This is a genomic window from Sorangium sp. So ce363 (assembly GCF_051520435.1).
Taxonomy (GTDB): Bacteria; Myxococcota_A; Polyangia; order Polyangiales; family Polyangiaceae; genus Sorangium; species Sorangium cellulosum_B.
In genome coordinates this window covers 10,534,561-10,591,176 of the sequence record NZ_CP150333.1, presented here as the reverse complement: position 1 = coordinate 10,591,176, position 56,616 = coordinate 10,534,561, and the positions used below count along the sequence as shown (strand labels likewise).

At 71.2% G+C, this 56,616-nt stretch carries 49 protein-coding genes (2 of these 49 cut by a window edge); 21 read left to right on the top strand and 28 right to left on the bottom strand.

The annotated features are described in order from the left end of the window. A protein-coding gene (locus tag WMF12_RS39845; protein WP_437853639.1) for an NADH-quinone oxidoreductase subunit N crosses the window boundary here: on the top strand, positions 1-1,165 show its 3' portion. The gene continues 356 nt to the left of window position 1, outside the view; the window shows 1,165 of its 1,521 coding nt (coding positions 357-1,521); the start codon falls outside the window, past its left edge; it ends in the stop codon at positions 1,163-1,165. A gap of 97 nt (positions 1,166-1,262) precedes the next feature. Next, positions 1,263-3,416, top strand: coding sequence for a beta-galactosidase (locus WMF12_RS39840; RefSeq protein ID WP_437853637.1), 2,154 nt, complete (start codon positions 1,263-1,265; stop codon positions 3,414-3,416). A gap of 84 nt (positions 3,417-3,500) precedes the next feature. On the opposite strand, the gene WMF12_RS39835 is transcribed toward WMF12_RS39840, so the two are convergent. Further along, the gene (locus WMF12_RS39835) at positions 3,501-4,280 is read right to left on the bottom strand and encodes a TM2 domain-containing protein (RefSeq protein ID WP_437853635.1); all 780 of its coding nucleotides are present in this window, start codon (positions 4,278-4,280) and stop codon (positions 3,501-3,503) included. Positions 4,281-4,474: 194 nt separating this feature from the next. On the opposite strand from WMF12_RS39835, the gene WMF12_RS39830 reads away from it, so the two are divergent. Then, on the top strand, positions 4,475-5,596 hold the full coding sequence (locus WMF12_RS39830) for an AI-2E family transporter (protein ID WP_437853633.1): 1,122 nt from the start codon (positions 4,475-4,477) through the stop codon (positions 5,594-5,596). Positions 5,597-5,653: 57 nt separating this feature from the next. On the opposite strand, the gene mrtC is transcribed toward WMF12_RS39830, so the two are convergent. Further along, positions 5,654-6,484, bottom strand: coding sequence for a myxosortase MrtC (gene mrtC / locus WMF12_RS39825; protein ID WP_437853631.1), 831 nt, complete (start codon positions 6,482-6,484; stop codon positions 5,654-5,656). Positions 6,485-6,724: 240 nt separating this feature from the next. On the opposite strand from mrtC, the gene WMF12_RS39820 reads away from it, so the two are divergent. The 5 genes from WMF12_RS39820 to WMF12_RS39800 all read left to right on the top strand — a co-directional run bounded on the left by WMF12_RS39820 (position 6,725) and on the right by WMF12_RS39800 (position 13,948). Continuing rightward, positions 6,725-8,140 (top strand): extensin family protein, encoded by a 1,416-nt coding sequence (locus WMF12_RS39820; RefSeq protein ID WP_437853629.1) that lies wholly within the window; start codon positions 6,725-6,727, stop codon positions 8,138-8,140. 191 nt (positions 8,141-8,331) lie between these two features. Continuing rightward, the gene (locus tag WMF12_RS39815; RefSeq protein ID WP_437853627.1) at positions 8,332-9,324 is read left to right on the top strand and encodes a serine/threonine-protein kinase; all 993 of its coding nucleotides are present in this window, start codon (positions 8,332-8,334) and stop codon (positions 9,322-9,324) included. Then, positions 9,321-10,697, top strand: a complete 1,377-nt coding sequence (locus WMF12_RS39810; RefSeq protein WP_437853625.1) for a serine/threonine-protein kinase — start codon at positions 9,321-9,323, stop codon at positions 10,695-10,697. The genes WMF12_RS39815 and WMF12_RS39810 overlap by 4 nt, the downstream gene beginning before the upstream one ends. 52 nt (positions 10,698-10,749) lie before the next feature. Further along, complete coding sequence (locus WMF12_RS39805) at positions 10,750-11,742, top strand: hypothetical protein (protein ID WP_437853624.1); 993 nt, start codon at positions 10,750-10,752, stop codon at positions 11,740-11,742. An 88-nt stretch (positions 11,743-11,830) separates the two neighbouring features. Then, on the top strand, positions 11,831-13,948 hold the full coding sequence (locus WMF12_RS39800) for an ATP-dependent helicase (RefSeq protein WP_437853622.1): 2,118 nt from the start codon (positions 11,831-11,833) through the stop codon (positions 13,946-13,948). 27 nt (positions 13,949-13,975) lie between these two features. Here the strand turns inward: WMF12_RS39800 and WMF12_RS39795 are convergent, their stop codons facing one another. Next, on the bottom strand, positions 13,976-15,640 hold the full coding sequence (locus WMF12_RS39795) for a nitrite/sulfite reductase (RefSeq protein WP_437853620.1): 1,665 nt from the start codon (positions 15,638-15,640) through the stop codon (positions 13,976-13,978). A gap of 85 nt (positions 15,641-15,725) precedes the next feature. On the opposite strand from WMF12_RS39795, the gene WMF12_RS39790 reads away from it, so the two are divergent. Next, positions 15,726-16,922, top strand: a complete 1,197-nt coding sequence (locus tag WMF12_RS39790) for a trans-sulfuration enzyme family protein (protein ID WP_437853618.1) — start codon at positions 15,726-15,728, stop codon at positions 16,920-16,922. A 77-nt stretch (positions 16,923-16,999) separates the two neighbouring features. Here WMF12_RS39790 and WMF12_RS39785 read toward each other — a convergent pair whose 3' ends face one another. From WMF12_RS39785 to WMF12_RS39705, 17 genes are all read right to left on the bottom strand, one after another. Continuing rightward, a complete protein-coding gene (locus WMF12_RS39785) occupies positions 17,000-17,557 on the bottom strand; it encodes a response regulator transcription factor (protein WP_437741956.1) in 558 nt (185 codons plus the stop codon). A 7-nt stretch (positions 17,558-17,564) separates the two neighbouring features. Further along, the gene (locus WMF12_RS39780; RefSeq protein WP_437853615.1) at positions 17,565-19,037 is read right to left on the bottom strand and encodes a sensor histidine kinase; all 1,473 of its coding nucleotides are present in this window, start codon (positions 19,035-19,037) and stop codon (positions 17,565-17,567) included. A gap of 193 nt (positions 19,038-19,230) precedes the next feature. Beyond that, positions 19,231-19,734, bottom strand: a complete 504-nt coding sequence (locus tag WMF12_RS39775; RefSeq protein WP_437853612.1) for a cytochrome C oxidase subunit IV family protein — start codon at positions 19,732-19,734, stop codon at positions 19,231-19,233. A gap of 15 nt (positions 19,735-19,749) precedes the next feature. Then, positions 19,750-20,436, bottom strand: coding sequence for a cytochrome c oxidase subunit 3 family protein (locus tag WMF12_RS39770; RefSeq protein ID WP_437711948.1), 687 nt, complete (start codon positions 20,434-20,436; stop codon positions 19,750-19,752). Further along, complete coding sequence (gene ctaD, locus WMF12_RS39765; RefSeq protein WP_437853610.1) at positions 20,433-22,070, bottom strand: cytochrome c oxidase subunit I; 1,638 nt, start codon at positions 22,068-22,070, stop codon at positions 20,433-20,435. The genes WMF12_RS39770 and ctaD overlap by 4 nt, the downstream gene beginning before the upstream one ends. 19 nt (positions 22,071-22,089) lie before the next feature. Continuing rightward, positions 22,090-23,034: a cytochrome c oxidase subunit II gene (gene coxB, locus WMF12_RS39760; protein WP_437741951.1), complete on the bottom strand. Its 945-nt coding sequence runs from the start codon at positions 23,032-23,034 to the stop codon at positions 22,090-22,092. 30 nt (positions 23,035-23,064) lie between these two features. Then, the gene (locus WMF12_RS39755; protein ID WP_437741950.1) at positions 23,065-23,907 is read right to left on the bottom strand and encodes an SCO family protein; all 843 of its coding nucleotides are present in this window, start codon (positions 23,905-23,907) and stop codon (positions 23,065-23,067) included. Next, positions 23,907-24,581, bottom strand: coding sequence for a hypothetical protein (locus tag WMF12_RS39750; RefSeq protein ID WP_437853608.1), 675 nt, complete (start codon positions 24,579-24,581; stop codon positions 23,907-23,909). Before WMF12_RS39750 ends, WMF12_RS39755 begins: the two co-directional genes overlap by 1 nt. 10 nt (positions 24,582-24,591) lie before the next feature. Continuing rightward, positions 24,592-25,797 carry a hypothetical protein gene (locus WMF12_RS39745; RefSeq protein WP_437741948.1) on the bottom strand — a complete coding sequence of 402 codons (1,206 nt, stop codon included), beginning with the start codon at positions 25,795-25,797 and terminating at the stop codon, positions 24,592-24,594. Beyond that, on the bottom strand, positions 25,794-26,399 hold the full coding sequence (locus WMF12_RS39740; protein WP_437853606.1) for a c-type cytochrome: 606 nt from the start codon (positions 26,397-26,399) through the stop codon (positions 25,794-25,796). The genes WMF12_RS39745 and WMF12_RS39740 overlap by 4 nt, the downstream gene beginning before the upstream one ends. Further along, entirely contained in the window at positions 26,396-27,163 is a 768-nt protein-coding gene (locus tag WMF12_RS39735) for a DUF3341 domain-containing protein (RefSeq protein ID WP_437853604.1), read from the bottom strand. The genes WMF12_RS39740 and WMF12_RS39735 overlap by 4 nt, the downstream gene beginning before the upstream one ends. Further along, entirely contained in the window at positions 27,153-28,586 is a 1,434-nt protein-coding gene (gene nrfD, locus WMF12_RS39730) for an NrfD/PsrC family molybdoenzyme membrane anchor subunit (RefSeq protein WP_437853602.1), read from the bottom strand. Before nrfD ends, WMF12_RS39735 begins: the two co-directional genes overlap by 11 nt. Then, complete coding sequence (locus tag WMF12_RS39725) at positions 28,583-31,582, bottom strand: TAT-variant-translocated molybdopterin oxidoreductase (protein WP_437853600.1); 3,000 nt, start codon at positions 31,580-31,582, stop codon at positions 28,583-28,585. Before WMF12_RS39725 ends, nrfD begins: the two co-directional genes overlap by 4 nt. Further along, a complete protein-coding gene (locus tag WMF12_RS39720; protein WP_437545829.1) occupies positions 31,579-32,274 on the bottom strand; it encodes a cytochrome c3 family protein in 696 nt (231 codons plus the stop codon). Before WMF12_RS39720 ends, WMF12_RS39725 begins: the two co-directional genes overlap by 4 nt. 343 nt (positions 32,275-32,617) lie before the next feature. Beyond that, a complete protein-coding gene (locus WMF12_RS39715; RefSeq protein WP_437853599.1) occupies positions 32,618-33,403 on the bottom strand; it encodes a phytanoyl-CoA dioxygenase family protein in 786 nt (261 codons plus the stop codon). After that, positions 33,400-34,395, bottom strand: a complete 996-nt coding sequence (locus WMF12_RS39710; protein WP_437853597.1) for an aldo/keto reductase — start codon at positions 34,393-34,395, stop codon at positions 33,400-33,402. The genes WMF12_RS39715 and WMF12_RS39710 overlap by 4 nt, the downstream gene beginning before the upstream one ends. Before the next feature lie 10 nt (positions 34,396-34,405). After that, on the bottom strand, positions 34,406-34,648 hold the full coding sequence (locus tag WMF12_RS39705; protein ID WP_012240189.1) for a hypothetical protein: 243 nt from the start codon (positions 34,646-34,648) through the stop codon (positions 34,406-34,408). Positions 34,649-34,777: 129 nt separating this feature from the next. Here WMF12_RS39705 and WMF12_RS39700 point away from each other — a divergent pair, with 129 nt between their 5' ends. The 4 genes from WMF12_RS39700 to WMF12_RS39685 all read left to right on the top strand — a co-directional run bounded on the left by WMF12_RS39700 (position 34,778) and on the right by WMF12_RS39685 (position 41,416). Continuing rightward, on the top strand, positions 34,778-36,796 hold the full coding sequence (locus WMF12_RS39700) for a SpoIVB peptidase S55 domain-containing protein (protein WP_437853595.1): 2,019 nt from the start codon (positions 34,778-34,780) through the stop codon (positions 36,794-36,796). A 54-nt stretch (positions 36,797-36,850) separates the two neighbouring features. Next, positions 36,851-38,956: a hypothetical protein gene (locus WMF12_RS39695; RefSeq protein WP_437853592.1), complete on the top strand. Its 2,106-nt coding sequence runs from the start codon at positions 36,851-36,853 to the stop codon at positions 38,954-38,956. Positions 38,957-39,227: 271 nt separating this feature from the next. Continuing rightward, entirely contained in the window at positions 39,228-40,121 is an 894-nt protein-coding gene (locus tag WMF12_RS39690) for a hypothetical protein (protein WP_437853590.1), read from the top strand. A 98-nt stretch (positions 40,122-40,219) separates the two neighbouring features. Continuing rightward, positions 40,220-41,416, top strand: coding sequence for a metallophosphoesterase (locus tag WMF12_RS39685; protein ID WP_437853588.1), 1,197 nt, complete (start codon positions 40,220-40,222; stop codon positions 41,414-41,416). 13 nt (positions 41,417-41,429) lie between these two features. Here WMF12_RS39685 and WMF12_RS39680 read toward each other — a convergent pair whose 3' ends face one another. Then, a complete protein-coding gene (locus tag WMF12_RS39680) occupies positions 41,430-42,122 on the bottom strand; it encodes a hypothetical protein (RefSeq protein ID WP_437853587.1) in 693 nt (230 codons plus the stop codon). A 135-nt stretch (positions 42,123-42,257) separates the two neighbouring features. Between WMF12_RS39680 and WMF12_RS39675 the strand changes: the two genes are divergently transcribed. After that, a complete protein-coding gene (locus WMF12_RS39675; RefSeq protein ID WP_437853585.1) occupies positions 42,258-43,628 on the top strand; it encodes an OmpP1/FadL family transporter in 1,371 nt (456 codons plus the stop codon). Positions 43,629-43,714: 86 nt separating this feature from the next. Here WMF12_RS39675 and WMF12_RS39670 read toward each other — a convergent pair whose 3' ends face one another. Next, positions 43,715-44,509, bottom strand: a complete 795-nt coding sequence (locus WMF12_RS39670) for a response regulator transcription factor (RefSeq protein ID WP_437741936.1) — start codon at positions 44,507-44,509, stop codon at positions 43,715-43,717. Between the two features lie 59 nt (positions 44,510-44,568). On the opposite strand from WMF12_RS39670, the gene WMF12_RS39665 reads away from it, so the two are divergent. The 3 genes from WMF12_RS39665 to WMF12_RS39655 are packed head-to-tail and all read left to right on the top strand — an operon-like array spanning position 44,569 to position 47,013. Next, entirely contained in the window at positions 44,569-45,666 is a 1,098-nt protein-coding gene (locus tag WMF12_RS39665; protein WP_437741935.1) for a DsbA family protein, read from the top strand. Beyond that, a complete protein-coding gene (locus WMF12_RS39660; RefSeq protein WP_437741934.1) occupies positions 45,663-46,439 on the top strand; it encodes a 3'-5' exonuclease in 777 nt (258 codons plus the stop codon). The genes WMF12_RS39665 and WMF12_RS39660 overlap by 4 nt, the downstream gene beginning before the upstream one ends. Positions 46,440-46,443: 4 nt before the next feature. Further along, positions 46,444-47,013 carry a hypothetical protein gene (locus WMF12_RS39655; protein WP_437853583.1) on the top strand — a complete coding sequence of 190 codons (570 nt, stop codon included), beginning with the start codon at positions 46,444-46,446 and terminating at the stop codon, positions 47,011-47,013. 31 nt (positions 47,014-47,044) lie between these two features. Here WMF12_RS39655 and folK read toward each other — a convergent pair whose 3' ends face one another. From folK to WMF12_RS39625, 6 genes are all read right to left on the bottom strand, one after another. After that, a complete protein-coding gene (gene folK / locus WMF12_RS39650; RefSeq protein WP_437853581.1) occupies positions 47,045-47,542 on the bottom strand; it encodes a 2-amino-4-hydroxy-6-hydroxymethyldihydropteridine diphosphokinase in 498 nt (165 codons plus the stop codon). Between the two features lie 112 nt (positions 47,543-47,654). After that, a complete protein-coding gene (locus WMF12_RS39645; protein WP_437741931.1) occupies positions 47,655-48,020 on the bottom strand; it encodes a hypothetical protein in 366 nt (121 codons plus the stop codon). A 55-nt stretch (positions 48,021-48,075) separates the two neighbouring features. Then, positions 48,076-49,032 (bottom strand): glutathione synthase, encoded by a 957-nt coding sequence (gene gshB, locus WMF12_RS39640; protein ID WP_437741930.1) that lies wholly within the window; start codon positions 49,030-49,032, stop codon positions 48,076-48,078. Positions 49,033-49,113: 81 nt separating this feature from the next. Next, positions 49,114-49,977, bottom strand: a complete 864-nt coding sequence (locus WMF12_RS39635) for an anti-sigma factor family protein (RefSeq protein WP_437853579.1) — start codon at positions 49,975-49,977, stop codon at positions 49,114-49,116. After that, a complete protein-coding gene (locus WMF12_RS39630; protein ID WP_437711896.1) occupies positions 49,974-50,660 on the bottom strand; it encodes a sigma-70 family RNA polymerase sigma factor in 687 nt (228 codons plus the stop codon). Before WMF12_RS39630 ends, WMF12_RS39635 begins: the two co-directional genes overlap by 4 nt. Before the next feature lie 34 nt (positions 50,661-50,694). Then, positions 50,695-51,438, bottom strand: a complete 744-nt coding sequence (locus WMF12_RS39625; RefSeq protein ID WP_437853577.1) for a polyhydroxyalkanoate synthesis regulator DNA-binding domain-containing protein — start codon at positions 51,436-51,438, stop codon at positions 50,695-50,697. A 96-nt stretch (positions 51,439-51,534) separates the two neighbouring features. Here WMF12_RS39625 and WMF12_RS39620 point away from each other — a divergent pair, with 96 nt between their 5' ends. From WMF12_RS39620 to WMF12_RS39605, 4 genes are all read left to right on the top strand, one after another. Further along, the gene (locus tag WMF12_RS39620) at positions 51,535-52,326 is read left to right on the top strand and encodes an ABC transporter ATP-binding protein (RefSeq protein ID WP_437741927.1); all 792 of its coding nucleotides are present in this window, start codon (positions 51,535-51,537) and stop codon (positions 52,324-52,326) included. A gap of 119 nt (positions 52,327-52,445) precedes the next feature. Further along, positions 52,446-54,383, top strand: a complete 1,938-nt coding sequence (gene nuoH / locus WMF12_RS39615) for an NADH-quinone oxidoreductase subunit NuoH (RefSeq protein WP_437853575.1) — start codon at positions 52,446-52,448, stop codon at positions 54,381-54,383. 133 nt (positions 54,384-54,516) lie between these two features. Further along, entirely contained in the window at positions 54,517-56,241 is a 1,725-nt protein-coding gene (locus tag WMF12_RS39610) for a hypothetical protein (protein WP_437853573.1), read from the top strand. After that, positions 56,238-56,616, top strand: the 5' end (the start) of a protein-coding gene (locus WMF12_RS39605) for a trypsin-like peptidase domain-containing protein (RefSeq protein WP_437853571.1). 791 nt of this gene lie beyond the right edge of the window; only the first 379 of its 1,170 coding nucleotides appear in the window; the start codon lies at positions 56,238-56,240; its stop codon lies beyond the right edge, outside the window. The genes WMF12_RS39610 and WMF12_RS39605 overlap by 4 nt, the downstream gene beginning before the upstream one ends.

Here is a 56,616-nt window from a genome sequence, read left to right as displayed (position 1 = left end):
GCTCTTCACGCTGATCCTCGTGCTCTCGCTGGGCATGAACCTGATGGCGGCGAGCCGCCACCTGCTGCTCATTTACCTGTCGCTCGAGCTCGTCAGCGTCATCAGCTTCGTGCTGGCGGGCTTCAAGATCAACGACGCGAAATCGAGCGAGGCGGCGCTGAAGTACGTCATCTTCGGCGGCGTCGCGTCGGGGATCATGCTCTACGGGATGAGCTGGATCTTCGGCATCACCGCGTCGATGCGGCTCGACGAGTGCGCGGCGCGGATCGCCGCGCTCACGGCGCAGCAGGGCAAGCTGCCGGAGGTCGTGTTCGTCGGCACGGCCTTCATGCTCGCGGGCTTCGGCTACAAGATCAGCGCCGCCCCGTTCCACATGTGGACGCCCGACGTGTACGAGGGCGCGCCGACCCCGGTGACCGCGTTCCTCTCGGTGGGGCCGAAGGCGGCCGGCTTCGCGGTGCTGATCCGCTTCTTCTCGGACGCGCTCGGCGCCGGGAGCGCGCCGCCCGGCGTCGCGACGCCGTGGCCGGTGCTCTTCGGGTGCCTCGCGATGGCGACCATGACCGTCGGCAACCTGTCGGCGCTCGAGCAGGAGAACGTGAAGCGCATGCTCGCCTACTCGAGCATCGCGCACGCGGGGTACATGCTGCTCGGCTTCTCGGTGTTCAGCGTCGCCGGCGTCGCCGCGATCGCCTTCTACATCGTCACCTACTGCTTCATGAACCTCGGCGCGTTCATGGTGGTGATGGCCGTGGCCGAGGAGAGCGGCGGAGACGAGACGTTCGCCGCCTTCCGGGGGCTCGGGCGCCGCGCCCCGCTCGTCGCCGCGGCGATGGCCGTGTTCCTCGTCTCGCTCACCGGCCTGCCCCCGATGGCGGGCTTCATCGGCAAATTCTACCTCTTCTCGGCGCTGCTCGCCGTCGGGGGCGCGTGGAGCTGGGTTATCGCGATCGTCGGCGTGCTGAACAGCGTGATCTCGCTCTTCTATTACGCGCGCCTGCTCCGCACGATGTATCTCGACAAGAGCGATCGCACCGAGCCCACACCGGTGCGGCCGTTGCTCGGCGCGACGACGTGCGCGCTCGCGGTTCCGACCGTGCTGCTCGGGGTCTACTGGGGGCCAGTTTACGACTTCGTGGCGCGCTCGGTGGCGATCCTGCGCTGAGCGCTGAGCCACCGAGCCGACGTCGCCCCATCCGGCGCGCGCCGGGCCGAACGCGGCGGTATCGATCTCCCCGCGATCCTTGCTAGTGTGCGCGCGCGTGGCCACGACCCAGGACGCGATCTCTCCAGAGGAACGTTTCGCGCGGGGGGTACGCCTTGTCCCGGGCGGCCTGGACATCGGCGGCAAGCTGGTCCCGCTGTACGCCGGCAGCGTGCACTACTGGCGGCTCGACCCGCAGCACTGGCGCGCCTGTCTCGAGGCCACGCGCTCGCTCGGCGTTCACCTGATCGACATCTATGTGCCGTGGGCCGTTCACGAGACCGGCCCGGGGCAGTTCGATTTCGGCCGGCTCGATCCGCGCCGCGACGTCGGCGCCTTTCTCGGCCTTGCGCACGAGCTCGGCTTTTACGTCATCGCCCGCCCGGGCCCGCACATCAACGCGGAGCTCACCTGCTTCGGCATCCCCGAGCGCGTCATCTGGGACCCGAGCTGCCAGGCCCGCTCGGCGCGGAACAACCCGGTCGTGCTCCCGATGTTGCCGTACGGGTTCCCGGTCCCGAGCTACGCGAGCAACGCATTCCACGACGAGGTCGCCCGCTATTTCAACGCGCTCGCCCCGGTCCTGAAGCCGCACCTCTACCCGGACGGGCCCATCGTGCTCTTGCAGATCGACAACGAGGGCGCGCTCTACTTCCGCGACGGGGCGTACGACCAGGATTACCACCCGGACGCGATCTCCCTGTACCGCGACTTCCTGCGCGAGAAGTACCGGACGATCGAGGCGCTCCAGCGCGCGTATGCGACGAGGAGGGTAGAGCCCGCGCCGGAGGGCGACGCGACCGAGGACGTCGGCGCGGCGCTCGTGCGCGCGATCGCCCGCGAGCGCGCGCAGGCCGAGGAGGGCGATCTGCGGTTCGCCACGATCACGCCGCCGGTCGCGTTCGACGCCGAGACGCCGGCCGATCTCGCGCGCCACCTCGACTGGAGCGAGTTCCACGAGCACCTCCTCGAGACCGCCATGGGGCGCTTCGCGAGGGCGCTCTCCGCGGCGGGCGTCGACGGCCTGCCCACGATGCACAATTTTCCGATGGGACAGGACGCGACGCCGCTCAACCCGGCGCGCATCTCGCGCGTCGTCGACCTCGTCGGCCTCGACTACTACAGCATCGCGAGCCCGAGCAGCCGGCAGATCCTCGCCCGCCGGACGAGCGAGCTCGCCGTGCGCTGCGAGGCGCTCTCGCTGCCGCCCTTCGCGTGCGAGATGGGCGCCGGCTTCCCGCCGTTCTTCCCGCCGCTCGAGGAGCGCGACAGCGTGTTCGTGATGATGGCCGCGCTCGCGTACGGGCTGCGCGGGTACAACATCTACATGGCGGTCGAGCGCGACCGATGGATCGGCGCGCCGATCGATCCGCGCGGCCGCCCTCGCCCCTTCGCCGCCTTCTGGCGGAAGCTCTCCGCGGCCCTCGAGGCGACGAGGTTCCACGAGCTCCGCCGCCCGGCGCCGGTGCGCATCGTCACGCCGCGCACGGAGCGCCGGCTCTCCCGCGTGATGCATGCCTTCGGCCCGCTCACCGGGGCGTTCTTCTCGATCATGAACTTCGGCGCCCGCGATCGCTGCCTCGAGGACGACCTCGGGCTCGGTTACCCCCTCGCGGTGGAGTCCGACACGTTCGTGCGTGCGTTCGAGGAGGCGCTCGACGCGCGCGGCGTCCCCTACGCCCACGTCGGCGGCGAGGATCGCGACATCTCGCTCGTCGGGGCGCGCTGGGTCATCTGCGCCACCTCGGGCGGCCTGAGCCCGGAGCTGTTCGCGTGGCTGGAGGCAACGTCCCGGCAGGGGACGCTGATCACGCTCGGCCCCCGCGAGCCCACCTTCGACGGCGCCTTCCGCCAGCTGCCGCGGCCCTACGATCTGAAGCGGCTCCTCGCCCCCGGACAGAACCTGCCGGCGCTCCTCCAGGACGACCCCGCCGCGGCCGACGCCGCGGTGTCTCGCGCCATCGACGCGCTCGGCCTGCCGGCCTTCGCGTGTGATCCCGACAGTGTCTTTGCGACACTGCACGAGGATGCGTCGGGCACGCCGCGGGTGCTCTTCTTGCTGAACCCCGGAGATGCGGACGTGGTGGCGCGCGTCACCGTGAGCGCCCAGCGCGCGCGCGATGTGCTGGACGACGCGCACTTCGAGGCGCGGCGCGGGGCGCTCGAGGTGCGGCTCGTGCCTCGCTCCGTGCGGATGCTCGCGCTGGAGTAGCCCCGTCGCCGCGCGCTGCGCGGCGACGGCCAGCGAGGCTCGGTATCTCCGCTCGCTCCCCTCCTGACCCGGTGTGCCCCTCGATCAGCGCTCGAACCGCAGCGAGTTGCCCTCTGCGTCGCGGAAGCGGCCCATGCCGATCATGAGGATGTCGATCAGCGACCAGATGCCGAGCCCGCCGCACGTCAAGAGCTTCGCTATGCCGAGCCCGGTCTGTCCCAGATAAAAGCGATCTGCGCCAAAGTAGCCGAGGAAATAGGAGAGCAAGAACAGCGTGGACTGGCTCTTGGTCGGGTGGCCGACGGGCGCGTCGCGCCTGAGCACGAGCCCCTGGGCGTCTCGCATCGATCCGGTGCCGATCAGGATCGTGTCGATGAGGCTCCAGAAGCCGAGGCCACCACACGTGAACAGCTTGAGGAGCCCGAGCCCCGTCTGGCCGAGGTAGAAGCGATCGACGCCGAAGGTCCCGAGAAACACGGCGAGCATGAAGGCTGTCGCCTGGTCCTTGTCGGAATAGGCCTGCGCCGGGGCGCCGTGAGGCGGTCCGCCGCCGTGAGCCGGCGGCGGGCCCCAGCCGCCTCCAGGCGGCGCGCCGTAGCCGCCGGGGGGCGCACCCCATCCTGCGCCAGGCGGCGGGTATCCTCCGCCCGGCGGTGGGTACCCGCCTGGCGGCGGGTATCCGCCCGACGAGGACGCGCCGCCACCGCCGCCCGGCGCCACGCCCTGGCCGCCGGGCGGGCTCGACCCCCAGCCGCCGCCGCCCGGCGCCACGCCCTGGCCGCCGGGCGGGCTCGACCCCCAGCCGCCGCCTGCGTTGCCCCAGCCTTCGCCTCCGGGCGGAACTCCGCCTCCGCTCGTGCTCATCCTCGTTCCCTCCAGCTGATGCGGCTGTGGAGGCGGGCCGTGCGCCCCGCGGTCGTCAGCCGAGCCTGACTGTATCCTGGAACCGCGGCGCCGCGCTTGCGCAACGCGGAAATCGCTGGTGGTTGCCGGAGGCCCACCCTACCTTGGCCCACGATGGGCCGCTGAGCGCGGCGCAGGAGCGAGCGCACCCGGCGATGCAGCAAGATTTTCAGTCCGATCGATGGCTGTCGTTCGCCCTCCGGGCGGGGCTCATCGCTCTGTTCTTCTGGATGGTGAAGGGGCTGCTCGTCCCCGTCCTGCTCGGCGGTCTGGTCGCGCTCCTCGTCTCCCCGCTCCAGCGCCGCCTCGCGCCTCGACTCGGCCGCTTCCGCCAGTTCGCGCCCGCGATCTCGACGGTGGGCGTGATCATCCTCGTGTGCATCCCGCTCGCGGTGATCATCATCGAGGCCTCCGCCTCGATAAGCCGCTTTTTCGCGCGCGATTGGTCGAACACGATCGAGCGGGTCCAAGGCCTCCTGAACGACGGGAGGATAACGGCGCTCCTCAACAGGGCTGGTCTGTCCGGGGACGATGTCCGCACGTACGTGAGCAACCTGTTCGAGCGGGTGGGCAGCTCGATCGCCGGCTTCGCGGGCGGCATGGTCGCCGCGGTGCCGCAGACGATCGTCGACGCGTTCCTGTTCGTCGTCGCGCTCTACTACCTGCTCCGCGACGGGGGCCTGCTGCTGCGCTGGCTGCTCACGCAGTCGCCGTTCAGGAACGAGGAGACGGACGTCCTCTTCGCGTCGATCCAGGACACGGTGCACGGCGCCGTCCTCGGCCTGCTCGCGACGGCGGCCGTCCAGGGGACGCTGACGACGATCGCGCTGTTTGTCTGCAACGTGCCGGGCGCGTTCCTGCTCGGCCTCCTGGCCACGCTGCTCTCGCTCGTCCCCATGATCGGCACCACGCCGGTCACGCTGGGTGCGGCCGTCTACCTGTTCGTCGTCGGGCGCATCGGGGCGGGGATCGGCATGTGCGCCGCGGCGGTCCTCATCGGGCTCTCGGACAACGTGATCCGGCCGTGGGTCCAGAGCTCGCACGGCGGGATGCACCCGCTCATCGCGCTCCTCGCCATCTTCGGCGGGCTCGAGCTGTTCGGCGCGGCGGGGATCTTCATCGGCCCGGTCGTCGCCGCGATCGTCCTCTGGGCGGTCGACACGCGCGCGGGCATCTCCAGTTCGGGCCTCCCGCTGGGCCCGTACACGTCGCAGCCGCCACCCTCGCTGACGTCGCCGACATCGCGACCGCCTCCGACGTCGCGACCGCCGGTGTGACGCGGCGGCGCGCCGGAGCGCCGCGAAAGGCGCGCTCCGCGCCCTCGAGCGAGGCGCTCACGGTGACAGGCCGTAGCCGCGGGCGAGGGTGAGGGAGAGGAGGTTGCACGCCGCGTGGAACACGAGCGGCGCCCCGATTCCGCCTGTGCGCGCCCGCAGCCATCCGAAGAGGAGCGCGGGGAAGAAGACGGCGAGCCGGGCCGGGTGCTGGATCGTGAGCACGTGGCCGATCGCGAAGATCGCCGACGAGAGGAGCCACGCCGGGCCGAGCGTCGCGCCGGCGACGCGGAAGCGCGGCGGGAAGACGCGGTCGAGGGCGCTCTGGAGGTAGCCCCGGAAGAACGCCTCCTCGGGCAGCGCGACCACGAGCAGCTGCGCGGCGATCTCGTCGGCGAGCGAGGGCGGCGGGCGCAGCACGAACGGCGAGGTCGCGCCCCAGTACAGCCGGTAGCCCAGCCAGAAGAGCGGGAAGACGATCGCGGCGACCAGCGTCGCCCAGGCGACGGCGCGGAGCGCGGCGCGGGCGAGGCGCCTCGCCGACAGCGGCACGGGCTCCAGGAGCCCTCCGAGGGACAGGCCGTGGGCGCGGATCGTCGACTCGTCGTACCTCAGCACGAGCCAGGACGTCGCCGCGAAGAACGTGAGGCCGACGAGCGTGCCGGCGTAGCTCTTCGGCGCGGCGTAAGACACCGTCGTCACGGCGGCGGTCGTGATGCCAGCGGCGAGGAGCGCGCGCGCCGCGGTCGGCTCGGGCGGCCGCGGGCGCTCGCGCTCGCGCTCGTCGACGCCCGCATGCGCGGCGTTCGCGTCTGCCGGCGCGCCAGGTGTCTCGTCGCCCGCAGGTGCGCGGGCGTCTCGGCTCGGTTCGATGGGTGTGGGCGGCTGCAAGGCGTGTTCGTCGCGGAGGGGAGCGCGCGGTGCGGGGGCTTACGCGGGGATCGCGGCGACCAGGGGTCGCGGCCGCGCGCGCTCAGCCTAGCCGTCACGATGTCCCTCCGCGATGGTCAGCGCTCGGGGCGGCGCGATTCAGGTGCTGCACACGGGTCCAGCCACCGCCCATTTTCTAGCCTTCCAGCCCGGCCACGTTAGAGTGCGGCCGCTGTGGCGTTTTCCCGACTTCGCTGTCTGATGAAGCCGTTGGCCTGCGCGCTGCTTGCGTCCGTCGCGACGCTCGGTCCGGCGCCCGCGTCGGCCGCGTCGCCGTTCCTCACGACGCCGGAGGCGAGCGTCGCCGAGGCGTCTCCGGCGTACCGCTACGCCAACATGACGAACGAGGAGGCGCTGGTGGAGCTGGATCGCCGGAAGATCCTGTACCTCAAGGTCGACCACGCGCCTGGGGTGCGCGCTCCGATCCGGCTCACGGGTCGGCTGAACGGCGTGAACTTTCATTCGGTGCTCCCGCCCGAGCAGCGCGTGACGAGCATGTTCGAGATCCTGGACGCGCGCCTCGCGCTCGCCCTCGACGATTTCGCGGCCGTGCTCTCGAGGCACGATATCGACGAGGTCGTCCATTACACGATGTATCGACCCAACGTGCCGATGCGCGGCCGCGAGGGCGTGGACGGTGACGGAGAGCACGGGCACCCGATCGCTCATGCCAAGGCCGCTGACAGCGCGGTGCAACAGGCAGAGGCCGCGGACGGCGCTGCCCGCGAGGAATCGACGAGGCAGGCCTCGCCGGTCGAGCCTGCGCCGCCGGTGGAGCTCGGCAAGAAGGGCGCGCTCGATGGGACGTCCAAGGCACCTGAGGAGCGGCCGCGACGCCTGAAGGAGAAGGGGGCGGCGGAGGCCGCGTCGAAGGAGAAGGGCGCAGCGGAGGCCGGGCCGAAGGCGAGGGCCGCAGTGGAGGCCGGGCCGAAGCAGAAGGGTGCGGCAGAGACCGGGCCGAAGGCGAGGGCCGCCGCGGGGGCTGCGCCGAAGGAGAAGGGCGCAGCGGAGGCTGCGCCGAAGCAGAAGGGCGCAGCGGAGGCTGCGCCGAAGGAGAAGGGCGCAGCGGAGGCCGCGCCGAAGGAGAAGGGCGCCTTGGAAGCCGATCCAAGCGTCGCTTCCAAGGCTCCTGGCCAGCGGACGCGGACGATCGCTGCGCGCAGCGGGCCGGCCAAGAAGGCCGCCGGCAAGGTCGGAGCGCGCCGCGCTGCTCGGCGCAAAGCCGCGGGGCCGACCCGGGCGACAACGTCTCCGGTCAAGCACCGTGGCGACGTCGCGCTGCGCAGCGATGCAGCGCAGAAGCCCCGCGGCACGTGGGCTCCGCCGGGCACGCGGCACCCCGCCGGCCTGGCCATCGACGTCGGTGCCCTCAAGAAGCGCGACGGCACCTGGATCAGCGTCGCGCGCCACTTCCACGGCCGCATCGGGGACAAGACCTGCGGTGACGGGGCACCCCAGCCCGAGCTCCCCGAGGCGCGCGAGCTCCGGTCCATCGTGTGCGAAGCGGCGGACCTCGGGATTTTTACATACGTGCTGACGCCCAATTTCAATGCGGCGCACGTCGACCATTACCATATGGAGATCAAGCCGGGCGTCCGGTGGTTCCTCTATCACTGAGCGAAGGCCGCGCGCCCCTTGTGCAGCCCTGAACGGCTCGCAGCGCGTCCCACTGCACATCCGTTGATTGCGCGTTTTTTGATGATCTGAGCGGTTTGTTCGCGCAACTTCTGCCACGAGAGCGACGATTCCCTTCCCGAACGAAGGCGCCGGCGCTCCGCCGCGCGCCCCCGCGAGGGAGGTCGACGGACATGGTGCAAAAGAAAGACGGACAGCCGCTGCCGGGGACTTCCTACCGTGTGCTCCGTCGGATCGGGGCAGGCTCGTGCTCGGAGGTCTTCGAGGTGACCGGGCGCCGCGGCCAGCTGCGGGCGCTCAAGCTGCTCCGCGCCATGCACGAGGGGTCGAGCGAGATCGGAGCGCGCCTGGTCCAGGAGGGGCGCGCTCTCTCGGCGCTGAGCCATCCCCACATCGTGAAGGTCGAGGAGGTCGGCGTGACGAGCGACGGCCGGCCCTTCCTCGTCATGCCGCGCCTCTTCGGCGAGACGATGCGCGAGCGGCTCGACGCGCGCGGGCCGCTCGCGACGCCCGCCGCCGTGCACATCGCCATCCAGGTGCTCGGCGGGCTCGCGGCGACGCACCGCGCTGGCATCGTCCACCGCGACATCAAGCCGGCGAACGTCTTCCTCGCGCAAGCGAGCTGCGCCGAGCAAGGCGTTGCCGATCTGGAGAGCGCGCCCGGTGTGCCCGAGGCCGAGCACGCCGTGCTCATCGACTTCGGCATCGCGAAGGTGAGCCGCGAGGGGCTGGAGGCGTCGACGGGCTCGAACGTCCTCGGCACGCCGCGCTACCTGTCGCCCGAGCAGATCCGCGGCGAGGAGGTCGACGCCCGCACGGACGTGTACGCGGTGGGCCTCCTGCTCTTCGAGGCGATCACCGGGCGCGGTCCGTTTCCGGTGGTCGACTCGATGGCGGTGATGCGGGCGCACCTCAACACACCGGCGCCGCGGCTTCGCTCGCTCCTCTGGGTGCCTCCGGCGCTCGATCATGCCGTCGCGCGCGCGCTCGAGAAGGATCCGGGGCTCCGCTGGCAGACGGCGGACGCGATGGCCGCCGCGCTCGCGGAGGCGCTGGGCGAAGGCGGGGGCAGGGAGACGCCGGCTCACGGCGGAGCGGGGCGCGCCGCGCCGCCGGACGGCGAGCGCAGCGCGCGGGCGCACCTCGCGGCCGGAGAGGCGCGATGAGCGGCGCGTCCGCCGAGTGCTCCGGGGCGCGCACGCTGCTCTACGCGCGCGGGGTGTCGCTCGCGCCGAGGGCGCCTTTCGCGCGGTCGCTCCGCGCGCCGGGCGAGGGTGAGGGCGAGCCGTCCGAAGGCGCGTGGCCGCTCCGCGCGCCGGGCGAGGGGGAGCCGCTCCCCGGCACACCGTATGTCGTGCTGCGCCTGCTCGGCCAGGGCGGCATGGGCGAGGTGTACGAGGTCGAGCACCGGGCGCTCGGTCGACGGTTCGCGGTGAAGGTGCTGCACCGCAGCCACGCCGGCCGCAGCGATCTCTCGGCGCGCCTGCGCGCCGAGGCGCGCTCGATCGCTCGCCTGCGCCACCCGGGTCTCCCCGACGTGTTCGATCTCGGCGTGACCGACGGTGGCCGCCCCTACTTCGCCATGGAGCTCCTCGAGGGGCGCGATCTCCGGACCGAGCTCGCGCGCCTCGGCGTGGTCGCGGTCCCGACCGCGCTCGACCTGGTCCTGCAGGCCCTGTCCGCGCTGTCGCTCGCGCACGCGGCGGGCATCGTCCACCGCGATCTCAAGCTCGAGAACCTGTTCCTCTGCGACGACGGCACGCTCAAGGTCCTCGACTTCGGCGTCGCGAAGCTCCTCCACGCCAGCGCCTCGCTGACCGCTCCGGACGCCGTCATCGGCACACCCAGGACGATGGCGCCCGAGCAGTGCGCCGCCCAGCCGATCGATCCGCGCGCGGATATCTATGCGATGGGGCTCGTCCTCTACGAGCTCGTCGCCGGGCGAGGCCCCTTCGACGAGCTGCGCGGCCGGGGCGACGCGCTCCGCTTCGCTCACTGCGAGCAGGAGCCTCCTCCTCCCTCGCGCTTCGCGCCGCAGCCGATCCCGGCAGCGCTCGAGCGGCTGATCCTGCGCGCGATCGCGAAGGCGCCCGAGCATCGCTTCCAGACGGCCGCCGACATGGAAGCCGCTGTGCGCCGAGTGCACGTCCGGTTGCACGACGGATCGCCCTCGAGCGCCTGGCCGGTGGTCAGCGCGACCGCGCTCACCCCGACCGCGGCCGACGCCGTCGCGGCCTGCACGCCTGCGCGCGGCGAGGCATCCGCGGAGGCGCAGCGCCGACCGCTGCTCGCCGCGTCGGCCGGCGCCGCGCGCCTGTCGCGCCGCCCGAGGGCGCGCTCGACGCGGCGCGCACCTCCGGCGCGGCCCGTCGCCCGTGCGGCGTCGCGCGCCTCCGCGCTCGCCGTCTGCGCGCTCGCCGTCGCGTCGGCCGCGCTCGGGCTCGCGCTGGCGCAGCGCTGGATCGCGGCGAGTGAACCCCCCGCGCCCGCGCCGTCGTCCGCGCACGCCGGGGCGCAGGCGCGCTCGGCTGTAAGGTAGCCTCGTCGCGCCCGTTCTCTGGTCGACACCGCAAATGCGGAGTGGAGGGACCATGAACCGGATGCGACGAATCGGGCTGGCTTGTTTGGCGATATCGCTCCTCGCGGGCACCGCCGGCTGCGGCGGCAGCACAGCGGCCCGGCCGGCGGATTCCACGGCAAAGGGGGGACGCGCGATCACGGGCGCTCCCGAGCCCTCCAGCGCACAGGGGTTCCAGGATGGCGCCGCGTTCGACGAGCCGGGCGCGCCCGCCGCGCCGCCGTCGCTCGACGCCTCGCCCGCGGCGCCTTCGGCCGAGATCGAGCGGCCCTCCGCCACGGGCGGCGCCTCGCGCGCCGAGGGAGCGGCGCGCAAGGCGCCGAGCAGCCAGGTCGCGCCGGAGCCCATCGATCGCCCGGGCCTCGGCACCGAGTGGGGCGAGACGCGCGTGTCGCGCATCTCGACCGCGCCGTTCGTCCGGGCCGACGTCAACCGCCCCTTCGTGGTCGCGAGCCTTTTCTACAACGACGCCGAGGGCGCCCGCGCCATGGCGAGCGCGTCCGGCTTCCGCCGCACGTCGCCGCAGGCGTTCACCTTGGCGGGCGGCGCCGTCGCGGTCGGGCTCCGCGGCGAGGGCGGCGGCTTCCTGAGCGGCTTCGTCGCCGGCGAGAAGAGCCACGTCATCGGCGAGGCCGGCCAGCGCTACAGCATCGTGCTGCGCAACCTCACGCCGACCCGGATCGAGTGCGTCGTCTCCGTCGACGGCCTCGACGTCATGGACGGCCAGGCCGCGACGTTCAGCAAGCGCGGTTACCTGATCGATCCCCACGGCGAGCTCGAGATCGACGGCTTCCGCCAGTCCGTCGACACGGTCGCCGCGTTCCGCTTCGGCTCGGTCCGCGGCTCCTATGCGAACCAGAAGCACGGCGACACGAGGAACGTCGGCGTGATCGGCGTGGCCCTCTTCAACGAGCGCGGGACGACGCCCTGGACGTTCGACGAGGTCCAGCGCCGCCGCGAGGCGAACCCGTTCCCTGGGCAGTTCGCCACGCCGCCCGGTATCTGAGCCTTTTCAGCGCCCATCCCGCGTCCGCGCCGCGCTCCGGTAAAATCAAGCTCCCGCTCCGCCGCGCGCCGGGCTAGGCCACGGCACGGTGTCGGACTTATTGAACCCGTCTCAACGTGCGGCCGTCGAGCACGAGCTCGGGCCAATGCTGGTGCTCGCCGGCGCAGGTTCCGGCAAGACGCGTGTGGTGACCACGCGGATCGCCCGCCTTCTCGATCGCGGCATCCCGGCGCGCTCCATGTTGGCGATGACCTTCACCAACAAGGCCGCCGCCGAGATGCACGAGCGCGTCGGCAAGCTCGTCGGCTCCAAGGTCGCGCGCGAGCTCAAGGTCTGCACCTTCCACCGCTTCGGGCTCGACGTCCTCGGCGCGGAGACCCGCGCCCTCGGCCTGCGCGGCGGCTCCTTCGCCATCTTCGACCAGTCCGACGCCCTGGGGGTCATCCGCGAGATCCTCCGCGAGCTCCGCGCCGGCAAGAGCTACGACGTCAGCGCGATCCTCTCGCGCATCTCGAACGCCAAGAACGCGTTCCTCGACGCCGAGACCTGGGCCGAGGCGCAGCGGCAGGGCAAGGGAATCGACGAGTACGACGAGATCTCGATGCTCGTGTACCCGCGCTACATGGCGGCGCTGCGCTCGTTCCAGGCGTTCGACTTCGACGATCTCATCTGCGAGGTGGTCCGCCTCTGGCAGGCGCGCGCCGACGTCCTCGAGCGCTGGCGGATGCGCTACCGCTTCGTGATCGTCGACGAGTACCAGGACACGAACCGCGCCCAGCTGGAGCTCCTGCGCCTGCTCTGCGGCGAGCACCGCAACGTGGTGGTCGTCGGCGACGACGACCAGTCGATCTACGCCTGGCGCGGCGCCGACGTGCGCAACATCCTCGATTTCGAGGAGCACTTCTCCGGCGCGAAGGTCGTCAAGCTCGAGCACAACTACCGCTCCCGCAAGCCGATCCTCGACGTCGCGAACGCGGTGCTCGCCAAGTCCGGCGCCCGGCGGCACAAGAAGTCGCTCATCGCCACCCGGCTGGAGGGCGACAAGGTGCGGTCCATCATCTGCGTGGACCCGGACGTCGAGGCGAGCTTCGTGGCCACGGAGGCGCAGCGCCTCCTGGAGCGGGAGGCCGCGCGGCCGAAGGACATCGCCGTGCTGTACCGCTCGAACCTCCAGGCGGCCGCGATCGAGTCGGCCCTCAAGGAGCGGCAGATCCCGATCCGGATGATCGGCGGCCAGCAGTTCTTCGAGCGCAAGGAGGTCAAGGACCTCATCGCCTACCTCCGCGTCGCGCTCAACCCGGGCGACGAGATGTGCCTGCGGCGCATCCTGAACTACCCGGCGCGGGGCATCGGCGACGTCGCGGTGGCCAAGCTCGGCGCCTACGCGACGGCGCACGACGCGTCGCTCTGGACGGCGGTGTCGCGGCCGCACGCCGTCCACGAGCTGACCGCCGCCGCGATCGAGGGCTGCCGCCAGCTGCTCCGGATCATCGAGGCCACGCGCGCGCGGTTCGAGCGCGGCGAGCCCTCCGCGGAGGTCGCCCGCGCGCTCCTCGCCGACGCCGGCTTCAAGGAAGACATCATGGCCGGCTCGTCCACGGCCAACGCCGCGGCGCGCCGCTGGGGCAACATCGAGGGCCTGCTCAACGTCTTCGCGCGCCGCGACGAGAAGGGGAAGGGGGACCGCGCGAGCTTCGCCGAGTTCCTGCGGCTGCTCGCCCTGCGGCAGGACTCCGAGGAAGAGGAGGCCACCGACCGGGTGACGCTCACCACGATGCACGGCGCGAAGGGGCTCGAGTTCCCGTACGTGTTCGTGATCGGCCTGGAGGAGGGGCTGATGCCTCACCAGCGCAGCCTCGACGAGCGCGCCACGGACGCCGCGCCGAGCGGCGCGGAGGGCGGCGACACGGGCGGCCACAGCATCGAGGAGGAGCGGCGGCTCTTCTACGTCGCGGTCACGCGGGCCCGCGATCGGCTCTACCTCACGCGGGCGAAGCACCGCGGCTCGCGCGGCAAGATGGTGCCGAGGACGCCGAGCCGGTTCATGCTCGAGATCCCCCCCGAGCTCCTCGAGGAGCGCGAGGAGCTCGCGCCGGTCGCTCCGGGGATGGAGAAGGTGAAGGCAGGCGCGGCCGGCGTGCTGGCCGCGCTGTCGATGAACCCGTTCGCTGGAGATCCCCCCCTCATCCCGCGCCGCCGCACCTGAGCGGGGCGCGGGACGGCGGGGGTTCGGTCAGACGGCGCCCTCGGCGGCGGCGAAGCCGGCGCGGGTGATCTCCTGCACGCCCTTGCGCGTGACGAAGTCGCGGAAGCTCTCGCCCTCGGCGCGGCCGTCCATGTAGAAGCGCGCGATGGCGGCGATCACCTTGGGCGTCTCCTCCTCAGGGATGCGGCCGTCGAGGCGCTCGCCGATTCGTGCGCTCGGGCCGCAGCAGCCGCCCACGCGGAGCGAGTAGTGCGGGCGCTCGACGCCGTCCTTGCCCTTCACCATCAGGCCCGTCATCCCGATGTCCGCGACGTGGTGCTGACCGCACGAGTTCGGGCACCCCGAGATCTTGATGTCGAACTCGCCGAGCGCGCTGACGAAGTCGTCGGTCTCCTGGCGGCTGCCGTTCGGCACCAGGTGATCCCGGATGCGCGTGCCGACCTCCATGCTCTTCGTGATCGCGAGCGTGCAGTAATCGCCGCCGGGGCAGGTCACCACGTCCGTGATGTGCCCCGCGTCCGCCTCGGCGAGGCCGATCTGCGAGAGCTCGCGGTGCAGGCCGAGGATCTTCGCCTCCGGCACCCAGCGCAGCACGAAGTTCTGCGTGTTCGTCGCCCGCACCTCGCCGTTGCCGAAGCGCCGGGAGATGTCGGCCAGGCGCTTCAGCTGCTCGCCCGTGATGTCGCCGAGCGGCAGCTTGACGGTGGCCACCCGGTAGCCGGGCTGCTTCTGCGGGATCGTGTTGGTCCGCTTCCAGCGCGCGAAGGCGCCGTCGCCGAGCGTCTCCCGCGACGGCTCGAGCGGGGGCGGGTCGCTCTCCCGGTACTCGGAGACGTACCGCACCACGTCGGCCGCGAGCGCGTCGCCCCGCGCCGCCTTGATGCGATCGAACTCCTCGTCCAGCCTGCGCAGGAACTCGGCCTCGCCGATCTTGCGGAGCAGGAACTTGAGCCGCGCCTTCTTCCGGTTCTTTCGCTCGCCGTCCCGGAAGAACACGCTGACCACCGCCTCGCACGCCGGCAGCAGATCGGCGATCGGGATGAACTCCCGCCAGAGGTGGGCGACCTCGGGCGTCGAGCCGAGCCCGCCCGCCACGTAGACGGCGAAGCCCTGGCCGAGATCGCCGACCTTGGCCAGGAGGCCGACGTCGTTGATCATGATCTGCGCGTGATCGCGCGCGCTGCCCGACAGGCCCACCTTGAACTTCCGCGGCAGCCGCCGGTTGTGCTCGTGGAAGAGGAAATGCTCGGTGACCGCGTGCGCGTAGGGCGTCACGTCGAACACCTCGTCCTCGACCACGCCCGCGAGGTGCGACGCGGTCACGTTGCGGAGCGTATCGGCGCACGCGCCGACCGTCGTCACGCCAGCGCGCGCCAGCGCGCGCTGCAGGTCGATCGTCTCCTCGATCTCCAGGTAGTGCAGCTGGATGTCCTGGCGTGTTGTGACGTGCGCTAGCCCGCGGCCCCACCGCTCGGTCACTTCCGCGAGCGCTTCCAGCTGCGCTGCCGTCAGCTGTCCGCCGGGGATCTTGATCCGCTGCATGTGCTTCACGTGCGCGAGCTGCGCGTAGACACCCATGGCCAGCCGTAGAGGGCGGAACTGGTCGGGGGTCAGCTCACCACGTTTGAATTGGGCGACGTTCTCGGCGTGTACGTCGATGGCCGCCGCAAGGCGCTCGACTCGTTGCGACATATCCGATGGTATTCCCTATATTTCCGACGCGTCAAGTGCGACAATTATCACCGCCGGTTCCACGAGGTATCCAGCCCCCAGCACCATGAAGACCGCTCTGCCGAACTCGACCGAAGCCGTGCACGCGGGCGTACTCCGCCAGCGCCCCTCCCACACCCTCGCGCCTGCGATCGCGCAGACGGCGACGTACACCTTTGCGAACACGGCGGACCTCGAGCGCTATTTCGCCGGAGGCGACGCGGATCCCGAGCGGCAGGAGTACGGCCGCTACGGCAATCCCACGGTGCGCGAGGTCGAGCAGCGCATCGCGGCGCTCGACCGCGCGGAGGATGCGCTGCTCTTCGCGAGCGGGATGGCGGCGGTGACGACCACGGCGTTCGCGCTCCTCAAGGCGGGCGATCACGTCATCCTGTTCCGCGACGTGTACCGCCGCACGCGGCAGTTCGTGATCAACGTGCTGTCGCGGCTCGGCGTCGAGCACACGCTGATCGACCCGGGCGCGTTCGATCAGCTCGAGGCGGCCATCCGGCCGCGCACCCGCTTCGCGCTCAGCGAGTCGCCGACGAACCCCTACCTCCACTGTATCGACCTGTCCCGCTTCGCCGAGATCTGCAAGAAGGCGCGGGTGAAGACGGTCGTCGACGCGACGTTCGCGACCCCCTGCAACTCCGACCCGATCGGCCGCGGCATCGACCTCGTGGTCCACAGCGCCAGCAAGTACCTGTCCGGCCACAACGACGTCCTGGGCGGCGCGGTCTCCGGATCGAGCGCGCTGATCTCGCTGATCCGCGACATGCGGAGCGTCCTTGGGGGCATCATGGATCCCCACGCCGCGGCGCTGATCGGGCGCGGGATGAAGACGCTCGCGCTCCGCATCGAGCGGCAGAACGCGACCGGGCTCGCCGTGGCGCGCGCGCTCGAGGCGCACCCCGCGGTGGAGCGGGTGTTCTACCCGGGGCTCCCGTCGCACCCGGATCACAAGGTCGCGGCGGAGCAGATGCGCGGCTTCGGCGGCGTCGTGAGCTTCACCGTGCGCGGCGGGCGAGAGGCGGCGTCGCGCGTCGTGGACGGCGCGCGCATCGCCGCGATCGCCCCGAGCTTCGGCGGCGTGGAGACGCTCATCGAGCAGCCCTGCATCATGAGCTTCCACGAGCTCAGCGACGAGCAGCTCGCGGCGATCGGCATCTCCCCCGCGCTGATCCGCCTGTCGGTCGGCATCGAGGAGACCGAGGACGTCGTGAGGGACGTCCTCGGCGCGCTCGACGCGCTCGGCGAGGCCTAGCCCCGCGAGCGAGCGCGCCGCCCACGCGAATCCGCCGCGAAGCGGCGCAGAAGTCCGACCCTCCCTGGCGGGCGGAGCTAGCCCCCGAGCTTCTTCAGCTTCCGCTGCAGCGTCCGCCGGTCGATCCCGAGCAGCTTCGCCGCGGTGGCCACCACGCCGCCCGACTCCCTCAGCGCGGCGCGGATCGCCTCGCGCTCGAGATCGTCGAGCTTCAGGCTCCCCGGCGGCGGCGTCGGCGCCGCCGAGGCCGAGGGCGGGGGCCGCTGGCGCTCCCGGAGGCTCGCGGCCTCGCGCAGCAGCTTGTCCGCGTCGACGGGCTTGCTGAGCAGCGTGTCGGCGCCCTCGCGCATCGCCGCCACCGCGAGCGGGATGTCCCCGAACCCGGTCAGCATCACGATCGCCGCGTCGGGCTGCAGCTTGCGGTACTGGGCGAGCGCGCTGAGCCCGTCGCCGCGCGGCATGCGGTAGTCGATGACCACGAGGTCCACCGGCTCGTACTCGAGCGCCACGAGCCCCTCGTCGATCGTCGCCGCCGTCCTCGCCACGACCCCGCGGCGGCGCAGCGCGCCCTGCAGGGTGGTGCGGAACGCGTCGTCGTCGTCCACGAGGAGCGCCGTCTCGATCCGTCGCGTCATCTTCACCTCAGGCGGCCCCGGAGCGCTTCAGCGCGCCGGGCAGATCCGCGTCCATGGGGCCCGTGCCCCCGTCGAGGCGGAGGCGCAAGGTCGCCTTCGCGCCCCCGGTCTCGACGCTCTCCATGCGCAGCACCGCGTTCATGCGGGAGGCCATCATCGAGCTGATGTAGAGCCCGAGCCCCATCCCTCCCTGCGACATCTTCGTCGTCTGGAACGGCTCACCGAGCCGCCCGGCGATGTCGGGGTTGAGCCCCGGCCCGTTGTCGGAGACCCCGATCTCGCAGAGGTCGCCGCGCTCGACGACGCTCACCTCGATCCGCTGCTCGGTCGAGTCGGCCGTCGCCTCGGCGGCGTTGGCGAGCAGGTTGACGAGCACCTGGCAGAGCGCCGGCCGCAGCACGTCCGCCTGCACCGGCCGCGGCGTGTCGAACGCGAGCTCGCCGCGGTAGCCGAGCCGCGCGAGCTCGACCTTCGCCAGGTCGCGGACGAAGCGGGTGAGCTCCAGCGGCTCCATCCGCTGATCGAGCCGGATCTGGCCGCGCATCAGCCCGATGATGTCGCTCGCGCGCCGCGCCTCGCCGGCCACGGTCTCGGCCATGCGCGCGGCGTCCTCGGAGCCCGTCTCGCGGGCCACGTCGACGAGGTCCTTGCTCGCGAGGAGGATCGTCGCGAGCGGCGTGCTGAGCTCGTGCGACATCCCGCCGACCATGCGCCCGAGCATCGCCAGCCGCTCGTTTCGCTGGCTCTGCTGCCGGAGCTCCTCGAGCCTGTGCGCGTAGACGACGACGAAGAAGCCGAGGAACAGCGTCAGCGACGTGAGCGACACGAGGTCGCCGAGCCGCCGGATGCGCTCGCCGCCGAGCGGCGCCGCGTCGAGCGGCAGCGGCGTCGCGTACGTGAGCACGGTGATGGCGGCCAGCGTCAACAGGCCCACGAGCACGGTCGTGCGCCGCGGGCAGAGGAGGCCGGAGAGCGCGATGTGGAAGGCGAGGAAGACGGCGAAGGGGTTCGCCAGCCCGCCCGAGAACCAGAGCATCCAGGCGTTCGCGATCACGTCGCCCACGAGCTGGGCGCGCGCGTGATCCTGCGCGGGCTCGCGCGCCGAGGGCTCGCCCCCGTCCGGCCGGCGCGCGCGCCGGACCCGGAAGGTCCAGGCGACGTTGGCCGCCGCGATCGCGGCGATGCCGACGATCAGCGGAGCGAGCCCGAGGTCGGGGACGAGCTTCCTGCCCGCGACCGTGGTCGCGATCATCCCCGCGATCGCCCCCCACCGCAGCTGGATCAGCCACCTGTCGGCGGTGTCCCAGGACGGGGGCTTCGGCCCGGAGAGCAGGACCGCGAGCCGCCGGCGCGCCGCAGGGGGCGCGCCGCTCTTGGCGGGGTCGTGCCCTGCGTCAAGCGACCATGGCTGGAAGGAGGAGTGCATCCGCGCGCGGACAGGGGGGCTTTCCAGGGCGCGGTCGAGGCGTCCGGCGTCCATCCCGGAGCAACCTTCCGACGTTGCCTTGCATCCGCTCCCTTGTACCGCGCACGAAAGCCGCGAGCACGCGCGAGGTGCGCCCCGGCCCACATCCGGGGGGTGTCAGGAAAAACCCCAGCGAATACCGTGACTTGGAATTGTTGGCTGGGTTACGTTCTGCCTCGCGCCGGCGGGGCGCTCGGCCCCGGGCTGGTCACTTGGCCTCTTCGGCTCCGTTGCCGTGCGCGCCGTGCGCGGGCGGCGGCGGCGCCTTGTGCGCCCGCTTCATCCTCCAGTCGTCGGCGGCGCGCTTGCCGTCGAACGGCGCCTTGATGTCCGCCGGCCGCTCGCCCTCGATCCCCTCGGCCCGGCCGCGGTTGGCCGTGTCGAACATGGTGAAGCCGATGAAGATCGCCAGGAAGATGAGCGACGACGCGAAGATCAGGGTGTGGAACTTATGGTCCCACTTGAGGTGCATGAAGATGAGCGCCACGACGCCCGCCTTCATCGTCGCGATGAGGACCGCGATCGCCAGGTTGGCCGCGCCGAGGTCGACGTAGCTCGCGCCCACGGTGACGACCGTGAGCACGAGCAGCGCGAGCCACGTGGCGATGTAGACCTTGAGCGGCAGGACGTGAGGCACGTGGTCTGCGCCGTGGCCATGGCCGTGCCCGTGCCCGTGCCCGTGCGCGCCAGCTGCTTCTGCGTGTGTCGACATGCTGTCCTCTAGGCCTCAGCCCACCAAGTAGAGCAGGGGGAAGAGATAGATCCAGATGAGGTCGACGAGGTGCCAGTACAGCCCCACCCCTTCGACCGGCGAGTAGTAACGGCTCGAGAACTCACCGCGCAGGTTGCGGATGAGGATCCAGGTGATGAGCCCCATCCCGATGACGACGTGCAGCCCGTGGATGCCCGTCATCATGAAGTAGATGGCGAAGAACGTCCCCGCGTGGGCCGTGGTGAAGCCCTGGGCGGTGAAGTACTTCCCGGGCAGGAGGCCGTCGTGGAACTTGTGCTGGTACTCGAAGTACTTGATCACAAGGAACACGGCCGCGCAGAGCAGGGTCACCACGAGCAGCCGGGTGGTGGTCTTCTGGTCGCTCCTCTGCGCAGACCGGACGGCGAGCGCCATCGTCAGGCTGGAACAGATGAGCACGATCGTGTTGATGCCGCCCATCACCTTGTCGAGGTGATGGTGGGCTTCCACGAACGAGTCGAAGAACCAGCCCCGGAAGATGGCGAACGCGCAGAACAGCCCGCCGAAGAGCAGGATCTCCGTGACCAGGAAGAGCCAGATGCCCATCCTGCCGGCGTCGAACTGCGTGTCGGCGGAATCGAAATGATGGGCGACGTGGAAGTCGGCAGACAGGGCGGTGCCTGCCTTGTTCGGCCGGTCGGCGGCCTCGGCGTGCGCGCTCATGCGTTCTCCGTGTTGAAGTCGTAGGCGCCCTTGGTCACGACCGGGGTGCGGACGAAGTTCTCGGTGATGGGCGGGGAGGCGGTGGTCCACTCGAGGCTGAGCCCACCCCAGGGGTTCGCCGGCGCCGGAGCGCCGGAGCGCAGCGACTTGATGAAGCAGATGATCATCACGAGGAAGCCGAGGCCCAGGATCCACGAGCCCACGGTCGAGAAGGCGTGCAGCGGCTGGAACTGGTCCAGGTAGTTGTAATAGCGGCGCGGCATCCCGCGGCTACCGAGGACGAACTGCGAGAAGAACGTGACGTTGAAGCCGATGAAGACCAGCACGCAGGAGATCGACGCGAGCCGCTCCGAGTACATCTTGCCCGTGATCTTGGGCCACCAGTGGTGGAGCCCGCCGATGTAGGCGATGACGGTGCCGCCGACCATCACGTAGTGGAAGTGCGCGACCACGAAGTACGTGTCGTGCAGGTGCAGATCGACGCTGAGCATCCCGAGGAAGACGCCGGTGAGCCCGCCGATCGAGAAGAGGATGAGGAACGACAGCGCGTACAGCATCGGCGCGCTGTAGCTGATGGAGCCGCGCCACAGCGTCGCGATCCAGTTGAAGACCTTCACGCCGCTGGGGATGGCGACGAGGAAGGTCAGGAACGAGAACATGATCGCCGCGAACTCGCTCTGGCCGGAGGTGAACATGTGGTGGCCCCACACGAGGAAGCCGACCAGGGCGATGGCGACGCTGGAGAACGCGATCGCCTTGTAGCCGAAGACCCTGCGCCGCGCGTGGACCGAGATGAGCTCGCTGATGATGCCCATGCCCGGCAGGATCATGATGTAGACGGCCGGGTGGCTGTAGAACCAGAAGAAGTGCTGGTAGAGCACCGGGTCGCCGCCGAGCGCCGGGTCGAAGATGCCGATGTGGAACGCGCGCTCCGCGATGAGCAGGAGGAGCGTGATGCCGAGGACCGGCGTGGCGAGGATCTGGACGATGCTGGTCGCGTAGATCGCCCAGAGCATGAGCGGCATCTTGTACCAGCCCATCCCGGGGGCCCGGAGCTTGTGCATCGTGACGATGAAGTTCAGCCCCGTGAGCACGCTGGAGAAGCCCAGGATGAACACGCCGAACGTGACGCTCAGGACCGACGTCGTGGTCACCGTGCTCGAGTACGGCACGTAGAACGTCCAGCCGGTGTCGATGCCGCCCGTGACGAGCGACGACAGCGTGAAGAGCGCGCCTATCCAGTAGAGGTACAGGCTGAGGAGGTTCAGCTTGGGGAAGGCGACGTCCTTCGCGCCGATCATGATCGGCAGGAGGAAGTTGCCGAGCGCGCCGGGGATGCTCGGGATGATGAACAGGAACGTCATCACCGCGCCGTGGAGCGTGAACATCTGGTTGTAGGTGTTCGCGCTCATCAGCGTCTCCTTCGGCGTCAGCAGCTCGAGCCGGAGGACGAGCGCGAACACCCCGCCCATCGCGAACGCGATGAACGTGCTGATGAGGTACATCAGGCCGATCCGCTTGTGATCGACCGTGGTGAGCCACGACATGATCCCGCTCTGGGCCCGGATGTAGTCCGTTCCGTGGCCGGCGTCGGGTGCCGTATTGACGTCGAGGGTTGTTACGGTCTGCGACATGACTGCTTCTCCCCGGCGCTCACTTCACCGACTTCAGATAAGCGATGAGCGCGTCCACTTCTTTGTCCTTGAGGAGCCCCTTGAACGACGGCATCACCGGCGGGTAGCCGCGCACGACCTGGCCGCCGGGGTTGAACACGCTCTCGCGGAAGTAGTTCTCGTCCGCGATGAGCTTGGATCCGTCCGCGAGCTCCTCCTCGCGGCCGAAGAGCCCCTTGAGCGACGGGCCCTGGATGCGCGTCCCGTCGAGCGAGTGGCAGGTCGCGCAGCTCCGCTTGGCGAAGAGCAGCTTGCCGAGCTCCTCGGGCGGCAGGTCGCTGTTGTTGTTGCCCTCGAGCCACTTCTCGAAGTCCGACTGCTCCAGCACCTTGACCGTGGCGAGCATGTCCGAGTGACCGGAGCCGCAGTACTCGGTGCACAGGAGCACCGTCTCTCGCGTCTCCGTCGCCTCGAACCACAGCGACGTGTACGACCCCGGGACCACGTCCTGCTTCACGCGGAACTCCGGGATGTAGAAGCTGTGGAGGATGTCCTTCGAGCTCATGATAAGCCGCACCGGGCGCCCCCGCGGCACGGCGAGCTCGTTCACGGTCGTCGTCCCGTCGGGGTAGGTGAACGTCCACAGGTACATCTCGCCCGTGACGTTGATCTCGTAGGACTCGGCCGGCGCGACGGAGGCGTGCACGTAGCCGCGCATGCCCACGAAGAAGAGCGCGATCACGATGGCGAGCGGGATCAGCGTCCACACGACCTCGACCGTCGTGCTGTGGTCGATGGGGCTCGTCTTGTCGCGCTCGCTCCGCCGCTTGTACTTGATGGCGAAGAGCACCGTCGCCCCCGCCACCAGGATGAAGAAGAGGACGGAGACCCAGTAGGCCGCGTCCCAGCCGGCGTCGATGTGCTCAGCGAGCGTCGAGCCCTGGCGGGGCAGCCAGAAGGAGCCGAGTTCGATCGGGTTTTTCATCACCATAGTTGTGGCTCCGCCACCTTGTATCTAGGAAGCCTCGTTTACACGCGCCCTCGTGCGGGAGCGTTCAGTCCGCCAGAAGCGAATGAGCCAGAGCCCGATGAGCACGACGGTGACGACGCCTGACGCCATCATCAGCCGCCTCGTCGCCAGGACGTACCCTCGGGCGTTGGGATCGTAATGGAAACAGAACAAGAGCACCCGATCCCAGGCGCTCCCGACCTGCCCGCTGCCCGCTTCGCGCAGCGCGAGGCCGAAGTTCTTCTGTGGGAAGGAGATGCCGTACAGCGTGCGCGACAGGCGCCCGTCGGGCGTGAAGACGAACGCGCCCGCCGCGTGTGCGTACTGCTTGGTCGTCTCGTCCCACCGGTAGTGGAAGCCCACCGCGTCGGCGAGCGCGCGCACCGACGCCTCGTCTCCGACGAGGAAGTCGAAGCCGTCGCCGGTGACCGGCTTGCCGTACGCCTCGATGTAGTTCGCCCGCTTCTTGCGCGCGGCTTCGGGCGTATCGCGGGGGTCGAAGCTGACGACGAGGGCGCGGTACTCCTCGCCCGCGGTCCAGGCGCTCTCCTTCATGGCCTGGAGCACGCCGTTCAGGACCAGCGAGCACAGCATCGGGCACTCGAAATAACCGAGCACCAGGACGAGGGGCTTGTCGCCCGCCGCATATTTGGCGAGCTCGACCTCTTGCCCCGACTGGTCGCGGAGCCGGAGCTTCTGCGGGAGCAGGGCTCCCGGCCGCTCCTCGATGTCGATGCCGGCGAGCTCCGTCGGAATGGTCGTGTCCGCAGCTCGCGCGCTCCGCGCCGGGGTGACCGTGGCCACCACGAGCGCGAGAACGGCGAGCAGGGCAGACAGCGGGCGGGACATCACTGCTCCGGAGCGGGGGTCGCCGGGGCTGCGGGCTTGGGCGCCGCGCCTGCAGGCGCGGCGGGCTTGGCGTCCGCGGGCTTGGCGGGCTTCACGGCGTCGGCGGGCTTGGCCGTCTCGGCGGGCTTCACGGCGTCGGCGGGCTTCACGGCGTCGGCGGGCTTGGCCGTCTCGGCAGGCTTGGCGGCGTCCGAGGGCTTCGCCGCGTCCTTGTCGCCCGGCTTCGCTGCGTCTTCGCCCTTCGACGGCTCGCCGGCGGCGCCCTCGGCGGGCTTCGCCGCGCCGTCCGCCGGCTGCGCGCCCTCGGTCGTCGCAGCGGGAGCGGCCGCGGTCCTCACGCGCTTCTCCTGGTAGTCCTTCAGGGTGAGCGCGACGGCCTGATCGATCGGGATGCGGACGATGCCCTTCTTCTCGTCAGCCCACTGGTAGCGGCTGAGCCGCTCCTTCTCCAGGGCCCGCAGGGCGCGGACCCCGCTGCTCGGCGGCTCCAGCACCTTGGTCGAGATCTCGCGCTCCATCGTCGCCTTGAAGATCTCGTTGACGAAGAGCACGACCACCACGATGGAGAACAGCGTGGCGATCACGATCACGAAGATGAGCGAGTTGTTCGGTCGATCCACCTCGGCCTGGGCCTCGGCGTGATCGGTCGCTGTGTTGTCGGTCGCTTCGCTCATGGCCGGCTCCTTACGGGTTGTCGATCCGAGCCGCTTCGGCAAGGTGAGGGTCGTTCAGGGGATACAGCGGGCTCTTGGCCGCCTGGAGCGCGAGCATCCAGGCTCCCACGCCCAGCGGGCCGAGCAAGCCGGCGAGGTCGATCCAGCTCAGGTGCGCGCCGTGGTGATCCACGTTCGGCATGACGAGCCAGTAGAGGTCGACGTAGTGCATCACGAGGAGGAGCACCGACGCCGCGCCGAGCACGAGCGGGCTCCGCTTCGCGTGCCGCGACAGGAGGACGAGGAACGGAACGACGAAGTGCCCGAACAGCAGGGCCAGGCTCACGACCTTCCACGAACCCTCCCAGCGGTGCTGGTAGAAGATCGTCTCCTCCGGGATGTTCGCGTACCAGATCAGGATGAACTGCGAGAACGCGATGTAGGCCCAGAAGATCGTGAAACCGAAGAGCAGCTTGCCGATGTCGTGCTGGCGCTCGACGTTGCTCACCTTGCGCAGGAGCCCCGCCTTGTGGAGCGCGATCGTGATCAGCGCGAGCGCCGAGAGGGAGCTCGTGGCCGAGCCGGCGAACACATAGACGCCGAAGATCGTCGAGTACCAGTGCGGGTCGATGCTCATCAGCCAGTCGAACGCCGCGAACGAGATGGTCAGGGCGAAGACGATGACGGCCGGGGCGGCCCCGGCGCGCATCCTCGCGGTGGGCCGGAAATCGGCGCTCTTGTCCTGCGCGCGGGAGGTCTTGATGAACCAGAGCGCGAGGCCCGCCCACGCCGCGAGGAACACCACGGCGCGGATGTAGAAGAACGTCGGGTTCAGGTAGGGCGCCTTCTGGTGGAGCACATGATCGTTCGCCGCGTCGGGCCCCATCCAGTGATGGTAGATGTCGTGGGCGAGCACCGCGACCGGGAGGAAGAGCACGATGCAGGCGGGCAGGATGCCGCTCATCCACTCCATGTGGCGGCGCGCGGCCGCCGACCAGCGCGCGCGGGTCAGGTGCTGGATGATCACGAAGAACAGCGCGCCGAGCCCGATCGTCACGAGCCACGTGAAGCCGGTGAGATACGAGAACGCAAAGCGCTTCGCGTCGGAGACCGCCGCCGCCGCCGAGAGCACCACGCCGACGATCGCCAGCACCATGCTCCCCGAGACGAGCCGCTTCGCGACCGCCGGATCGAGGACCTTCGTGTCCTCGGCCAGAGCACTTCCGTGGGACTTCATGGAGTTCCGCTCTCCTTCGCGATGTTGCCCCGCTGGGCCTCGGGCACGTCGTCGACGCGCGCGTGCTGGCTGTGCTGCAGCACGCGCACCCACGTGACGATCGCCCACCGGTCCTTGACCGGGATCTGCTTCCGATAGGACGGCATGTTGCGCACGCCGTTCGTGATGACGTTGAAGATCTCGCCGTCGGGCAGGCCGAGGGCCCGGTCGGACGCGAGGTCGATGGGGGGCGGGTACCCGCGCTTCACCACCATGCCCTGGCCGCTCCCGCTCTGGTCGTGGCACGGCGCACAGTAGATGTTGAAGCGATCCTGGCCGCGCCGGATCACCGCCTCATCGACGGTGATGGGCGCGAACGCCAGGAACGTCTCGCCGTCCTTGCCGGTGCGGTAGGCCTCGCTCTCGTCGAGCGCTCCCTGGGCCACCGTGCCTTCGACGATCGGCCGCATCGCCCGCCCGTCGGGGAACAGGCGGGTGCCCTCCTCGGGCTGGAACTTGGGCTGCCAGTCCATGTCTCCGAAGAGGTGGATCGGCGGATCGCTGCTCGCCTGTCCGCGGCAGCCTGCCAGGACGACGAGGAGGGGAATGCACCAGCGCTTCACGAGGAGACCTCCCGGATGCCCTGGGCGCCGAGGCGCTGGAGGAGGTTGCGCGTCTCCGTGGAATCGAACTTCGGGTCGCTCGCCTCGACGCTGATGAAGAAGGCGTCGTCGGTCGCCCGCGGGAACGAGGGGTGCGTCATGGTGGGGTGGAACAAGGTGGGCAGGCGCCCGAGCGCGAAGAGCCCGAAGAAGCACGTGAGCGCCGCGAAGAGGACCGTGAGCTCGAAGAAGATGGGGATGAAGGCCTGGTACGAGAACGACGGCTTGCCGCTGATGATGAGCGGATAGTCGTAGTACTGCGTGTACCAGGCGAGCGCGATGGCGCTGGCGAGCCCCGCCGCCCCGCCGCCGAGTACGAGCCACGGCAGCGGAGACGGCTTGAGCCCCATCGCCTTCTCCAGCCCGTGCACGGGGAACGGCGTGTGCGCGTCGAAGCGGCTGTACCCGGCGTCCCGGAGCGCCTCGCACGCGTGGAAGATGTCCTTCGGGGTCGTGAAGAAGCCCATCACCCCGAACAGGGCCGACTCCCCGTCCGCCTCCTGCTCGGCCTTGCGCTCCAGCTTGCGCTCGATCGCGAGCGCGGCCTGACCGTGCGGCCCGCTCTCGCGGGGCTCGTCGTACTCCGCGTCGTCCTCGGGCACGTGGCCCTGCGGCTTGATGTCGGGCTGGCTGTCGCGCGCGGCGTCCTTGAGCGCTCGTGCCTCCTCGGCCGAGGCGGGCTTCCCGGAGCGCTTCTGGCGTCGAGCATCGCTGTTACGCTGCATGATGAGCCTCGTCGTTGCTGTGCGAGCCGTGAGGATCGGCCGCCGCCGTGACCCCCTTCACCTCGCTGATCGCGACCATCGGCAGGTAGCGGACGAACAGCAGGAAGAGCGTGAAGAAGAGGCCGAACGAACCGAAGAACGTCGAGATGTCCCAGATGGTCGGGCGGAAGTAGGTCCAGCTCGAGGGGAGGAAGTCGCGGTGGAGGCTCGTCACGATGATGACGAAGCGCTCGAACCACATCCCGATGTTGACCAGGATCGAGATGATGAACATCGCGGGGATGCTGGTGCGCACCTTCTTGAACCAGAAGAGCTGCGGGAAGATCACGTTGCAGCTCACCATGGTCCAGTAGGCCCAGGCGTACGGGCCCAGGATGCGGTTCCGGAAGGCGAACTGCTCGTAGCCGTTGCCGCTGTACCAGGCGATGAAGAGCTCCATCCCGTACGCGTAACCGACCATGGTGCCGGTCGCGACGATGACCTTGTTCATGTTCTCGAGGTGCCGCATCGTGATGAGCCCCTCGAGACCGAACGCCTTGCGCGCGAACACCATCAGCGTGACGACCATCGCGAATCCGCTGAAGATGGCGCCGGCGACGAAGTACGGCGGGAAGATCGTCGTGTGCCAGCCGGGGATGATCGAGACGGCGAAGTCGAACGACACGATCGTGTGCACGCTGAGCACGAGCGGCGTCGAGAGCCCGGCGAAGATCAGGTAGGCCTTCTCGTAGTGGAGCCAGTGGCGGTGCGAGCCGCGCCAGCCGAGGCAGAGGATCCCGAAGACGATCTGCTTCGTCCGGGTCGTGGCCCGGTCGCGGATCGTGGCGAGATCGGGGATGAGCCCGACGAACCAGAAGAGGGTCGAGACCGTCGCGTACGTCGAGACGGCGAACACGTCCCAGAGCAGCGGGCTCTTGAAGTTCGGCCAGAGGCTCATCTGGTTCGGGATCGGGAACAGCCAGTGGGCGAACCAGATCCGGCCCAGGTGGGCCACCGGGTAGATGGCGGCGCACGCGACCGCGAAGATCGTCATCGCCTCCGCGGCGCGGTTGATGCTCGTCCTCCACTTCTGTCGGAAGAGGAAGAGGATGGCGCTGATCAGCGTGCCGGCGTGGCCGATACCGACCCAGAACACGAAGCCGGTGATGTCCCACGCCCAGTTGACCGTGGTGTTCAGCCCCCAGATACCGATACCGGTCCCGACGAGGTGAACGAGCGAGCCGGCGAGGATGAAGAGGATGCTGATGGCAAGGCACAGCAGGACGAGCCACCCGGGGGGGCGCTTGCTGAGGACGATGCCCGCGACTTTGTCGGTGAGAGAGCGGAAGTCGTCCTTCCCCTGCACGAGCGGCGCCTCGTCCAAGAGGGCGGCGCGGTCCGAGAGCCGGGGGTGATCGACCTGGAGGGGTGCTGTGGCGCTCATGCGTCGGCGAGCTCCGGGTTCTTGTTGCGGATCTTGGCGAGGTACGTGACCCGCGGCTTGGTGTTGATCTCGTCCAGCAATCTGTAACCGCGCGGGCTAGCGGCCGCCGCGGCCACCTGGCTCTTGGGGTCGTCGAGGTCGCCGAAGACGATGGCCTGCGTCGGGCAAGCGCCCTGGCACGCGGTCACGACCTCGCCGTCCTTGATGTGCTCCCGCCCCTCTCGCTTCGCGTCGATCTTGGCGTGGTTGATCCGCTGCACGCAGAAGGTGCACTTCTCCATGACGCCCCGCGATCGAACGGTGACGTTGGGGTTGAACTGCATCTTCCGCTCCTCCGAGTCCGGCTGGCCGTACTCGAGGAAGTTGAAGCGACGGACCTTGTAAGGGCAGTTGTTGGCGCAGTACTTCGTGCCGACGCACCGGTTGTACGCCATGTCGTTCAGCCCCTCGGGGCTGTGCGTCGTGGCGGCGACCGGGCACACCTGCTCGCACGGCGCGTTCTCGCAGTGCTGGCAGGGGAGCGGCTGCGAGATGCTCTCCGGCTCGTTCGGGTCCGTGCCCTGGAAGTAGCGGTCGATCCGGAGCCAGTGCATCTCGCGGGTCTGCCGCACGCCGTCGGCGCCGACGACCGGGATGTTGTTCTCGGCCTGGCAGGCGACGACGCACGCGTTGCACCCGAGGCAGGCGTTGAGGTCGATGGTCATGCCCCAGGCGTGCCCCTGCCTCCGGTTCGGCTCCTTGAACAGGCTGAGGAGCGGCGGCACGTGGACCTGCTTCTGGGCGAACGCCGCGTCCTTCTGGAACTCGGCGAGCGTCCCCTCGCGCGCGAGCGGGCGGCCCTCCATCACGAAGTGCTCCTGGGTGCGCGCGAGCTCGACGACCTCGCCGGTCTTCTCCAGCGAGAAGCCGCCGGCGAGCTCGAAGGCGTCGCTCTTCCGCAGCGGGGTCGTGTCGACGCCGACGCCATGGCCGACCCGGAGCTTCGCGCGCCGCCCCTGGCCGATGGTGATGCCCACCGAGTCGTCCGCCTGCCCCGGCGCGACGAGGACGGGGATCCGCACCGACGCGCCGCTGCCCGTCAGCGTCACGACGTCGCCGTCCTTCAGGCCGAGCCGCGCCGCCGTCGAGGGCGAGAGGTTCGCGGCGCTGCCCCAGGTGAGCTTCGTCATCGGGTGGGGCAGCTCCTGGAGCCACCCGTTGTTCGCGAACCGGCCGTCCCACGCGTGCACGTCGGGCCGGAAGGTCACCTCCAGGCCCTCGCCCACGGCGGGCGCGAACGCGCGCAGCGCCTCGATCGCGCCCTGCGTCGCGGCGGCAACCTGCTCGTCCGCGAGCTGGGTTCCCGCGACGAGGCCGTCGTGCAGCGCGCGGCGGAAGTCGTCCTCGGTGCGCTTCGCGCCCTCGGCGGTCAGCCAGGTCGCCCGCACCAGATCGTACGCCGTCCGCGAGCTGCCGAGCAGGAGCTCGATGACCTCGGCGTCGGTCCTGCCGCCGAAGAGCGGCGCGATGAGCGGCTGCGCGATGCTGGCCGTCCCGTCCTCCGCCCGCACGTCGCTCCACGACTCCAGCGGGTGGGCGCGGTTCAGGTGCCAGCGGGTGCGCTCGCTCGTCTCGTCGACGTGCGTCGAGACGTGCACGCTCACGGGCACCTTGGCGAGCGCGTCGGCGAAGCGCGCGTCCGCGGGCGCGTCGAAGGCCGGGTTGCCGCCCAGGATGATCAGCGTCTCGACCTCGCCCTTCTCGATGGAGCGCGCGAGCTCGACGAGCGCCTCGGGGCCCTCGCGCGAGTCGTCGAAGGGCGCGACGAGCCGGACCGCCTTGCCCGTGTTGTCGAGCGCGAGGTTGATGAGGTGCACGAGCCCGTGGACCTCCTTCGGCAGCGAGCGCCCGGCCACGACCGCGCCCTGACCCCGGTTGGCGACGAGGTCGGCGGCGATGGCGGCGACGTGCCGGGTCGCCTTGGCGTCGAGCCCTTCCGATTTGCCCTCGAGCGCGCTGAGCAGCTGCGGGTCGAGCGCGACCCCGCGCTTGCCGAGCTCGGTCGCGAGGGCGAAGGTGAAGGCGGGGATCTTGCGGCTCTGGATGCGGAGCCGGTGATCCGCGGCCGCGCCGGTGATCGTGAAGGTGCTCTCGACGGAGTAGAGGCGGTTCATCGCCTTCGGGTCCTTGTCGACCGCGCGGCCCGCCGTGAACGCGCGCCCCTGCTTGAGCGGGCTGCCGTCGGAGGCGAACAGGTCGGCGTCGATCGCGACGATCACGCGCGCCTTCGTCAGGTCGAGCGTGGTCTCGAGCGGCTTGCCGAACGCGAGCCGCGCGCCCTCACGCGCGGCGTCGCGCGAGAAGGGCTCGTACCGGACGACGCGCGCCTCAGGCAGCGTCTTGCGGAGATCGGCGAGGCGCGCGGCCAGCGTCGGCGACCGGTGCGCCTCGGTCAGGATCGTGAGCCCCTTGCCGCCGCGGCCGCGGAGCTTGTCGCCCTCGGTGCGGAGGAACGCCGCGGCGTCGTCCCACGACTTTTCGGTCGCGCCCTCGCGCGGCGACTTGCTGCGATCGGGATCGTAGAGGTCGAGGATCGAGGCCTGGATGTAGAGCGTGGTCCCGCCGACGCTCTCGGGGTGCTTCGGGTTGCCCTCGATCTTGGTGGGCCGTCCCTCGTGGCTCTCGACGATGACGCCGAAGGCTGTGCCCATCATCGGGAGCGCCGTCGCGAAGAACAGCGGCTTGCCCGGGATGACCTCCTCCGGGGTCCGCGAGTACGGCAGGATCTGCTCGACAGGCCGGCGGCAGCCCACGAGGCCACCGAGCGCGAGCGACGCGCCCATGAGGCTCAGGAACGTGCGCCGCCCGACGCCCTCCGGCGGCTCGAACGCGGCCGGCGGGAACTCGCGCCCGAGCGCGTCGACGAAGTCGGGCGAGCCGGAGAGCTCGTCCAAGCTGCGCCAGTAGGTCTTTCCAGAGAGGTCCTGGGCGAGGGGGAGAGGAGTTCGTTTACTCATCGGTGGCACCCCGAGCAGTGAAGCGGCGCCTGCACCTGCCGCCCGGAGGAAGTGACCGCTGGCACGCGATCGTTGTAAGGCTCGTGGCTCGCGGGGATGCCGGCGCCCGCCATGGCGGCCGTCGCGGGTGCCATATCCATCTTGGTGACGTCGGCGGGATTGCGGAGGTTGGGACCCGGATCGCGGTGGCAGTCCAGACACCACCCCATGGTGAGCGGCTGGACCTGCCGGACCTTGTGCATCTGGTCCACGCGTCCGTGACAGCTCACGCAGCCGACCCCTGCGGCCAGGTGGGCCGAGTGGTCGAAATAGGCGTAGTCGGGAAGGTTGTGGACGCGCACCCAGGGGATGGGTTGATCCGTCGCCCAGCTCTCCTGCACGAGGAGGAGCTTTTCGCTGTCCCGCCGCACCTTGGCATGACAGTTCATGCACGTCTCGGTGGGGGGAACCGCGGCGAAGCTGGATACCTCTACTGTGCTGTGACAGTAGCGGCAGTCGATGCCGAGGTCGCCGGCGTGCAGCTTGTGGGAATAGTCAACCGGTTGATCCGGCTGATACCCGACCTCGAGGTGTTTGTTGGTACCGTAGTACCAGAATCCGCCGATCACAGCGGCGCCGAGGGGCAGGACTCCGAAGAGCAGCCCCAGCGGAACCACTTTGTTGGCCCATCGTGGGAACAGGAACCGAGCCATAGGGTTGTGGTGGGCGTCGGAGGGACGCGCGGGCGCAGTTATGGCTTGCTGGCGGGGTGCGACAAGACGGCAAAGTGCCGCGTGACTGCGGCAGATTGCCGCTGTGGGTAATTGAGGCTCCACGCCGCGGCAGGTCGCCGCGGGGGCGCGGCAGGTTGCCGCGGGTGCAAGCGTTCGTCCTTACGACACGGTGGCGAACTGGATGCGACACCGGATCGAAAAATTCTCGAAACGTCGACGCCGACCGGGGAACGTTCCGGGGAAGCCGGGGGAAGCCAGGGGAAGGGGAGGGCTGGCGAGCGAGGGGCCGCCGACCGTGCCGAGGCCGCCTGCCCGGGGGAGCTCAGAACACCGGCGTGAACGTGCGTGGGGCCTTCTTCTTCCTGAGGCAGCGGGTCGCCCTGCTGATGTAGCAGACGGTGAACGCTCGCCTCGGCTGGCCGCTCCGGTTCACGGCGGAGCAGTGCCAGAGGTAGTTGTGGATCAGCAGGGCCTCGCCCGCGCGCGCCGGCAGCGCGATCTTGCGGGCGTCCGCGTCGGCCGCGCGTACGCGGTCGCTCGGAATGACGCCGCCGAGCGGCGTCGCGAGCCCGTCGATGTGGCTGCCTTCCAGCACCTCCACGCAGCCGCCGCCGGCGGGCGCGTCGTCGAGCGCGGTCCAGATCTGCAGCTCGGGGTCGCGATCCAGACCCCAGTAGCTGCCGCCGTCCTGGTGCCAGGGCAGCGGCGTCCCTCCGGACGCGGCCTTGTTGAAGAGCACGGCCCGGTAGATGGAGACCTCTCCGTCGATGAGCGCGCGCGCGATCCTCTCGAAGAGCGGGTTCTCGATCCAGGCGAGGAACAGCGGGTCCTTCTCGAGCTTCTCGAGCTTCCGGTACGACGTGCTCGGCCCCTGATAGCCCTTGCCGTACGGCAGATCCTCGTAGCGGCCCGACGCCGCGTCGTGCTGGAAGAAGAGCCCGGGGTACGTGACGCGCCCGAGCATCAGGTCATCCGAGCGCGCGCGCAGCGCCGCGAGCCCCGCGTCGGTCATCACGCGCCCGAGGCGGGCGTGGCCGCGGGCGGCGTAGTCGGCCAGGGGGCGCGCGAGATCGAGGTCCCTGGCCCCGGGCAGCAGGAGCTCGATCATCGCGCGTAGCTCGCGTCGGTGCCCAGGTGATCGCGGTAGAGCGCGTCCATGCGCCGCGCCGCCTCCTCCGAGAGCGGGCGCCCGACGGCGTCGGCCGCCGCGTCGAGGTGCTCTGCCCGGACCGGGCCGACCAGGATGGAATCGACGACGTCCCGCCCCGCGAGCCAGGCGTACGACAGCGAGAGCAGGCTCATTCCTTCGTCCGCCGCCACCGCGGCGTAGCCGGCCGCGAGCTCGAACATGCGCCTGCTCCAGTACCGGCGCTGGTAGACGCCGTTGCGCTCGAAGCGCGAGCCCGCCTGCGTCGCCTCCGGCCCCGCGTGCCGCCCCGTCAAGAGCCCGCCGGCGAGCGGGTTGTACACCGCGGTGGCCAGCGCGTACCGCCGCGCGAAGGCGGCGTACTCGACGTCGAGCTGGCGGATCAGCGCGTTGTAGAGCACCTGAGAGACGGCGGGGCGCGGCTTCCCGACGGCGTCGCGGCGCGCGATGATCTCCAGGATCTGCCACGACGCGAAGTTGCTGATCCCGTACTGCAGGATCTTCCCCTGCTCGAGCAGGGCGTCGATCGCCGACAGCGTCTCCTCGATGGGCGTCTCCGGGTCCGGCGCGTGGAGATAGCAGACGTCGACCCGGTCGGTGCCGAGGCGCGCGAGGCTCTCTTCGACGGCGCGGATCACGCGCTCGCGCCCGAGGCCCTCGGGCCTGCCCCGGACGCGGCGCAGGCCGACCTTGGTGGCGATCTGCGCCTCGGCCCGGCGGCCCCGGAGCGCCCGGCCGAGGATCCGCTCGGACGCGCCGTCCTGGTAGAGGTTCGCCGTGTCGAACGCGGTGATCCCTCGCTCGAGCGCGCGCAGGGTGATGCGCTCGGCCTCCTCGGGCGGCGTGCGGCCGCCGAAGTTCATCGTGCCGACGAGGATCGCGGGCGGCGCGCCCGGGCGCCGCTTCGCCGTCATTCCCGCCCTCACGTCGTCAGCCTTCACGTCAGGCGCCACGCCCTGCTCCTCACGCCCGCGCGACGAGGAGCGCGAGCACGTACACGATCAGCCATACAAGCCACAGGGTGCTCGTCCGCCGCCACCCCAGCCGGAAGCCGTACATCGGCGCGAGCGGCGGCACCACCAGCGCGACGAGCCCGCGCCAGCGGGGCTGGCTCCGGAGCGCGAGCCGCGCGGCCAGCGCGACGTGGGTGGTCACCCAGGCGGCGAACGAAAGGACGAGCGTCGCGGTCGCCGCGATATCCTTCACGGGGCGAAGCCTAGCGTCGCCGGCGCGCCCCGCCTCTGGAAAACGGCGACCCTGGGCAGCGCGGCGACCTCCCGGCGCGGCCCGAGCCCCCGCTCTGTCGCGCTACCAAATCCGGGCTAAGCTTGGCCCGTGCCTCTGCGCAACATGCCGTGGTTTCGTCCGGATTCCTTCCTCACAGCGCGCGCCGCCCCGCTCGCGACCCGCAGCGCGAGGGCGATCGCGGGCGCCGCCCGCGCCCTCGTCGACCGCGACGGCCGCCTCATCCCCCTGAGCCTGCTCGCCGGCGCGGCGTGCAGCGTCGCCGTCGGCGTCGGCGCGGCCCAGGCGATCTCCGCTCCGCCCGATACGTTGCCGCTCTCCGAGGTGAAGCCGGGCATGAAGGGGTACGGCCTCACCGTCTTCTCCGGCACCACGCCCGAGAAGTTCGACGTCGAGGTCATCTCGACGCTCCGCAATTTCCGGCCGAACCAGGACCTCGTCCTCGTCAAGACGCAGCACCCGCGCCTCGAGGTCGCGCGCACCGTGGCGGGGATGAGCGGCAGCCCGATCTACCTGAACGGCAAGATGATCGGCGCCTACGCGTACGGCTGGCTCTTCGGCGCGGAGGCGATCGCCGGCGTCACCCCGATCAAGTCGATGCTCGACGAGCTCGCGCGGCCGCTCCCGCGCGGGATCGCCCCGAAGGTCGGCGGCCCGCTGCCCGCCCCGGTGAGCCGCGCCGGCGGCGCGCCGCCGCCGCGCGCCGCCGCGCCGGCCCGCCTGCACGGGAGCCGCGGCTTCCTGGGGGCCGTCGACGCCTACGACCTCGCCGGCCACGCCAGCCAGATCGCCGCGCGCGTCGCGCCGTCGCTCTCCCCGCCCGAGTCGACGGGCCTCGCGCGCGCCTCGACGCCGGTGATGCTCGGCGGGCTCGGCGGGACGTCGCTGCGCATCGCGAACGATCTGCTCGGCCCCATGGGGCTCGATCCGATGCAGGCCGGCGGCGGCTCGTCCGCGAGCCCGGAGCCGGGCGCGCCGACCAAGTACGTCGACGGGGGGGCGATCGGCGTCGAGCTCGTGCGCGGCGACATCTCCGCGATGGGCATCGGCACGGTCACGCGCGTGTCGGGCGACAAGCTGGTCGCGTTCGGCCACCCGATGATGAACGGCGGCGTCACGAACCTCCCCGCCGCGATCGCGCGGGTCCACTGGATCCTCGCGAGCCAGAACCGGAGCTTCAAGATCGGCGAGGCGGTGCGGCCTCTGGGCACGCTGGTGAACGATCGGCAGGCCGCGATCGTCGTCGACAGCTCGGCGAAGGCGCCGGTCTTCCCGATGCGCGTCCAGATCGACGGCGTGGAGGGCGCGCCGCACCCGACGTGGAACGTCGAGGTCGCGCACGATCAGTTCCTCGCGCCCGCCTTCGTCTCGATGGCCGTCGGCAACGCCGTCGAGGCGACGACGGCCGAGCGGCGGGACATGACCTGGCGGGCGGTGAGCCAGGTGAAGATCGGGCGCTACGGCGCCATCTCGCTGGTCGACTTCGGCGCCGGCAACGGCACCCCGCTCAGCAGCGACGATTTCGTCCGCAGCCGGCTCGTCCGGGCGATGGGGGCCCTGCTCAACAACCCCTGGGAGGACGTCTCGATCGAGCGCGTCGACACCCGCGTGAAGGTCACCTTCGATCGCGAGGTCGTGCTGCTGCGCGGCGCGAAGGTGCTCGAGCCGGAGATCGAGGCGGGCGCGCCCGCGCGGATCCGCCTGGATCTCCAGCCTCATCAGGGCCCCATCGAGTCGCGCGTCATCGAGGTGCCGGTGCCGCGCGAGCTCGCCGGCAGCCAGGTGGACATCGATCTCGCGCCCGGCTACGAGGTGGAGCGCCCGATGGCGACCCCGAACAACGTCGCCGAGCTCGTGGCGATGCTGCCGAGCCAGACCCACGACGCGGAGAGCGTCGTCGCGACGTTCCGGCTCCGGGAGAACGGCGCGGCGTACCGCGGCAAGGTCGCCTCGCGGCTCCCCCCGGGCGCGATGGACACGCTGCGCCCGAGCTCCGCATCCGACGCGCCCGAGACCTTCGGCGCGCAGGTGCAGGTGCCGGTGTCCCTCAAGCGCTTCCTGGTCGGGAAAGACTCCGTGAGCGTCACGGTCCGGCCTATCCTCCGCTGAGCCCGCCGGTTTCCCGCCTCCCTCTCTTCCCTGACCCCCTCCATCTTGCGACCCATGAGCACAGAGCGCTCTTCTGCCCATTCCCGATCGCCTCACCCTCACGCCGTCCCCTCTCCGCGCTGGCTCCTCGCCGCCGCCGTCGCCGCCGTGGGGCTCGTGGCGCTGCCGGCCCACGCGGTGGGCACGCGCAGCTTCGAGCTCCGATCGCTCGAGGACCTGAAGGGCGGGGATCTCACCGGCGTCAGCGTGGACTCGAACGGCGCCGTGCGCGCCGGGCTGACGCTCGGCGCGACGCCGCTGCCGGACGCGACGTCCATCTGGAGCTCCGTGGTGCTGCCGGACGGGACGGTGCTGCTCGGCACCGGCAACGAGGGGAAGATCTACAGCGTCTCGGGCGGCCGGGTCGCGCTCGTGGCCACGACCGGGCAGATGGCGGTCAGCGCGCTCGCGCTCGCGGAAGGCGGTGACGTCATCGCGGGGACCTTCCCCGAGGGCAAGCTCTTCCGCCTGCCGCGCGGCGCGGGCAACGGCGGTCCGGCGAAGGTCTTCGCCGAGCTCCCCGACACCGAGGACGTGTGGGGCCTCGCGTACGATCCCAGGGCGAAGGCGCTCTACGCGGCGACCGGCTCGGAGGGGAAGCTGTTCCGCGTCGACGCCGCGGGCAAGGCCCAGGTGTACTTCGACAGCGACGAGCCGCACCTCATGAGCGTCGCCGTCGGGGACGACGGCGCCGTCTACGCCGGCTCGAACGGCAAGGCGCTCCTCTACAAGCTCACGGCGCCCGGGCGCGCGACCGTGCTCTACGACTTCGACGCCGACGACGTGAAGGCCATCGCCATCGCGCCGGGCGCGAAGGGCGGCGCGATCTACGCGATCGCCAACAAGTACGCCGAGGCGTTCGCCCCCCCGAAGCGCAACCGGAGCGGGCCGCCGTCGCCGCAGCCGGCGCGCGCGCAGAAGCCCGGCAAGGGCGTGCTCATGCGCTTCGATCGGAGCGGCGTCGCCGAGAAGATGATGAGCGACGACGACACCCACTACGTCTCGCTCGGCCTCGGCGACGACCTGACGCCGTACGTCGGGACCGGCGCGGAAGGCCAGCTCTACGCCGTGAGCGACAACCACGTCGCGCGGCTCGTCGCCGACACCGACGAGCGCCAGGTCGGCGCGTTCCTGATGGCGGGGCGGCGCAGGTTCGTCGCGACCACCGACCCCGCGGTCTTCCACGAGGTGAAGGGCGTCGGCGGCGCCGACGCGGTGTGGACGAGCAAGGTGCTCGACGCCGGGCTGCGGGCCACGTTCGGGCGCCTTTCGTGGCGCTCCGACGGCGCGCTGGAGCTCGAGACCCGGAGCGGAAACACCGACGCGCCGGACAGCACCTGGAGCCCCTGGTCCACAGCGCTCGCCGCGCCGGGCGACGTGAAGAGCCCGCCGGCGCGCTTCGCGCAGATCCGCGCGCGCTGGCGCCGCGATCCGGGCGCGGTGCTCCGCGAGGTGAAGCTCTCGTTCGTCACCGACAACGCGCGCGCCGTGGTCACGTCGATCGAGGCCGCGCCGAAGGGGCAGACGAAGCCCTCTCGCTCGAGCCTCCCGCCGTCGGGCGGGGAGGCGCCGAAGCCCGTGAGCGCGCTCCAGCTGACATGGAAGGTCGACAATCCAGACCAGGACGACCTCCGCTACCGCCTCTCCTACCGGATGGAGGGGCAGTCGACCTGGCGCAGCCTGCTGAAGCCGGGCGAGAAGGTGACGCGCGCCGAGCACGTATGGGACACGACCGCGCTTCCCGAAGGCGAGTACCGCATCCTCGTCGAGGCGAGCGACGAGCTGGCGAACCCGCCCGAGCGCACGCTGCGCCATCGCCTCGAGTCGGGCACCGTCCTTGTCGACAACACGCCGCCGGTGTTCCGGGCGCTCGCGCTGCAGGGGCGCCGGCTCACGGGCGAGGTCGCGGACGGCCTCGGTCCGGTCGCGCGCATCGAGGTCTCGATCGCGGGCCTGGAGGAGTGGCGGCCCGTCTTCCCGAGCGACGGCGTCTTCGACGAGGCCGTCGAGCCGTTTGAGGCGGATCTCGGCGCGATCGTGCCGCCGGGCGCGCACCTGCTCGCGGTGCGCGCCTATGACAGCGCGGGCAACGTGGTCACCCGCGACATCGAGGCGCGGTAGGCGCCATCACGCACCATCGCGCGAGGCCCGGCGCTCGGTGCGACACGGGCGTCATGCTTGCGCCAGGGATGCCCGCAGGCGAGGTGCCCCCGTGTGCGCGGCGCACAGGACGGCGGCGTCCTCACCCAGGCTGCGCTCGGCGCCCTGGCGACGACACACAGAATCGGCACATTCTGTGAATGCAGGAGGCGACATGATACGCTCATTCCGCTTGTGCTTTTCTGGTGGTCCTGGAATGAGCTCACACCGCGCCCGTCTGCTTTCTGGCCTCGTGGCGACCTGGGTTTTCGCGCTCTCCGCGTGCTCGATGGATGACTCGGCGGCGGGTGGGTACGAAGACGGCGGCGGGGTGTTCGGGAGTGGGGGGGGCGAGAGCGAGTCGGCCCAATCGGGCGGCAGCCCTCCGCCCGCGAGCGGCAGCGGCAGCGGCAGCGGCGGTGCCGGTGGCGTCGTGAACGAGGACCTCAACATCCCGGCGGCTCCGGAGGCGCAGGATCCCTACACCCGCTTCGCTTACCTGTGCGGCGATGGCTGCACCCCAGGCGGGGAGCCGACCGAGTGCTCGTCGGACGGCGGCGCGGGCACAGGGACGGGGCTCCCTGCCGCGCAGACGCTGCACTGCCAGCTCGTGCTCGACGACGGCGATGCGATCCCGAGCTGCCAGCCGGCGGGCCGCTTCGAGGCAGGCGGCCCTTGTCACAGCGGCGCCGATTGCGCGGCTGGCCTGGGGTGCGTGGCAGCCGACGGGGAGGGCGGCGTGTGCCGGCAGTACTGCTGTGGCCACGTCGAGAGCTGCGCGGCGGGGACGTACTGCGACGAGCGACCGATGGCCGAGTCGATCGTCGAGGCGAGCGCTCCGGTCCCGATCCCCGTCTGTGTTCCCGCGATGAACTGCGAGCTCTTGAACGACAGCGTGTGCCCGACGGGCCTCACCTGCACGATCGTCCGCGAGGATGGGACGACGAGCTGCGTGGTGCCCGGCGAGGGGCGGGCCGACGAGCGTTGCCCGTGCGCGCCCGGCTTCGTGTGCTCGATGCTGACGAACCAGTGCAAGCAGCTCTGCCGGATCGACAGCAGGGCGCCGGAATGCGGCGCAGGCGCCAAGTGCCAGGGCGGCAGCGCGATCTACCCCGCCGGGTTCGGCGTGTGCGTGAGCACGTCGTAGCCGCCGTCCGCCCGTCGCTCCGTTAAGAAATGTTGTCGAGCCTGGCTCCGGCGTGGATCGGAGCGGCGGGCGCGCGCCGCCGTGGTCATGCTGGACGCGTGCAGCGGCCTCTCCTCTCCTTCGTCGTCTTCATCGCTGTCTTCAGCGCCATCGTGGCAGGCGTCCACTACTACCTCTGGCAGCGCCTGATCCGCGCGCCCGAGCTCGGCCCGCTCTGGCACCGCGTCGGCAGCGTGGCCCTGGTGGTGCTCGCGTCGCTGGTGCCCCTCGGCCTCTTGCTCACCCGCGCGCTGCCCCGGCACATCGCTGGCGTCGTCGCCGGCGTCGTCTACACGTGGGTCGGGCTCGCCGTCCTGCTCTTCTTCCTCCTTCTCACCTCCGAGTTCGTCCGCCTCGGCGCCCACGGCGTCACCGCGCTGCTGAACCAGCCGCTCGACGGCGAGCGCCGCACCTTCCTCTCGCGCGCCCTCGCGGGCGCGGCCGGAGCGCTCGCCATGGGCTTCGGCGTCGTCGGCGCCGCGAGCGCCCTCGGCGAGGTCGCCGTCCGCCCGGTGCGCGTCCGCTTGCGCCGCCTCCCCGCGGCCATGTCGGGCTTTCGCGTGGTTCAGCTGACCGACCTCCACATCGGCCCGACGATCGGCCGGGCCTGGCTCGAGCGCGTCGTCGCGCGCGTGAACGCGCTCGAGCCGGATCTCATCGCGATCACGGGCGATCTCGTCGACGGCTCCGTGGAAGAGCTCCGCGAGCACACCGCGCCGCTCGCCGATCTGCGCGCCAAGCACGGGGTCTTCTTCGTGACGGGCAACCATGAGTACTACTCCGGCGCCGAGGCGTGGATCGCGGAGCTCCGCCGGCTCGGCGTGACGGTGCTGTGCAACGAGCGTGTCTCGATCGGCGACGGCGAGCACGGCTTCGACCTGGCCGGCGTGGACGACTGGAGCTCCCGCGGCATGGGCCGCGGCCATGGCCCCGACCTCGCGCGCGCGCTCGCGGGGCGGGACCCTTCTCGCGAGCTCGTGCTGCTCGCGCACCAGCCCAAGCAGATCCTGGAGGCCGCGGAGCGGGGCGTGGGCCTGCAGCTCAGCGGCCACACCCACGGTGGCCAGATCTTCCCGTGGAACTTCTTCGTGCGGCTCGACCAGCCCTACGTGGCCGGGCTGTCCTCGCACGGCGACAGCCAGATCTACGTGAGCCGCGGCACGGGCTACTGGGGGCCGCCGATGCGCGTCGGCGCGCCGTCCGAGATCTCGCTGATCGAGCTCGAAGGCGCCGCCGCGGCGGAGGCCGTGGCGTGACCCGACCGGGCGCTCACGGGAGCGGGTTCGCCGGGTCTCTCTTGCAGTTGATGACCGGCGCCGGGTAGCTGCTCGGATCGGCGATTCGCTCCATGGCGAACGTAGAGCCCTTGAGATTCAGGGGGAGCGGCCTCGCCGTGGTGCCAGTGACAACGCCACAGATGAAGTCGGCGGGCGCGCAGAGGGAGCCGCCGGTCAGCGTGATGGTGGCCTCGAGCTCGCTACCGGAGATGGGGTTGGCGTCGCCCGGCACGACGAGCGTGGGCAGCTGCGCGGTGAACGTCCCATCGGCGGACAGCTCGAAGGGACCCACGTCGAATGGCTCGCCCGTGGGCGTCTTGCGATCGGCGGCCACGAGCGGCTGGAAGGTGAGCGAGAAGCTCAGGCCGCCGTCGCTGGCCTGGGTGGTCAGGCTGGCCACGAAGAGGATAGGGGCCCGCGGGTTGAGATAAGCCGAGAGGCTGAAGAGGAAATCGCCGTCGACGGCGCCCGCTTCCGGTAGGCAGTTGTCCCCGCCGCCTCCAGCGCCGCCATTTCCGTCGCTGCCACCACCACCCTCGCCGCTGCTCTGGTCTTCGCGGATCGTGGTATCGCGAGCTTCGAAGTCATCGTATCTGCCTGCCGGGTCGGCGCAGCCGATGAGGAGCGCCGTGGTGGTGAGGGCAGCTGAGGCGAGCGTTGTCCGGATGGTACGGGAGAAAAGCATTTGACACCGTGCGAAAGGTGACATTTGACTTGATCGGGTAGAACCTTCCCCGACGTGGCAGGTGTTGCAACCCTACCATGCAGGGTCCGCCGCAGGCGCCGCATTCCTCCGCCCTCAGAATCGAGAACACCGGATATGTCCATCAACCGCCCCTGTTTCGCGATCTCCGTCGGCCTCCTCGGCGGTCTCGCCTGGACCGGATCCGCGCTCGCCGGTGGGTTCGCGACCGCGCGGTTTGGCGGCGAGCACGGCAACCCGATCACGAGCAATCCGACCGCGGTCTACTACAACCCCGCAGGCCTCGCCGAGAGCGAGGGGATTCATCTGTTCCTGGACGGAAATATCGCGCTGCGCGCCGCGTCCTACACGCACTCGGCGGCGGCGACCGATGACGTGACGGTGCCGCGGGCGAACACGGGGGAGGCGAGCCTGTTCAACGTGGCTGCCTCGCCGATGCTCGGCGCGTCGGCCAGGCTCGGCGATCTGGCGCTGGGCGCCGGCGTCTATGTGCCCTTCGGCGGCGCCGCGTCCTGGGACACGAACGCGGCGTTCGAGGGCAATCGCGAGCTCGCCGGGCCGGTGGACGGCGTGCAGCGCTGGCACTCCATCGAGTCTTCGCTCCAGGCGATGTTCTTCACGCTCGCTGCCGCCTACGAGATCCCGGCGCTCCGCCTCAGCCTCGGCCTCTCCGGCAACCTGATTCGAACCCAGGTGAACACCGTGCGCGCCCGCAACGCCTCCGGCGACAACCTCCTTGCGACCGAGGGGCGCTCGCTGCTCGAGGTGAGCGGCTTCCACGCGAGCTTCGGCGTCGGCGCGCTGGTCGAGGCGGTGCCGAAGCAGCTCTGGATCGGCGCGTCGTACCAGTCGCGGCCGAACGTCACGGGGGGAGAGTCGCTCGAGGGCACGCTCACCAACCGCTTCAGCGGCGTGTCGAACTCCCCGAGCGACGTGGAGCTGCACCAGGGCCTGCCGGATATCGTGCGGCTCGGCGCCCGCTTCGTCCCGGCGGAGCGCTTCGAGATCCGGCTCTTCGGCGACTGGACGCGGTGGAGCTCGATGGAAAACCAGTGCCTCACCCAGGTCGGCGCGGCGTGCGAGATCGACCGCGACGGCTTCGCCGGAGAGGGCGCCCGCGTGGTGCAGAACATCCCCCGCCGCTGGAACGACACGTTCGGCGTTCGCGCGGGCTGGAGCCACTGGCCGCGGCCTGCGATCGAGGTCTTCGGCGGCGCCGGGTACGACTCCAACGCAGTTCCGGACGAGACCCTCGATCCATCGGGCGTCGATTTCCACGATGTCTCGTTCGCCCTCGGCGGGCGCTTCCATGTCGCGAAGCAGCTCCACCTCGCCGCGTCGTATACCCACCTGTTCTACGTCAGCCGGGACACCACGGGGGACAGCATCACCGCCGGCCTGCACCCCAACTCGAGGGCTCCCGACTCCGGCGGGCACTACGCGCAGAGCATCGGCGTGATCAACCTCAACGTCGATGTCGCCTTCTGAGCGCGGAACCTGAGCGCGGAATTTGAGCGCGGCGCCCGAGCGCGAGCCCGCGTCGCGGCGGGGCCGCTGCGCCGCGGCGAGGCGCCTCAGGAGGTGCCTCGCCGGGTCCGGCGGAGCAGGCTGAAGATGCGAGCCCCCAGCTCGGGGGCGCGGAAGGGCTTCACCATGTAGTCGTCGGCGCCGCTGGCGAAGGCCTCGACCATGTCCTGCGAGGAGGCGTGCGCCGTCAGGAAGAGGACCGGGAGATCGCGGAGCCCGGGCTCCTGCCGCAGCGTCCGGCACAGGTCGATGCCGGTCATCTTCGGGAGGTTCCAGTCGAGGACCACGAGGTGAAACGGTGAGCCGCGGACCCGCGCCAGCGCCTCTTCGGCGCTGGCGACGGCGACGACGGCGAGCTCGACCGCCTCGAGCATCGCCGACAGGAGCTCGCGGATGTGGGGGTCGTCGTCGACCACGAGGACCCGCGAGCCTTTGCCCTTCAGCCGAGGCGGCGCAGGGGGCGGCGCCCGGCCCGCCGGGCCGGCGCCCTGGACGCCGGATGACGCGGCGGGCCCGGCCCCGTCCGCGGCGCGGAGGAGCGCCGCGGCGTCGGTGTCGGGCACGGATCCGGGGCGGGGCGCCTCCGTCCGCGCGAAGTGGGCGAGGCGATGCCAGTCGCGCGGCTCGAACGTGAGCCGCGCCCCCTCCGGTGAGACCGACGCGCACGCCGCGGCCGACGTCGCGCGGCGGTTTTCGCCCAGCTCGAAGATGGCGAGCACCCACTCGCCATCGGCCACGACCTCCCCCGCGGGCAGTCCGAGCTCGAGGTCACGCTCCTCCGGATCGCACACGATTTGCTCGAACTGCTGCAGATCCGGGAAGCGGTAGAGGACGCTCCGCACCTCTTGACGCTACACCCGCGCTAGCATCTCGCAAGGGGTCCGACTAAGCTCGCGCCGCGATGTCATTCCTGCGCTGGATGCCGCCGCTCCTCGCGTTGCTCGCGATCGGCGCCACGGGCTGTCCTGGGAACCCGAGCTCGAACGAGCCCAAACCGGCCGCGAGCCCGGAGGTGGCGGTCTCGCTGCCGGGCGTGGACACGTCCTCGCTGACCCCCCGCGAGCGCCGGGAGTGGGGAGCACAGGTCTCCGAGCTGCTCTCCCCTTGCCCGGACACGCCCGTGAGCATCGCGCAGTGCGTGAAGGAGCAGCGCCCGTGCAAGGCGTGCCTCCCCGCCGCGCAGCTCCTGCTCGATCTGGTCAAGGACGGCCGATCGAAGAAGGAGCGCGACGACGCGTTCCACATGCGCTTCGACGCGAACAAGGTGAAGACGCTCGCCACCGACGGCTCGCCGGAGATGGGGCCGCCCGACGCGCCGATCACGATCGTCGAGTGGGCCGACTTCGAGTGCCCGTTCTGCAGGCTGATGGCGCCGCTGCTCGAGGGGCTCGTGAAGCGCTTCGACGGGCAGGTGCGCCTCGTCTTCAAGTTCTACCCGCTCTCGGCGCATGTCCACGGCGAGCCCGCCGCGCGCGCGGCGACCGCCGCGCTCAACCAGGGCAAGTTCTGGGAGATGCACCACCTCCTCTTCGAGAACCAGGACAAGCTGGAGCAGGCCGACCTCGAGCGTTACGCGCAGCGGCTCAAGCTCGATATGGTGAAGTTCCGCGCCGATCTCGTCTCGACCGACACCAAGGCGCGCATCGACAAGGACAAGCTGCAGGCCGACGGGGTCGGGCTCGAGGGGACGCCCCTCGTCTTCATCAACGGCCGCGAGGTCAACCTCCAGCTCCTCTCGAGCCCCGGCGAGGACCTCGAGGCGTGGGTCAAGCTCGAGCTGGAGCTCCTCGGCAAGACGCCGCGGCCAGCGCCCCCGAAGCCAGGCGACGCGTCGCCCTCCGGCAGCGCGATCCCCGCGGCCAGCGCGACCCCAGCAGGCAGCGCGACCCCAGCGGCCAGCGCGACCCCCGCCGCCGGGACCAGCGCGCCGGCGGGCGGCGCGGCGCGCCCCGCGACCTCGGCTGCACCCGCCCAGCCCGCCAAGCCGAGGACGCCGTGAAGGTCGCCGACCCGTGCGGCTGCTTCCCGACGGGCCGGCACTACCCTGGGATCGCGCACCTCCTCAAGGTGCGCGCCGTCGGTGTCGCGTCGGAGATCGACGCGGGCAGCGCCTGGATCGACCAGCCCATCGCCTTCGTCGACGTCGAGACCACGGGGCGCGATCCGGCGGGCGATCGGATCATCGAGCTCGGCATCGTCATCGGCCGCTCCGGGGAGATCCTGACGCGCTACAACTGGCTCATCCACCCGGGGCGGCCCATCCCCGCGGAGAGCACCGCCATCCACGGGATCAAGGACGCGGACGTCGAGGGCAAGCCGTCGTTCGCCGAGGTCGCCGAGGAGATCCTCGGCTGCTTCAAGGGGGCGATCCCCGCGGCGTACAACGCCACCTTCGACCGCTCGTTCCTGCTCGCCGAGCTCGAGCGCGTGGGCATGCGCCCGCGCGAGCCGCCGCCCGCCATGCGGCGCGAGGTCGACTGGGTCGATCCGCTCACGTTCGCCCGCGAGCTCTACAAGAACGAGGAGAGCCGCGCCCTCGGCGACATGGCCGCTCGGCTCGGGATCTCGCTCGAGAAGGCGCACCGCGCGACGGACGACGCCGAGGCGGCGCTGCAGGTCCTGTACGCGCTCGCGAAGGATCCGCGGGTGCCTCGCGCCTATGGCGGCCTGATCCAGGAGCAGCGGCGGCTGGTCCGCCTGCAGGACGAAGCGCGGAAGTTCTGGCGGAAGGCTCCCGCCGCGGCGCCGCCCCCGACCTCGAAGCCCAGCTGACGCCATGGGGGACGCGCCGAAGCGACGCCTCCCGGTCGTCGGCAGCGGCGCGGCAGGCGCGGCGCCTCCTCGGGGCGGCGCGGCAGCGCCGGAGAAGCGCAAGCTCCCCGTGCTGCAGAGCAGCGGCGACGACGAGGGTGAGGACCGGCCGCCGTGGCACTGGATCGCGCTCGGGACGGTGGCGATCTTCATCGCGTGGCTGCCGCTCGCGGGCCTCGTCAACACGCTGCTGCGCCGGATGATCGAGCGGGCGGGGGACGCCGGGGCAGAGGGCTCGGTGCGGCTCGCGATGGTGGGGCTCAACGCGATCGCGTTCGCGCTCGCCGGGGTCGCCGGCGGCTACCTCGTGGGGCGGTTCGGCGGGCGCGCCGGGCGGCGCGAGGCCGCCGCGAGCGGCGCCGTCGTCGCGACGCTCGCCTGGGCGCTCGCCCTCGCCGAGGGCGCGCCGGCGGGCGCGCTGGGGTGGGCGCTGCTGCTGATCGTGGTGGTCACGATCGGCAGCGCGGCGTCGTACGCCGGCGGCCGCGCCGGCCTCCGATCCCGCGCCGCATCCGGCCCGCCGCGCTCGCGCTGAGCGCCGCGCCCGCGCGCCGCTGCCGCGCCGATCAGATCGGATCGAGCTTGCGAATGGGCGCGCTCGCCTCGGGGAGCGCGGCGTACGCGACGGCCGTGCGAGGGTCGCGCGCGTCGGGGGCGACGTCGAGCAGCGGCCGGAGCGCGAACACACGGTCGCAGAGCCGCGGGTGAGGCACCTCGAGATCCGGCTCCGCCACGACCTCGCCCTCGATCCAGAGCAGGTCCAGATCGATCGTGCGCGGCCCCCATCGCACCGGATCGGGGCGCGTCCGCCCGAGCGAGCGCTCCACGGCGAGGGTGCGCTCGAGGATCTGGCGCGCGGGCAGCGACGTGGCGACGAGCACCGCGGCGTTCACGTAGTCGCCCTGCGGAGGGCCGCCTGCGGGCGGGGACTCGTAGCGCGACGACTCGAGGATGACGTCGAGATCGGGATCAGCGCCGAGGGCCGCGATGGCGGCGCGGAGGGTCGTCAGGCGATCGCCCAGGCTCGACCCGAGCCCGATGACGACATGCCGGCGGGATCTCATGGCGAGAACCTACCACGCGCCGCGCGCATCCGGCGGCCCGCGGCGCTCCGCGCGGAGAGCGGGCGCCGCTCCGGAGATCGGCGCGAGGAGGGCGCCGGCGCGACGGTCGCGATCACTCCCCCGGATCGCTGGCGCGGCGTCCTGCACCGATCCGCCGGCCCTCCGGCCGCGGGGGGAAGACGCGCCGATCCTCGGGGCTGCGGCGCGCGATGGGGGAGCGGCGCTCGACGGACGGATCGCGCTGCGCCGGCTGCGCGCTGCGCTGGAGCCCCACGAACAGCGCGCGCATCTCCTCGAACGTCTCCGGCATGGCGACGGCCACGGTCGCCGCGTGCGTCCGGCACAGGCTGAGCGAGCGCCCCTGGATGACCACGCGCGCCATCCGCGTCCTCGCGCGAGGATCCCCGGGCGCGCCGCCGTCCCGATCGCCCTGCTCGCCGTCGCTGCAGACGGCACACCGCTCGAATGAGTCGCCCATGGGGGAGCCTTCGCAGAGGCGGGCGCTCCGGGCCAACTTTCCGGAGCGGGGTGGCTCACGCGCGCGCGGCCTGGCCGCGCGCCCGCTCCTCGGCCCAGGCGATCACCCTCGCCGCCGGATCCGCGCCGGTGAAGCGCCCGAGCTCCTGGATGCCCGTCGGGCTCGTGACGTTCACCTCGGTCAGGCGCTCGCCGATGACGTCGAGGCCCACGAAGAAGAGGCCGTCGGCGCGGAGGCGAGGCGCGACCGCGCGGACGAGATCGAGCTCGCGCGGCGAGAGCTCCGTCGAGACCACGCGCCCGCCGACGTGGATGTTCGAGCGGTGATCGTCGTCGCGGGGCACCCGGAGGATGGCGCCGAGCAGCTCGCCGTCGAGCAAGAGGACGCGCTTGTCGCCGTGGACGACGGCGGGCAGGTACTCCTGGACCATGGCGAGGCGGTGCCCCTCGTTCGTCATCATGTCCGCGATGGCGCGCGCGTTCTTGTCGCGCTCGTTGATCTGCAGCACGCCGAGGCCGCCCGCGCCGTCGAGCGGCTTGATCACCGCCGTGCCGCCGAGGGCGCGCACGAACGCGTGGATCTGCTCGCGGTCCGCGGTGACCAGCGTCCTCGGCGTCCACTCGGGGAAGTTCAGCGCGTAGAGCTTCTCGTTGGCGTCGCGCAGCCCGCGGGGGTCGTTCACGATGAGCGGGCAGCGCCGCGCGCGCTCCAGGATCAGCGTTGCGTACAGGTAGCTGCGATCGAACGGCGGGTCCTTGCGGATGAAGATGGCGTCCACGTCCGCGAGCCGGAGCCGCTGCGCGCCCCCCGCCAGCGAGATGAACGGGGGCGCGTCGCCGATGAGCACCGGCGAGGCCGAGGCGTGCGCCTCGCCGCCCTCGATCGAGAGGTCGCGCGGCAAGCAGTGGTAGCTCTCGTGGCCGCGCGCCTGCGCCGCTCGGATGAAGGCGAACGACGTGTCCTTGTCGTGCGTCACGCGGCTCAGCGGATCCATGACGAAGACGAAGCGCATGCGGTCTCTCGCGGTAGGGTTGGTCGGGGTTATCGAGGGAGGGAGAGGACGGCGCCCGCTGTAGAGCGAGCGCCGGTGCGCTCACTGCATCGCAGCGAGGACGAGCTGCGTGCTGACGTCGTCGCCGAGATCCGAGGCGAGCGCGTAGCCGACGCCGCTGCGCTCGGCGGCGGCGACCGAGTAGCCGTTGATGTTGCCCACGTAGACGGGGCGCTCGCGCACGACGCGCGGCTGCAGGATCGGCTGCGCCTTCTGCACCGGGACCGCGCGCGAGTTGAACATGTAGACCGTCACGCGGTGGTTGCCCCGCACCACGAACTGGAGCAGCGCGGCGCGCCGATCGCGCATCGTGTGCACGCGGGCGCCCATGAAGTTCGCCGGTATCGACTGGAACTGCGGCCTGCGGACCGGGACGCCGACGAACGGATCGAAGCGCGGGAGGTCCTCCGGGTTGGTCGTCTCCGGCGGCAGCGGCTGCGCGTGCTGGGTGACGAGATCGTCGAGCAGGACCTCGACGCTCTCGGCGCGCGTGAGATCGGCCGCCGCCCTCGCGGCGTCCGCCTTCGCGGCCTCCGCCGGCGCGTCCGGCCGCCGCGCCACGCCCACGACGAAGACGACGCCCGCCGCCGCGGCGAGCGCGATCGCGTACCCCCTGTGCACGAGGCGCGGCCTCGACTCGGCCGACTGCGCCGCGTCGCGCGCCTGCTCGTGCGCCACCGCCGCGGCGACGCGCGCCCGCAGCGCGTCCGGGCACCCCGACGGCCGCGCCCGCTTCAGGCTCGCCCGCAGCGAGCGCAAGAGCCTCACCTGCTCGAAGCACGGAGGGCACTGGACGAGGTGGGACTCGAGATCGATGGCGTGGTCCGGATCCAGCTCGCAGTCGACGTAGGCGGACAGCGCGTGGTCGAACCGCGAACAGCTCTCGATCGATTTCGCAGCGCTCATGCGGCACCCCGCTTCCGCTTGCGGTACGCGTCCAGGTCGGCGGGCGCGTCCTTCGCAGCGTCTTCGCTGACGATGCCCATCAGGACCGCGTGCTCGCGCAGCGTCTTCTGGAGGAGCTTGCGGCCCCTGTGCAGGCGCGACATCACCGTGCCGATGGGGCAGCCCATCGCCTCGGCGATCTCCTTGTAGGAGAGCTCCTCGATGTCCGACAGCACCACGGCCAGCCGGAACTCCTCGGGCAGGGCGTCGAGGGCGCGCTGCACCTCCGCCTCCACGAGCGGCGTGAGCGCCTGGGTCTCCGGATCGCGCATCGCGCGCATCGTCGTCGCGCCGACCCACGCATCGGTGAGCGGCTCGGCGTCGGGGCCGTCGAAGATGCCTCGCTCGAGGCCCCCGCGACGGTACCGGTTGATGAACGTGTTCGTCAGGATTCGAAGCAGCCAGGCCTTGAGGTTGGTGCCCGGCTCGAACTGATCCCGGGCTCGCATCGCCTTGACGATGGTGTCCTGGACCAGATCCTCCGCCTCCGTCGAGCTCTTCGTCATCCGGCAGCTCACGCCGTAAAGCGTGTCCAGATGACCCAGCAGCTCGATCTCGAAGGCGTCGGCTCGGCCACCATCGGTGCTGGCCAACGACAGGTCCTGCGCTACGGACGCAGGTTTCTTGCTGAAGAAGAACGGCATGGGCTCGCCCGGGGGAACAGAGGAGCGCCCAGGGCTATTCCAGCCTGCTCTCGCCCCCCGGACCCTCGCCCGCGGGTTCGTCCGCGCCGGAGCCCGTCTGGTGCGGAGCCGCGCCCTCGATGGGTTCACCCGCGCGTCCCTGGAGCTTCGCCTCCAGCTCGTCAATGCGCTGCGACAGGCGCTTGACATCGGACTGGAGATCGCGGACCAGCCCGAGGCCCGGGAGGATGGCCCGGATGCGCTCGTCGACGGCCTGCTGCCACTGATCGAGCGTCTGCTTCGAGCTCTCGACGATCCCGCTCAGGCGCCCCTTCGCGTGGCTCGACCTGTCCGTGTCGAGCGGCGGGGGCGGATGGGACGAGGGCGACACGGGCGTCGCCTGCTCCGTCCCCGGGGCGGGCGCCGTTCCAGGCGCCGCCACGCCGCCCTCGCCAGGGACCGCGCCGGGGATGAGCCGGCCGATCGGGCCCTCGCGTAGCTGCGAGAGCAGCCGCTCGCCACGCTCCTGGATCAGATCTCTCAGCGTGCCGAGCGGGACCGAGCGCGGCTGCGATTTGAGATCTTCCGAGATGATCAGCGCCAGCGTGACCTCGGTCTTGTCCTCCTTGGTCGCGTTGTCGATGATCTGGACCTCTTCGCCAGCCCGGACCATCTCCCCTATCTGCTGCAGGGTGACGTAACGACTGTCCTTCGTGTCGTAGAGCTTCCGATTGGAGTAGCGCTTAATAACGCGACGCGGTACCTCGCCGCCTCCCAGAGTCTCCTTCGCCGTTTCCATCTCCTCTACGCCTCGAGTCGATTGGACCACCGCAAGAAACCTCGCGCAAGGGAAGATCACTCGATATCACTCAAATCATTCGACAAAAGAGACCGCGTGCAGGGGCCGGCGATCGATCTGCGTGACGTGGCCGCGAGCTATCCCACCGGGAGGCTGGCGCTGGAGGGGATCAGCCTGGATGTGCGCGCGGGCGAGCTCTGCGCCGTCCTGGGGCCGAACGGCGCGGGAAAATCGACGCTGGTCCGGGTCCTCTCGGGGGCCCTGCGGCCGGCGCGGGGCGAGGCGACCCTGCTGGGGAGGCCGCTCGCCGGCATGGACCGGCGGGCGATCGCGCGGTGCGTGGCGGTCGTGCCGCAGGGGATCGCCTCGGCGCCCGGCTTCACGGTGCGCGAGGTCGTCATGATGGGCCGCGCGCCCCACCAGGGCGCGTGGATGCTCGCCGCCGGCCGGGACGAGGAGGCGGTCGCCCGCGCCCTCGACGCCTGCGATCTCGTGGGGCTCGCGGGGAGGCCGGTGGCCGAGCTCTCCGGCGGCGAGCAGAAGCGGGTGGCCATCGCCCGCGCGCTCGCGCAGGAGGCGCAGGTGCTGATCCTCGACGAGCCCGGGGCGCACCTCGACATCCGCCACTCGATCGAGGTCCACGAGGTCGTGCGCAGGGAGGTGGCCGAGCGGCGCCTCGCCTGCGTCGCGGTGCTGCACGATCTCAACGCGGCCGCCCAGTACGCCGACCGCGTGGCGCTCCTCAAGGCCGGGCGGCTGGTCGCCCACGGCACCGTCGAGGAGGTGATGACCTACCGCCGGCTCAAGGACGTGTTCGAGGCAGAGCTCTACGTGGGCGTGAACGAGCTCGACGGCAGCCGGTACTTCCTCCCCGTCCGAGGCCGGTAGGGAGACAGACAGCGCGAGCAGGAGCGCTTTTCTCCGCATTCTCGACCGCGCGAGCGGCGCGGTTTATAAGCGGCACCATGCGCGGATCTCCTCCCTGGAGAGCTCTCTCTCGAGGCTTCTTGCCGTGCCTCTTGGCCCTCCTCGCGCTGCTCGGCGCGGCCGGCTGCGCCGAGAGCAGGACGGCGCCCGAGCTCCTGAGCGTCGTCGACGTCGTGCCGCGCGAGGTCGACCTCGGCGACCGCATCGAGATCCTCGGGACCAACCTGCCCACCGCCGAGGCGAAGGAGGCGGTCGTCACGTTCCGCGGCACCCTCCGCCGCCCCGGCCAGGCGCCGCTCACCGGCCAGAGCATCGAGATCGAGGGCGCGCAGGTCAGCAGCACGAAGATCTCGCTGGTCTTCTCCGAGGGCCTGCAATCCCGCTTCGCCGGCCGCGGCGACGACGCGGTGCACACGACCTTCCACGGCGACGTCGTCGTCGAGATCCCCGCGACCGCGCAGGGGGCGCTCCCCGTGAACGGCACGGTGAGGGGCGTCACGATGGACTTCCTCCCGCCGACCCCGCGCCGCGCCGTCATCGAGGCGCGCGTGAAGGAGGGGGCGCGCGCGCTCGCGTTCTTCGGCGTCGAGGTCGCGGCCGAGTCGCCGCCCGCCGGCGGGCTCGTCGTGACGGGCGTGCGCGACGGGAGCCCGGCGGGTCAGGCAGGGCTCCAGCCCGGCGACGTCATCACGCGCTTCGAGGGCGTGAAGGTCCTCTCGAAGGGCGACGTGATCCCGAGCGGCCACGAGCGGCGGTCGGCGGTCGGGATCCGCCGGGGCGGCGCGACCCCGTCCGAGATCGAGCTCTCGACCGAGGGGTTCCACGCGAGCGCGCCCGCCGATCTGCTCGGCGCCGGGATCCTCCTCGGCGTGGCCGCCGCGATCATCCTGCTCTTCATGGCGCCGACCGCGGGGATCATCACCTGGGTCGAGCGCCGCGTCTCGGCGCGCATGCAGTCCCGCATCGGGCCGAACCGCGCCGGGCCGCAGGGCCTCCTCGTGTGGATCGCCGACGGGATCAAGTCGATCATGAAGGAGGACATCATCCCGGCCGAGAGCGACAAGGCGCTCTTCCGGCTCGCGCCCTACCTCGTGTTCGTCGGCGTGTCGGCCACGTTCGTCGTCATGCCGTTCGGCCAGTACCTCATCGCGGCCGACCTCGACATCGGGATCCTCTTCGTGATCGCCGTGACGTCGCTGGTCACCATCGGCCTCATGACCGGCGGCTGGGCGTCGAACAACAAGTGGTCGCTCCTCGGCGGGATCCGCTCGGCGGCGCAGATCATCAGCTACGAGATCCCCGGCGCGGTCGCGATCGTGTGCATCGTGATGATGACGGGCTCGCTGCGGCTCCAGGACATCATCGGCGCCCAGGGCGGCGCCGGGCCCTCGCTCCTCGACGTGGGCGGCTGGCCCTGGCACTGGTTCGTCTTCCGCAACCCGATCACGTTCGCGCTGTTCTTCCTCTATTTCACGACGGCGCTCGCGGAGGGCAACCGCGCGCCGTTCGACCTGCCCGAGGCGGAGAGCGAGCTCGTGGCCGGCTACTCGACCGAGTACTCCGGCATGCGGTACCTCTTCTTCTTCTTCGCCGAGTGGGCGAACGTCTTCGTGATGTGCGGCATCGCGAGCGCGCTCTTCCTCGGGGGCTGGCAGATCCCCGGCGTCTCGCCGGCCCAGCAGGAGGCGAGCTTCGGGCTCCAGCTCGTCGGCGTCTTCCTCTTCCTGCTGAAGAGCTGGGCTCTCGTCTTCGTGGTCATCTGGATCCGCTGGACGCTGCCGCGCGTCCGCATCGACCAGATGATGAACCTCTGCTGGAAGTGGTTCGTCCCGCTGTCGTTCGCGGCCTTCCTTCTGACGGCGCTCTGGATGGTGATCGGCGTCAGCAAGACGGTCCAGCTCGTCATCAGCGTCGTCACCTTCGCCGCCTGGGCGTACCTGTTCATCCACTTCATCCGCAGGGTCCAGCACAACCTGCGGGAGGCCAAGGTTGCGCTCCACCTGAATCCGTTCCTCTGAGCGCAAACCGCGGTGCCACCTCGGCCTTGCGCTGAGGTATGCTGTCGGCGTGGCGGTCCCCTCGAGCCCGGCCTCCGACTTCTGCTCCGCGTGCGGGTTCCCGCTGCGTGGGCCGCGGTGTGAGGCGTGCGGGGTGGATCGGTCGCCTGTGCTCTCCGCCTCGCGCAAGCCGCCCGCGGACGCGGACTGGGACGGGAGCTCGATCGACGCCTGGCGCACGCGCGACCCGGTGCGCTTCGTCGCGCACTGCGCCTCCGCGGAGGCCGGGGCGAGCCTCCAGGCGACGACGCTGCAGGAGGGCGTGGGGTGGATCGTTCCGCTCGGGGCGATGACGCTCTTCGTCTCGCTCGACGCGGCGAACGAGCGGGTGTCGATCGACGTCCCCGTCGTGCGCGTCGCGGAGCGGCACCGGGTACCGCTGCTCAGGACGGCGCTGGAGCTGTCGAGCGGCCCCGAGCCGTTCCGGCTGTGCATGCGGGAGGATCTGCTGCTGCTTCGCCGCGTTGGCCGCGTCGCCGCCTTCACGCCGGAGGCGCTGCGCCTGGCGCTGCGCGAGAGCGGCGAGGCGGCGCAGCGGCTCGGGGAGACGATGGGCGCGTGGTTCGACGCGCGGCCGCCGTTCTCCGAGGAGCATCGGGCGAGCCTCACGTGGGCCTCCGCCGGCCGCGCCCGGCCGCTCAAGAGCTTCACGCTCCCGCCCGCGCCTGCCCGCCCGCAGAGCGCTCCGTCGGTGCGGGCCGGCGCGCCGGCGACGCCGGTCTCGGGGGCGCGGACGCCGCTCGAGGAGCTGGCGGCGTGGGCGGCGCCCCCCTTGCCGCGCCTGCCCGAGTCGGTCGCGCGCCCCATCCGCGACGCGGACGCGATCCCCGACATCCTGTCCCCGTTCCTGGCGTCGGCGCCGATGCCGGCGCCGAGCGCCGCGTCGTCGAAGAACGGCGGCGCGCCCGCGCCCAAGGCCGGCATCCTCCCGCCGGCGCACGACGCCGGCGCGGCGTCGAAGGCGATCGGCGGCGTCGCGAGCCCGGGGTCCGAGGGCGGCGCAGCGAAGCCGGCTCCGGGGAGCGCGGCGGCCGCAGCGCCGCTGTCGGGTGAGCAGGCGGCGGCCGCGGAGACGCCGGCGCAGGTCAGCGATCGCCGCAGCGCGCGCACCGTGCCCTTTCGTCGCTCGTCCTCCATCATGGCGGCGACGCCGCTGTCGGTGCGCCCGCCCGCGCTGCCGGAGGTGGAGATCGAGCCTCCGTCGCGCCGGAGCATCCCGTCCCGCCCGGAGTCGGCGAACGCGGCGGCCGATCGGTTCTGCCAGCTGCTCCGGGACGCGCAGGTGCTCGGCGCGGCGCTCAGCTTCCAGGAGCGGCCGGGCGTCATGGTGCTCCTCATCCGGTGCACGGTCTTCCGCGCGATCTACGAGCACGGCGAGGCGATGCCCGACGCGGTGGCGCACCTCTACCGCTGCACGGCGGCCGCGACCCGCGAGCTCATCCAGGCCGAGGGCGGCGCGCGCCGCGGGAACACCGCGGGCGTCGCGGAGCCGGCGCTCCTCGCGATGGAGCGGCTCGTGGCGGTGCGCGGCCAGGTGCCCGAGGAGAAGCCGCTCCACATCGATCCGCTCACCACGGCGGCGCTCGCGCGCGAGCACCTCGGCCGCTACCTGCGCGAGATCGAGCGCGCGCCGGCCGACCCGATGCTCCGGCACTTCCTCGCGATCGGGGCCCTGTCCGAGCTGCTGGTGCGCACGAAGCTGCCCGCCAAGACCGAGCAGCGGCTGCGCGACATCGTCGCCTACGCGCAGCGGGACGGCGCCAAACCTGGCACGATCGAGCTGCTGATGACGGCGCTCTCGAGGATCGTCGCGCAATGACGTCGCAGCTGGCGGCGCACGGCGACGGCGATCTCGCGCTGCTCCACGAGCGCGTCGCCCGCGCCCGCCGCTCGGTGGTGGCGATCCGCGCCGGCGCGCTCGTGACGACCGGCTGGGTGGCGCTCGGCAACGGCGTCGTGGTGGCGAGCCGGCGCGGGCTCGGCTACCCGACGGAGGTCGCGCTGACGTTCGAGGACGGGCGGGGCATGGCGGGGCGGGTGATCGCCGCGGACGTGGGCCGCGACGTGGCGCTCGTCGCGCCGGCCGATCCGCCCGGCGTCGCGGCGCTCGCCGCCCGCGCGGCGGCCGAGCCGCGGCTCGGCGAGCGCGCCGCGGTGCTGAGCTGCCTCCCGGGGCAGAGCCTGCGCCTCGCGG

Excerpts from the sequence above, each read along its gene's own strand:
- WMF12_RS39835 (WP_437853635.1), bottom strand. The coding sequence starts at position 4,280 with ATGAGCACGAGCGGAGGCGGAGTTCCGCCCGGAGGCGAAGGCTGGGGC.
- WMF12_RS39830 (WP_437853633.1), top strand. The coding sequence starts at position 4,475 with ATGCAGCAAGATTTTCAGTCCGATCGATGGCTGTCGTTCGCCCTCCGG.
- WMF12_RS39820 (WP_437853629.1), top strand. The coding sequence starts at position 6,725 with ATGAAGCCGTTGGCCTGCGCGCTGCTTGCGTCCGTCGCGACGCTCGGT.
- WMF12_RS39815 (WP_437853627.1), top strand. The coding sequence starts at position 8,332 with ATGGTGCAAAAGAAAGACGGACAGCCGCTGCCGGGGACTTCCTACCGT.
- WMF12_RS39810 (WP_437853625.1), top strand. The coding sequence starts at position 9,321 with ATGAGCGGCGCGTCCGCCGAGTGCTCCGGGGCGCGCACGCTGCTCTAC.
- WMF12_RS39805 (WP_437853624.1), top strand. The coding sequence starts at position 10,750 with ATGAACCGGATGCGACGAATCGGGCTGGCTTGTTTGGCGATATCGCTC.
- WMF12_RS39795 (WP_437853620.1), bottom strand. The coding sequence starts at position 15,640 with ATGTCGCAACGAGTCGAGCGCCTTGCGGCGGCCATCGACGTACACGCC.
- WMF12_RS39790 (WP_437853618.1), top strand. The coding sequence starts at position 15,726 with ATGAAGACCGCTCTGCCGAACTCGACCGAAGCCGTGCACGCGGGCGTA.
- WMF12_RS39785 (WP_437741956.1), bottom strand. The coding sequence starts at position 17,557 with ATGACGCGACGGATCGAGACGGCGCTCCTCGTGGACGACGACGACGCG.
- WMF12_RS39780 (WP_437853615.1), bottom strand. The coding sequence starts at position 19,037 with ATGGACGCCGGACGCCTCGACCGCGCCCTGGAAAGCCCCCCTGTCCGC.
- WMF12_RS39775 (WP_437853612.1), bottom strand. The coding sequence starts at position 19,734 with ATGTCGACACACGCAGAAGCAGCTGGCGCGCACGGGCACGGGCACGGG.
- WMF12_RS39770 (WP_437711948.1), bottom strand. The coding sequence starts at position 20,436 with ATGAGCGCGCACGCCGAGGCCGCCGACCGGCCGAACAAGGCAGGCACC.
- ctaD (WP_437853610.1), bottom strand. The coding sequence starts at position 22,070 with ATGTCGCAGACCGTAACAACCCTCGACGTCAATACGGCACCCGACGCC.
- coxB (WP_437741951.1), bottom strand. The coding sequence starts at position 23,034 with ATGAAAAACCCGATCGAACTCGGCTCCTTCTGGCTGCCCCGCCAGGGC.
- WMF12_RS39755 (WP_437741950.1), bottom strand. The coding sequence starts at position 23,907 with ATGTCCCGCCCGCTGTCTGCCCTGCTCGCCGTTCTCGCGCTCGTGGTG.
- WMF12_RS39750 (WP_437853608.1), bottom strand. The coding sequence starts at position 24,581 with ATGAGCGAAGCGACCGACAACACAGCGACCGATCACGCCGAGGCCCAG.
- WMF12_RS39745 (WP_437741948.1), bottom strand. The coding sequence starts at position 25,797 with ATGAAGTCCCACGGAAGTGCTCTGGCCGAGGACACGAAGGTCCTCGAT.
- WMF12_RS39735 (WP_437853604.1), bottom strand. The coding sequence starts at position 27,163 with ATGCAGCGTAACAGCGATGCTCGACGCCAGAAGCGCTCCGGGAAGCCC.
- nrfD (WP_437853602.1), bottom strand. The coding sequence starts at position 28,586 with ATGAGCGCCACAGCACCCCTCCAGGTCGATCACCCCCGGCTCTCGGAC.
- WMF12_RS39725 (WP_437853600.1), bottom strand. The coding sequence starts at position 31,582 with ATGAGTAAACGAACTCCTCTCCCCCTCGCCCAGGACCTCTCTGGAAAG.
- WMF12_RS39720 (WP_437545829.1), bottom strand. The coding sequence starts at position 32,274 with ATGGCTCGGTTCCTGTTCCCACGATGGGCCAACAAAGTGGTTCCGCTG.
- WMF12_RS39715 (WP_437853599.1), bottom strand. The coding sequence starts at position 33,403 with ATGATCGAGCTCCTGCTGCCCGGGGCCAGGGACCTCGATCTCGCGCGC.
- WMF12_RS39695 (WP_437853592.1), top strand. The coding sequence starts at position 36,851 with ATGAGCACAGAGCGCTCTTCTGCCCATTCCCGATCGCCTCACCCTCAC.
- WMF12_RS39680 (WP_437853587.1), bottom strand. The coding sequence starts at position 42,122 with ATGCTTTTCTCCCGTACCATCCGGACAACGCTCGCCTCAGCTGCCCTC.
- WMF12_RS39675 (WP_437853585.1), top strand. The coding sequence starts at position 42,258 with ATGTCCATCAACCGCCCCTGTTTCGCGATCTCCGTCGGCCTCCTCGGC.
- WMF12_RS39665 (WP_437741935.1), top strand. The coding sequence starts at position 44,569 with ATGTCATTCCTGCGCTGGATGCCGCCGCTCCTCGCGTTGCTCGCGATC.
- WMF12_RS39655 (WP_437853583.1), top strand. The coding sequence starts at position 46,444 with ATGGGGGACGCGCCGAAGCGACGCCTCCCGGTCGTCGGCAGCGGCGCG.
- folK (WP_437853581.1), bottom strand. The coding sequence starts at position 47,542 with ATGAGATCCCGCCGGCATGTCGTCATCGGGCTCGGGTCGAGCCTGGGC.
- WMF12_RS39645 (WP_437741931.1), bottom strand. The coding sequence starts at position 48,020 with ATGGGCGACTCATTCGAGCGGTGTGCCGTCTGCAGCGACGGCGAGCAG.
- gshB (WP_437741930.1), bottom strand. The coding sequence starts at position 49,032 with ATGCGCTTCGTCTTCGTCATGGATCCGCTGAGCCGCGTGACGCACGAC.
- WMF12_RS39635 (WP_437853579.1), bottom strand. The coding sequence starts at position 49,977 with ATGAGCGCTGCGAAATCGATCGAGAGCTGTTCGCGGTTCGACCACGCG.
- WMF12_RS39630 (WP_437711896.1), bottom strand. The coding sequence starts at position 50,660 with ATGCCGTTCTTCTTCAGCAAGAAACCTGCGTCCGTAGCGCAGGACCTG.
- WMF12_RS39625 (WP_437853577.1), bottom strand. The coding sequence starts at position 51,438 with ATGGAAACGGCGAAGGAGACTCTGGGAGGCGGCGAGGTACCGCGTCGC.